The organism is Bradyrhizobium sp. HKCCYLS3013 (assembly GCF_051167615.1).
Classification (GTDB): Bacteria; Pseudomonadota; Alphaproteobacteria; order Rhizobiales; family Xanthobacteraceae; genus Bradyrhizobium.
Window position 1 is genome coordinate 224554 of sequence record NZ_JBNPTK010000008.1, and the last position, 56720, is coordinate 281273.

Consider the following 56720-nt stretch of genomic DNA (forward strand, 5'->3'; position numbering starts at 1 on the left):
CCGCACCGGCCACCGCATCGGCTATGGCGGCGGCTACTACGACTACACCTTCTCGCACTTGCGGAAGACACATCATCTCATCGGCGTCGGGCTCGGCTTTGCCGTGCAGGAAACCGAGGCCATCCCGGCCTTGGCCCACGACGCGGCGCTGGATTATGTGCTAACCGAGCGCGAGACCTTGGATTTCCGGAGCAATTGAATTGCGAATTCTCTTCGTCGGCGACGTCGTCGGCCGGGCCGGCCGCAGCGCCGTCTCGGACCACCTTCCGGGCTTGATCCGCGATTGGGCGCTCGATCTCGTCATCATCAATGGCGAGAACGCGGCCGGCGGGTTCGGCATCACCGAGGCGATCTATCAGGAGCTGGTCGATGCCGGCGCCGACGCGGTCACGCTCGGCAACCACTCCTGGGACCAGCGCGAGGCGCTGGTGTTCATCGAGCGCGCGCCGCGCCTGGTGCGTCCCGCGAACTATCCGGCGGGCACGCCCGGCCGTGGCGCCGCGCTGATCGATGCCAAGAACGGCGCCCGCGCGCTGGTGGTCAACGTGCTCGGGCGCGTGTTCATGACGCCGTTCGATGATCCGTTCGCGGCTGTCGGCCGCGAGCTCGGCGCCTGCCCGCTGCGCGAGGCGGCGGATGCTGTTGTGGTCGACGTGCATTGCGAGGCCTCCAGCGAGAAGCAGGGCATGGGCTATTTCTGCGACGGCCGCGCCAGCCTCGTCGTTGGCACCCATACGCATGTGCCAACGGCCGATCACCAGATCCTGCCCGGCGGCACCGCCTACATGACCGATGCCGGCATGACCGGCGATTACGATTCCATCATCGGCATGCAGAAGGACGAGCCGTTGCGGCGCTTCCAGTCGGGCATCCCGTCGGCGCGGTTCGAGCCGGCGACGGGCGAGGCGACGTTGAGCGGGGTGGCGGTCGAGACCGACAACGGCACCGGGCTTGCGATCAAGGTCGCGCCGGTGCGGATCGGCGGCCGGCTGTCGCAGACGAGGCCGGCGTTCTGGGGAGGATGAGAGCCTGCGTCAGGCCTTGAGGCGAAAGCCCATCCGGAACGCGCCCCAATGCCGCCCCTTGATGACGATCGGCGCGGACAGGTCCTTCATCAGCACGAACTGCCCGCCGCCCATGTCGCGGCGGTAGGTCTGGAGCAGAAACGGCTTGTTGCTGGCGGCGGCGACTTTCTTCACCGCGCGGTCGTCGAACAGCCGGCGGTTGCGGCAGTTGGCGTTGTTCCAGACCGGATCGGGCCCCTGCGGCCTGCGGTAGTTCGGATTGTGCGTCGGCAGATAGCCGCCGCGCGCCCAGGCGACGCAGAACACGATGCGCGGGTCGCTGCCCTGGATCGGGTCCTGGATCGCGGGCAGCACGCGGTCGGTGAACTCGACGTAGCGCGTCATGTACTGCTTGGGATTGGTGCCGGGGATCTCGCGATAGGTCTCGTCCATCAGGTCGGCGAGCGTGATCTCGCCGCGGTCGATCGCCGCCTCGAAGGTCGCCGAGATCTGCCGGGCGGTGTCGACGACGGTCTTGATCAGCGGCGCGTCCGTGGTCTGCACGCCGCTTTCGGCGATCAGCCCGATCAGCGCCTCGGAATGATCGAGCAGCTTGGCGATGCGGCTGTCGGCCTGTTTGAGCTCGACCGAGGACTGGTCGACGCCCTTGGCGAGCTCGTTGAGCTCGCTGATCACGGCGTCGCAATGCGCGAGGTTGGAGGTCGCGGCCTTCGCCACGCCGTCGATCTCCTGGCCGACGCTGGTGAAGCCGTCCTGGACGCGGACGATGATGCCGCCGATCTGCTGGGCGCCTTCACCCGCTGTCTTGGCGCGCGACGAGGCCTGCCCGCTCTCGCCGAGCAGGCTCTTCACCTGGGAGTCAAGCCCGCGCAGGGTATCGCCGATCTCCTGGGTGGCTTGGCGGGTCGCCTCGGCGAGCGACTTCACCTCGCTCGCGACGACGGCAAAGCCGCGGCCGGCGCTGCCGGCGCGCGCGGCCTCGATGGTGGCGTTCAGCGCCAGCAGGTTGGTCTGCTTGGCGATCGCCTCGATCGCCACCGAGACCTTGGCGACCTGCGACAGCGCATCGCCGACCGAGCCGAGCCGCTGCTCGATGCGCTCGACGGACTCGACCAGTTCGGCGATGTGCCGCACCGCGGTGTCGACCACGTTGCGCGACTGGGTGATGTCGCCGACCGCGGCGGTCGTGGCCGATTGCACCGCCTGCGAGGCGGTGGCGATGTCGTGATTGGCCGCGACCATGGTCTTGGCCGTGGCCTGCAGATGCCCGAACCGCTGCGACTGGTAGCTGACGCGGTTGGCGACCTCCTGGACGTTGCCGGCGACGTCGGCGAGCTCGACGCCGAGGCCCCCGATGCGGTCGGCGATCTCGTCGATCAGCCGCTCGGCGCCGGTGCGCGCGTCGTGACTTTCCAGAATGGCGCGTTGCGCGACCGACATGTCCAGACTCCCGGGCTTGATAGGATCAGAAAATCGCCGCTTGGCTCACAATTTGTAGGCGGTGCGGAAGCCGCCCCAGTGCCGGCCGCGGACGCGGATCGGTACGTCGATTTCGCGCATCATGATGGTGTTGCCGTTGCCCATGTCGCGCGCGTAGCTCTGGATCAGATAGGGCCGCTGGTTGCGCCCGGCCGCGAGCCCGGCCGGATCGTTGAAGATGCGGCGGTTGCGGCTGTTGGCGGTATTGAAGGCGACATCGCCCGGCCGCTGCGGATGCGAATAGATCTTGTTGTGCACCGGCAGATAGCCGTTGCGGTCGATCGCGACGCAGAACGCCAAGCGCTGGTCCTTGGCCAGGAAGGCCTCCTGGAACGCAGGCAGCGCGCGCTCGGCCCAGTCGAGGATCCGGCTGCGATGCTGCTGCGGATTGGTGCCGGGGATCTCGACATAGTTGGTGTCGAACATGTCCTCGATCGTGACCTCGCCGCGCGCGACGGCGCTCTCGAACATCCGGTTCAGCTCGGTGCCGGCTTCCATGGCGCGGGTGACGAACTCGTTGTTCTCCTCGTGCAGCGCCCAGAGCTTGTCCTCGATCTTCTCGCGCAGTTCGGCACTTGGCGCATCGAACCGCGCCTGGGCGCCGGCCTTGACCTGCTCGGTGACGCGCAGGCGGCACGGACCGACGTCCTCCAGCACGGCGTCGAGACGCTCGTTCACGGGCAGGCGGCTGGCATCTGGGCCGGTGATCAGAAGGCCGTCGTTGGAAATCTCATAGACCGGCGCATCGATCGTACGTGCGCCCGACTTGATCTCGAGCTTGAGGTGACAGGGCAGACGCTCGCTGCCGCTGCGCACGGGCCGATCGCCCTGCCGCAGCAGCACGGCGCAGCGCGCCTTCAGCTTCTGGGCGTACATGGTCACGGCGCGCCCGGCGTTCGTGACGCGCTCGCCATAGCTCTCGGCCTGCTGGGTGGCGCTGCCGATGTCGGCGGCGCTGTCGACCACCGAGGATATGAACTGCGAGGCCTGGGCCGCATTGTTCGACATCTCGCCGGTGGTCTGGTTCTGTTCGGCGACGGCGCCGTTGACGTTGGTGAAGACGGGGCGGATCGCCTCGATCGCCTGGGCGATTCGGTGGACGGCGTCGGCCGAGCCGGCGGCGTCCTTCTGCAGTGCCTCGATCTTGCGCGTGATCTCCTCGGTCGCGTTCTGGGTCTGCACGGCGAGGGCCTTGACCTCGGTCGCGACCACCGCGAAGCCGCGGCCGGCCTCGCCGGCGCGGGCGGCCTCGATGGTCGAGTTGAGCGCGAGCAGGGTGGTCTGGCGCGCGATCTGGGAGATCAGGTTGACGACGTTGCCGATCGCCGCCGAGGATTCGCGCAGGCGGTCGACGTTGGCCTGGGCTTCCGTGGCGGCGGCGCTGGCCTGGTCGGCGAGCTGGCCGGCGTCCTGGACCTGGGCACGGATACCGTGGGCGGACTGGGTCACCTTCTCCGCGGCGTGGGCGAACGTCGCCGCCGTTCCTTGCGCGGCGCTGCTGCGCCCGCTCAGCGCATCGGCGCGCTGGCGAATGTCCGTCAGCGTCCCCGCCGTCGCCTCGGCGCCGCTGGCGACCGCATCGGCGGCGCGCTCGAGCTGACGAATCATGCCGCCGAGTTCCAGCTCCAGCAGGTCGAGGATGGCCTTGGCCGAATCGGCATCCGACGACGTCGGCGGCTCCGGCGCGGCCACCGGCTTCGGTTCGGCCACCGGATCGGGCGCAGAGGGTCGTCTTGCAAGGAAACCAAACGCCATGGGGTGGGCCCCGGTGCGGGTGAAAAGGTGCAGAGGGGCGGGATCGTTGCACTTGACTGTGAAGCCATGGTTAACATTGGCTTATGCTGCAGGGCACCCGGCCGGCTTCCCGAAGGGGGCAGCCACCGCAGAATCCACCTCAAATCTTTGATTTTGCCGATTCCCGGCCTATAAGGCCGCGCTTCCCTCATTGATCCCCTACGATTGCAAGAGACCTCGCATGGCCGGCCATTCCCAATTCAAGAACATCATGCATCGCAAGGGCCGGCAGGATGCGATGAAGTCCAAGCTGTTCGGCAAGCTGGCGAGGGAAATCACCGTCGCCGCCAAGCTCGGCACGCCGGACCCGGCGATGAACCCGCGCCTGCGCGCCGCCGTGGTCGCCGCCCGCGCCGAGAACATGCCGAAGGACAATATCGAGCGGGCCATCAAGAAGGCGCTCGGCGGCGAGGGCGACAATTATGCCGAGATCCGCTACGAGGGCTATGGCCCGGGCGGCGTCGCCGTCATCGTCGAGGCGCTGACCGACAACCGCAACCGCGCCGCCTCCGATATTCGCTCCTATTTCACCAAGTCCGGCGGCAATCTCGGCGAAACCGGCTCGGTGTCGTTCATGTTCGACCGCGTCGGGATCATCGAGTTCGACCGCAGCGTCGCCTCTGACGACGCGGTGCTGGACGCCGCGATCGAGGCCGGTGCGGATGACGTGATCTCGGGCGAGGGCGGCCACGAGGTCTATGCCTCGCCGGACAGTTTCCACGAGGTCGCCAAGAACCTCGAGGCCAAGTTCGGCGAGCCGCGCAAGGCGGCGTTGACCTGGAAGCCGCAGAACACGGTGGCGGTCGACGACGAGACCGGCGAGAAGCTGTTGAAGCTGATGGACCTCCTGAACGAGCACGACGACGTCCAGAACGTCTACGCCAATTTCGAGATTTCGGACGCGCTGATGGCGAAGATGGGCGGTTGACGGACGCTTGACCACGTCGTTCGTGCGTTCCGTTTATGTTTCCATCGGTGCGGCGCAAGGCTATCTCTGAACCCATGAAAGCCCAGCCGATTCGCGCAGCCGTCCGCATCATCGGGATCGATCCTGGCCTCCGCCGCACCGGCTGGGGCGTGATCGAGAGCGAGGGCAACCGCCTAATCTATGTCGGCTGCGGCTCGGTCGAGCCGCCCGACGACCTGCCGCTGGCGAACAGACTTCTCGCCATCCACGAGGGTCTCGCCAAGGTCCTGAATGACTTCCAGCCGCTGGAGGCCGCGGTCGAGCAGACCTTCGTCAACAAGGACGGCGTCGCCACCCTGAAGCTCGGCCAGGCTCGCGGCATCGCGATGCTGGCGCCAGCGATGTTCGGAATTTCGGTCGCCGAATACGCCCCCAACCAGGTCAAGAAGACCGTGGTCGGCGCCGGGCACGCCGACAAGGGCCAGATCGCGGTGATGCTGAAGATCCTGCTGCCGAAGGCCGAGCCGCAGTCGGCCGACGCGGCGGACGCGCTCGCGATTGCGATCACCCATGCCCATCACCGCCAGGGCCAGGCGCTGCGCATGAAGGTGGCCGGGCTATGATCGGCAAGCTGAAGGGGCTGATCGACTCCTATGCCGAGGACTTCGTCATCCTCGATGTCGGCGGCGTCGGCTACCAGGTGCACTGCTCGGCGCGCACCTTGCAGGCCTTGCCGTCGCCCGGTGAAGCCGCCACATTGTCGATCGAGACCTATGTGCGCGAGGACCAGATCAAGCTGTTCGGTTTTCGCTCGGATGTCGAACGGGAATGGTTTCGCCTTTTGCAGACCGTGCAGGGCGTCGGCGCCAAGGTCGCGCTCGCCGTCCTCGGCACTCTGCCGCCGGCCGATCTCGCCAACGCCATTGCGCTGCGCGACAAGGCCGCGGTGGCGCGCACGCCGGGCGTCGGTCCGAAGGTCGCCGAGCGCATCGTGACCGAGCTGAAGGACAAGGCGCCGGCGTTCGCCGATGTCGATCCCGGCGTGGTGCGGCTGTCCGGCGCCATCGAGGAGTCCCGCGCGCCGCAGCCGATTGCGGACGCGATTTCGGCGCTCATCAATCTCGGCTACGGCCAGCCGCAGGCGGCCGCCGCCATCGCCGCCGCCTCGCGTACGGCCGGCGACAAGGCCGAGACCGCCCAACTCATCCGCCTCGGCCTCAAGGAGCTGGCGAAGTAGGTCGCCGCACCGGGCGAGCAGAAGGACAACGATCTTCACCATGGTGAGCAAGAAGGACAAGGAGCTGATCGAGGCGGCCGCATCAGCGGTGAAGAGCCGCTATCGCAACGATTGGCAGGAGGTCGGCGCAGCCATGCGCACGCGCGACGGCCGCATCATCACGGGCGTCAACATCGATGCCTATCTCGGCCGCAACGCCGTCTGCGCCGAGGCCATCGCGATCGGCCGCGCCATCACGGAGCACGGCGACCACGGCATCGAGACCATCGTCGCGGTGCGCCATCCCAAGCCCGGCGAGCCCGGCGAGGTCGCCGTGGTCTCGCCCTGCGGCACCTGCCGCGAGCTGATCCACGACTATGATGCCAAGGCGCGCGTCATCGTGCCGTCGAACGGCAAGGGGCCTGCGGCGGTGACCATCGGCGAGCTGCTGCCGAACAAGTACAGGCGCGGCAACGAATGAAGCCGCCTGCGCGCATGGTCAGTCCTGAGCGGCGCTCCGATGATGTCGGCGACACCGCGCTGCGTCCGCAGCAGCTGTCGGAGTTCGTCGGCCAGCAGCAGGCGCGCGCCAATCTGTCGATCTTCATCGAGGCGGCGCGCAAGCGCGGCGAGGCGCTCGACCATGTGCTGTTCGTCGGCCCGCCCGGCCTCGGCAAGACGACCTTGGCGCAGATCGTGGCGCGCGAGCTAGGTGTCGGCTTCCGCGCTACCTCGGGTCCGGTCATCGCCAAGGCCGGCGATCTCGCGGCGCTGCTGACCAATCTCGAAGAGCGCGACGTGCTGTTCATCGACGAGATCCATCGTCTCAGCCCGGCGGTCGAGGAGGTGCTCTATCCCGCGATGGAGGACTTCCAGCTCGACCTCATCATCGGCGAGGGACCGGCCGCGCGGTCGGTGAAGATCGATCTGTCGAAGTTCACCCTGGTCGGCGCCACCACCCGCGCGGGCCTGCTGACCAATCCGTTGCGTGACCGCTTCGGCATCCCGATCCGCCTGAACTTCTACACCGTCGAGGAGCTCGAAGGCATCGTCACGCGCGGTGCCCGCGTGCTCGGAGTCGGCATGACCGCGGACGGCGCCAACGAGATCGCGCGGCGCGCCCGCGGCACCCCGCGCATCGCCGGCCGGCTGCTGCGCCGTGTGCGTGACTTCGCCTCGGCGGCAAACGCGGACGCGATCGATCGCGCCATCGCCGATCACGCGCTGAGCGCGCTGGAGGTCGATGCCGCCGGGCTGGACGCGATGGACCGGCGTTATCTCTCGACCATCGCGCTGAACTACGGCGGCGGCCCGGTCGGCGTCGAGACCATGGCGGCGGCGCTGTCGGAGCCGCGCGACGCGATCGAGGACATCATCGAGCCCTATCTGATCCAATGCGGCTATCTGCAGCGCACGCCGCGCGGCCGGCTGCTGACCACGCACGCGTTCAAGCATCTCGGCCTGGCCGAGCCGAACCGCGATCCCAGCCAGTTCGGCCTGTTCGGCAATGAGGACGATGATTAACGAAACTGCTGACAATCTGCACAGACGCACCCGAAATCGGTTGCAATGATCAGGGAGAAGGGAGCCGCTGCGAGGAGTTTATCGATGCTGTCACGCCGTCGCTTTCTGTCATTCTCAGGCGGTCTTGCCGCGACCGGTTTTTCGACTGCGACCTATGGCGTCGGCATCGAGCCGCTCCGTCTCGGCGTCACCGACTATCACATCCATCCGCACAACTGGCCCGCTGGGCTGAGACTGAAGATCGCGGCGATCGCCGATATCCATGCCTGCGATCCGTGGATGTCGCTGGTGCATATCGACGGGATCGTCCAGCGTGCCAATGCGCTGCAGCCGGATCTGATCGTCCTGCTCGGCGACTACGTCGCCGGTCATCGTCATCACATCGGACGCATCGACGCCGCCGCCTGGGCGCCGGTGCTCGGCGGCCTGAAGGCGCCGCTGGGCGTGCACGCCATCCTGGGCAATCATGATTATTGGGATGATCGAACCGTGCAGCGCGACGGCCGCGGCGCGCCGTATGCCCAGAAGGCGCTCGAGGCCGCCGGCATTCCCGTCTACGAGAACGACGTCGTGCGTCTCACGAAGAACGGCCATGCCTTCTGGCTTGCCGGCCTCGGCGATCAGTTGGCCTACATGCCGGCGCGCCGCTTCCGGCCGATGCCGCGGATCGGCATCGATGATCTCGCAGGGACGCTGCGCAAGGTGACGGACAGCGCCCCGGTCATTCTGCTGGCGCACGAGCCCGACGTCGCGCTTCGGGTGCCGCCGCGCGTGGCGCTGCAACTGTCGGGGCATACGCATGGTGGCCAGATCCGCCTGCTCGGCTGGTCGCCGGCCGTTCCCGCGCGCAATGGCGTCAATCTGGCCTACGGCCACATCCGCACCCAATGCGACGTGATCGTCTCCGGCGGCCTCGGCTGCAGCATCATGCCAGTCCGGATCGGCATGCCGCCGGAAATCGTGCTGGTCACCGTCGGCAGGGAACCCGTCGAGGTGACGTCCTAGCCTGCTCTTGCGCTGGCCGTTGAACTGGGCGAAACGATCGCGATTTCCGGCTATCGAGGGCGTCCCTTGACCCATCACCATCTCGACGGCGAGATCCGCGACGGCCGTCACCACATGCAGGTCCGCGTCTACTACGAGGACACGGATTTCTCAGGCATCGTCTACCACGCCAACTACCTTCGTTTCATGGAGCGCGGCCGTACCAATCACCTGAGGCTGATGGGCGCCGAGCAGCACGCGCTGTTCGCGGAGGCGGCAAGCGAAGCCCCGGGTTTCGCCTTCGTGGTGCGCTCGATGACGCTCGACTTCCTGCGGCCGGCCCGTATGGACGACGTGCTCGACGTCGTCACCTGGCCCGTGGCGGTGAAGGGGGCGTCGATCACGCTGGCGCAGGAGGTCAGGCGCGGCGAGGAGGTGCTCGTCAAGGCCGACGTGAGAGTCGCGTTCATCAGCGGCGGCAGGGCGCAGCCGATACCGAAAGCGCTGCGCGACCTGATGAAGGCGGACATCGCCTAAAGACGTGCTAACGGCGGGGCGGGCGGAGGGATGAAGATGCGACTGCCGGCGATCGCGACCTCGCCGCCGTCCAGTCGGCCGCGCCATTTGCGCCGCGAACGCGGCGACAGCTCCGAGAATAGGCTCTTTCAGCCGAAGGCGGCTGCGACGGAGGGACGTGGCGGCCAACGTCGCTGCCATTGGCATGCTCGCAGTGCTTGCCGCGCCCGTCGCATCGCGCTGAGTCGGACGGGCGTGATCGGAGTTGCCTAGCCCGTCCAGCACTGTCCTCCGCGGAGCAACGTGCGGGACGGACACGCGGCGCCTACGGGCAGAACCAGGCCGGTCCGATCTGCATGCAGCCCCGGCGGTGATGGTCGTGCGGGCGGAAGCGATAGCGGTGCCAGCCGGCAGGAGGACCGTGACGCCGTCCGTCGTGGCCGCGATAGCCGTGACGTCTTTGCTCGTGCTGCCAGCGACCGTCTCCGTTGCCGTGATCCCGCTGCGCAAGGCGCATCGGAGAAGCAGCCGCTTCGCCCTCATCTGCCGCGGCGGCCATCGGCGCCGCCGAGGCTCCGACGGAGCTGACGAGAAGGATGGCGGAGAGTGCAACGATGGTTGCTCGCATCAGGGGCTCCAATTCATTGTCGGGGCTGGGTTGTGCCGGTTGAAGGGATGGCGCGGGTGGGCTTGGCTGCACGGCAACGCCGCGCCGGCTTTGCGGATTTCGCTCCCGCGAGTGTCGGCAACGTATGGCCACGGGGCGCGTTCCCCACGGATCGCCGCGAGAGGCGCGTCAAACTGCCCCTGCGCGGGCCGGGGTCCAGCGCTGCTGCGCGCATGTGCGGGGATGGACGTGACTGTGCTGAACTGCGACGCGAGGCGGCGGATCACGCTGCGCTGATCCGCCAGACGGACTGCCGCTCAATCAGACCGAGGCCGGGGGGCACTCGCGCGTTGAAACCGTCAGTATCGCCCGCCGCTGCGCTCTTGTTGCTTGATCCAATCCGACAAGGTCCGGGGCGACGATCCTTGTCCGGGGCGCGATGGCTTCGCGGTGGCAGTCCTGTTGCTCCGGTTCGTCGTCTCGGTCGGCCCGCGCGGGCGCGTCGCGGCATGGGCGCCCGAGACGCCTCTCGGGGCCGTTGCGAGCTTCTCCGCTTCCTCCTTCTCCAGCCGCAGCTTGCGCAGCCGCTCCATCTTCTCGCGCTCCGGATCGACCGGCGGCGGTGGCAGCTCGCGCTGGCGGGCTTCCTCGGCGGAGATCAGCAGACCCATGATGGCGCTTTCGCCGAGGGCCTTGCAGGCTTCGAGGCGGTGCAGACCTTCGACCAGGACAAAATGGTCCTTGTCGCGGCGGACGAGGATCGGCTCGCGCTGGCCGGCCTCCAAAATGCTTTCGGCCAGCGCGTCGACCGCGTCCTGCCTCAGCGCCTTGCGCTTCTTGTCGGGGACGTGGATCCTGTCGATGGGGAAGCTTTCCGGTGCGGACACAGTCGAAACTCCGTCGTGGGCGCGCCGTCCGGCGTCAGGGTCGGAGGGGGCACGATCCCCCGATCCGCACCGCGGAGAGGCAGACCGGACACGCGCGACTACAATAGAGACATTCGCCATCTCGCCGCAAGGAGCGGGTGACGGGGCGTAATGGCTCCTGTCAGACGGCAAGGTGGATCATGCGGTGAGGGGCGCCCATCGGCCGCGCTCGAAAGTCGCTCGCGCGTCAATTCATGCTGCTATGCTGCATCCCTCATACAAGGAGGACGCCGCTCATGACGACACGCACACTCGTTGCCGCGCTGGCCGGGATTGCCCTCGCGTTGCCGGCCGCTGCCCTCGCGCAGGAGCCGCCGGTCGAGGAGCAGCTCGTCAATGCGATGAACAAGGTGTTCGGCGTGCACGCCGCCTTTCGCGCCAATCACGCCAAGGGCGTCGTCGTCGAGGGCAAGTTCAAGCCGTCGGCCGAGGCGGCGACCTTGAGCAAGGCGTCGCTGTTCAGCGGCGGCGAGGTTCCGGTCACGGTGCGGTTCTCGGACTCCACTGGCGTGCCGAACCTGCCGGACGGCTCCGGCGACGCCAATCCGCACGGCATGGCGGTGAAGTTTCATCTCGCCGACGGCAGCGACATGGACCTCGTGATCAACTCGCTGAAATTCTTCCCTGTCTCGACGGGGGCGGAGTTACGCGATTTGTTCCTGGCGATCGCGGACTCCGGACCGAGTGCGGCCAAGCCGACCAGGCTCGAGCAGTTCATCGCCAGCCATCCCTCGGTGCCGGCGGCGCTCGGCACCATCGCGACGCCGGACAGTCTTGCCGACGAGGCCTATTTCGGCGTCAACGCCTTCGTCCTCGTCAACAAGGCCGGCGAGAAGCAGGCGGTGCGCTGGCAGATGCTGCCGGAGAAGGTCGTGCATATCGACAAGGAGGACGCGGCGAAACGCGCGCCGGACTTCCTGATGGCCGAGCTGCCGGCGCGGCTGAAGCAGGGGCCGGTGACGTTCCGCTTCAAGGCGCAGCTCGCCGCGGCCGGCGACGAAACCAGGGATCCGGCAAAGCCGTGGCCTGACGATCGCAAGCTGGTCGAGCTCGGCGTGCTGACGATCGACAAGGCGGTCGAAGACAGTGACGCGGCGCAGAAGAAGCTGCTGTTCCTGCCGGGCCAGCTCACCGACGGCATCGAGGCCTCCGACGATCCGATGATCGACATCCGCAACGGCGCCTATGCCATCTCGTTCTCGCGGCGCAATCCGTGATGCCGATGGCATGACGCGAAATCGGCCGCGCGCCGCCGCGCCGCATCCGGCCGCAATCATGGATGTTTCGCGGCGCGCTGCTCCGATGAATTGCCGCGACGTCGACGAAGGTCCGCCCCATTCGGTGCGATTGCGGCGGCCTTTGCCGCTTTCTCTTCTGATCGATGACGTCGCGCTGGCTGCGCAATAGCGGCGAAACCAAGGGCAGGACTTGTCGACGCGCATGGATAGCCGAGCGTCGGCGCGTCGACGGCGAAGGCGACCGCGCAGACCAAGTGCCGCCCTCTTCGCTGTAGTGCAATCGGAGCGTGTGGTTGATGTGAAGGCCGACGATCGCGAGGTGCGCGCGATCAGGACGCATGCCGCCGAGCGCGCTCTGCGCTTGCTGTGAGTTCGGTGCGGACGTTCGTCTACTACGAACTCATGAGCCGCTGCGGCATCGCGTGTCGCGCCGTTTGTCGCAATCGTGTCGCGCGCTGCTTCATTTTGCCAGAATCCTGCATCTTGCGTGCAACAGTCAAAGCCGAATTTCGATCGCGTCGGCGTCGCGATCTGCATTCCTTCCGAATGACATTTTTCAATTCAGTTCGCGACACAATCTCACCCTCCTGATGCGGCCGCCGTTTGTTGCGGCACGTGTTCAGGAGTTGTGAGTTCGATGCGTCGCGTATTTGGCGTATGCCTTTGCCTATCTACTTTCGCAGGAAGTACGACATCGGTCTGGGCGACTGATCTCGCCCTGCCTCCCCCGCTCCCGCCGCCCGACGTCTTCGCCTACAGGTGGAGTGGCTGCCATGCCGGCGCGAACGCCGGGATGGCCTGGTCACGCCAGCAGCAGACGTGGAGCCAGGTCGCCAATGCCGCCGCCGCGCCGGTTCAACCCGTGCAGCAGCCCGTCGGCAACGCAAACAACCCGCCCGTGGTCAAACCGCCTGTGGTTGCAACCCCCGCGCCGAACCCGCCGCCGCCGAACAACCCTGGCGGGAACAACGGCGGATGGAAGCCGCCGCCGCATAAGCCGCCGGGCAAGCCCCCGATCTGCGAGCGCAACGACAAGGGCTGGTGGCAGCCCGGCAAGCAGTATCATGGCGACAAGGATCACGGCTGGCCGAACGACAAGCCGTCCTACAAGGCCGATCACGACGGTGGACATCATTGGCCACAGGTTGGATCGAAAGGCGGCGACAACAAGTCGTCCTGGCCGTCGGCTCCATCCAAGAACAAGGACGACAACTACAACGACGTCAAATATGGCAGCGGCTGGTTCGACAAACCTCACGACGACGACCATGGCAAGTCGAGCGGCTGGTCGCAGCTGCATTCGAGCGGCTACTCCGACAGATCGGCTTGGCTGCACCGCGATCGGCAAGACGATCATGACAAGCCGGCTTCCGGATGGGGCGGGAAGAAGGACGACGGCACCGACAAGCCGCTTGGTTTCGGCTGGTCGAAGCAGCCGATGAAGAGCGAGCGTGACAGCTACGCCTGGATGAAGCCGGATCAGCGCGACGACGACAAGCATGGCGGCTACGGCTGGGGCGGCAAGCCGCACGACAATGACGACGGCAAGGGCGGCTACGGCGACAAGCAGCCCGACAAGGATCACTGGCAGCAGCAGGGCGGCAACTACCATCATGGCGGATGGCCGCATCATCCGGACAAGCCCTGGCCGCCGAAGAATCCGCCGCCGAACAATGGTGGCGGTCAGCCGAACCCGCCGCCACAGGGCAACAATGGCAATCCGCCGGCGCAGAATCCGCCGCCGGTGGCCGGCGGCGGCAACGTGGCGCCGCTGCCCGTCGCGGCCGTGCAGATTCCGACCGCCATCTCCAGCAATGGCAGCGACGTCGTCGGCGGCCTGCAGCTTGGTTGCGACTACCAGATGGACCGCTTCGTGGTCGGCATCCAGGCGATGGCCGATCTCGGCATCATCAACGCGTCGAGCCCGCTCGGACCGGCGCTGACGATGAACACGCGGACCAGCAACCTCTACACCGCCACCGTCCGTGCAGGCTATCTTGTGACGCCTGAGATCCTGGCCTATGTGCGCGGTGGCGCGGCGTGGACGCGGACCAACGTCTCGGTCGTCAACACCGCCACCGGACAGTCCGCCAGCGTGGCGTTCAACCGCAGCGGCTGGACGGTCGGTGCCGGCGTCGAGTGGATGTTCGCCCGCAACTGGTCGGCCTTCGCCGAATATGATTACGCCGATTTCGGCACCGTGACCGGCACGCTGCCGGGCGCCGCCGCGATCACCGGCGGGCCGAACGTCGTCAGCCAGAAGACCCAGCTCCACACGGCGATGATCGGCGTCAACTACCGCTTCGAGATGCTGTCGCGCGGCGGCCGCTGAGATCAGCGGCGGACGCATCGCATCCAACACGATAAAGGCCGCCTGGATCATCCAGGCGGCCTTTTCGCTTTTGTCGGTCGGCGTTCAGCTGGCACGCACCGAGGTCAGGAACTTGCCGACCTCCTCCCTCAGTCGGCCGCTGTCGCGCGACAGCAGCTTGGCCGCGGACAGCACCTCGGATGACGCCGTCCCGGTGTTGCTGGCGCCGCGCTGCACGTCGGTGATGTTCGACGAGACCTGCTGCGTGCCCTGGGCCGCCTGCTGGACGTTGCGCGAGATCTCCTGCGTCGCCGCGCCCTGTTGCTCGACGGCGGCGGCGATGGTGGCCGAGATCTCCGACAGCCTTTCGATGGTCTCGCTGATCTCGCGGATCGCGCCGACGGACTCCTGAGTGGCGGTCTGGATGCCCGCGATCTGCTGGCCGATGTCCCCGGTCGCCTTCGCGGTCTGCTCGGCGAGCGCCTTGACCTCGGTGGCGACCACGGCGAAGCCGCGTCCGGCATCGCCCGCCCGCGCCGCCTCGATGGTGGCGTTGAGGGCGAGCAGGTTGGTCTGGCCGGCGATGCTGTTGATGAGCTCGACGACGTCGCCGATGCGCGCCGCCGCCTTCGAGAGCTCGCCGACCCGTCCGGTGGTGGAGCGTGCCTGCGTCACGGCTTCGTTGGCCATGCGCGCGGATTGCTGCACCTGGCGGCTGATCTCGGTCACCGAGGAGGCCATCTCCTCGGTGGCGGACGCCACGGACTGCACGTTGGTCGACGCCTGCTCCGAGGCGACAGCGACGGTGGTCGCGAGCGACTGCGCCCGCTCCGCGGTCGCGCTCAACGATCCCGCCGACGTCTCCAGCGTGCTCGAGGCCGACGACACGGTTTCGACGATGCCGCCGACGGACGCCTCGAACTGATCCGCCATCGCGTTCATCGCGCGCCGCCGCTGGGCGTCGGCGGCCGCCTGGTCCTCGGCGCGCTGCGCGATGCTCTGCTTCAGGTCGCCCTGCATCGCCTTCAGGGAGGTGGCGAGGGCACCGACCTCATCCGCCTGTTCGATCGTCAGGGCCTGGTTGAAGTCGCCTTTGGCGATGCCATTGGCAAACATGGCGCACTCCTGGATCGGACGGGCAATGCCCCGTGCCGCCACCCAGATGAGGAAGATCGCAAGCGCCGTGATCACCGTTCCGACTCCGAGCTGCCACAGCGTGTTGCTGGTCGAGCGGCCGCTGAGCGAAGCGTCGAGCTGCCGTGCCGAGGCGAGAACCACGTCGCGCGGGATGGAGATCACGACCGACCAGGGCGTGTCGGTGAGCCCGAAGGTGATCGGGGCGTAGATGTCGACGTTCGAATTGTTGGGCTCGTCCAGCACGGTGCCCTTGCCGGTGCGGACGATGGCGGCGCTGTCGGTCCAGCGCGAGTCGGCCTCGGCGGCGGGCCTGCCGATGACGTTCTGATTGGCGCTGTCGGCGACGACGAGGCCGGTGTCGTTCAGGATCACGACCTTGCCCTTGCCGTCGAACAGGGAGGTATTGATCTTGACCGCCAGCCTCTGCACGAAGTCCAGATTGTAGTCGGCGCCCGCAACGCCGCGGAATTTGCCGTCGATCATGACGGGCACCGACATCGTGGCCAGGAACACCGGCTTGCCCTGGACGATGTAGGGCAGCGGCCCGAGAATGTTCTCCTTCCCGGTGGTGCTCGGGTTGATGTACCAGGCGCCCTTCACGAGGCCATTCTGATGGCGCTCGCTGCTGTCGTACTCGACCAGCGGCTGGACGGCGATCGCGCCGCCGGCGCTTCGCGTCCAGTAAGGGAGAAAGCGGCCGGTGTGATCGGAGCCCATCTCCTTGTTGGCCTTGAAGGTGCTATCGTTGTCGTCGAGCGCATCGGGCTCCCAGGCCGAGTAGGTGCCGTTGAAGGCGGGATTGAGCTCCAGGACACGCCGCAGCACGGCGTTGAGCTGCGCGCGGCGTGCGCTCGCGGCGGTCCCGGTCTTGGCATCGGCCAGAACCGCAAAGGACTGCGCCAGCGTGCGCGCCGCGTCGAACCCGACCTCCAGCTCGGCCTTGATGACGTTGGCCTCGGTGGAGGCCCGATTCATCAGGCTCTCCTTGGTCTGGCGATCGACCAGCTGCATGACCTCGTGATTGACGTACTGATTCATGCTCTGTGTCGAGAACAGGCCGTAGCCGATCAGGATGACGCAGGTGAGCGCGAGGCAGAAGCCGGCGATCAAGGCGATCTTGGTCTGGATGGAGCGTATTGTCGCAAAGGATAGGCGCATGTTTCCCTCTCGTGGTTGCCTCGCGGGACCGGCAATGACGTGCATCGGTGCGAAGCGCGTGCGGGAACCATCCGGAATGGGGATTAATGCGCTTTAAGGCATCGGCGTCCTTTCAGGGCACCTGGCCCAGTTCGGCCGACGGAGTGTCGCAGCGTTGCGACACCCCCGTAGTCATCCGGGCATAAGGGCGGAGGCAATTGCCACACCCAAGGGGAGGGGTCGCTGCAGTCCCCGTTCCTTGACGCCGGTCAAACGGCGGTGCTGTAGTTGCGCTAATCTGATTATAAGCTGCGCCAATCGCGGCAGGAAAGCCGGGAGGAGGGACATGGGGCGTTCGCCCGGGAATGCCCATTCGGATCGCATCCTGGAGGCTTTGGCCAAGGGGGATGCGAAGGCTGACGCTGACGGCAAGGCCGATCACAGAGCCGACAGAGGCGCGCCGGCGGTCTCGGCGCTCGCGGCGTCATGGCGGCGCTCCGGCCATCTCCATGCGCTCGATCCCGCCACGCCGAAGCTGCCGGCCCGCCTGACGGCCGCCGAGATCGCTGATGCGCGCGCCCGGCTCGGGCGGCTGCTCGCGATCGCGCAAGCGAGCCTCGACCGGCTGTTCCTGGCGGTCGGGGGCGTCGGCTGCTCGGTGCTGCTGGCCGATGCCGAGGGCACCGTGCTCGAGCGCCGCGGCGCGCGCGGGGACGACGCCACTTTCGAATCCTGGGGCCTGTGGACCGGCGCGGTGTGGAGCGAGCGGCACGAGGGCACCAACGCGATCGGCACCTGCCTGGTCGAGAAGCGGCCGCTGACCATCGACCGCGACCAGCACTACCTGTCGCGCAACGCGCGCCTGTTCTGTACCACGGCGCCGATCTTCGACGAGCATGGCCAGCTCAAGGCCGCGCTCGACGTCTCCTCCTGCCGTGCCGATCTGACCGAAGGCTTCAGTCGGCTGATCGCGACCACCGTCGCGGATGCCGCGCGGCTGATCGAGGCGGAGAATTTCCGCCAGGCCTTTCCACACGCCCGCATCGTGCTGACGCCGGACAGCGAGCGCGAGATCAACTCGCTGCTGGCGGTCGATCGCAACGACCTCGTCATCGGTGCCACACGGGCGGCGCGGCGGGCGCTCAACCTGTCTCCGTCCGCGCTGGCGCGCCCGGTGCCGGCCGGCGACCTGATCAAGGACACGACCACCGGTGGCGACGACATCGACGCCGCCGAGCGCGCGGTGCTGAAGCGCGCGCTGGCGCGCGCCGGCGGCAACGTCTCGAAGGCGGCGAAGGAGCTCGACATGTCGCGCGCCACCCTGCACCGGAAGATGAAGCGGCTCGGGCTCGAGCGATGAACGCGCCGCGACTGTCGAATCGCAGCCAACATGTCGCAGAACTGCGACACTTGTTCGGACGCGCTCGTTTCAGCCTCTGGTCTGTCGTGCCGGTTTGATCGAGCCTCCCTGCAACGCCGTGTGCATCGGCGTGAATGGGAGAGAGAGATGACCAAGGTTGACGTCAATGCGGCGCTCAAGCCGCCTTTCGCTGCGCGTTACGACAACTTCATCGGCGGCGCCTGGAAGGCCCCCAACGCCGGCAAATATTTCGACAACATTTCGCCGATCACCGGCCAGCCGGTGTGCCAGATCGCGCGCTCCGATGCGTCCGACATCGAGGCCGCGCTCGACGCCGCGCATGCCGCCAAGGACGGCTGGGCCCGTACCAGCGTGACCGAACGCGCGATGGTCCTCAACAGGATCGCCGACCGCATGGAGGTCAATCTCGACAAGCTCGCGCTCGCCGAGACCTGGGACAACGGCAAGCCGATCCGCGAGACCACCGCCGCCGACATCCCGCTCGCCATCGATCACTTCCGTTATTTCGCCGGCGTGATCCGCGCCCAGGATGGCTCGATCGCCGAGATCGACCACGACACCATCGCCTATCACTTCCACGAGCCGCTCGGTGTCGTCGGCCAGATCATTCCGTGGAATTTCCCGATCCTGATGGCGGCGTGGAAGCTCGCGCCGGCGCTCGCCGCCGGCAATTGCGTCGTGCTCAAGCCGGCCGAGCAGACGCCGGCCTCGATCCTGGTGCTGATGGAAATCGTCGGCGACCTGCTGCCGCCGGGTGTGCTCAACGTCGTCAACGGCTTCGGCCTCGAAGCCGGCAAGCCGCTGGCGTCGTCGAACCGCATCGCCAAGATCGCCTTCACCGGCGAGACCTCGACGGGGCGCCTGATCATGCAATACGCCTCGCAGAACCTGATCCCGGTGACGCTGGAGCTCGGCGGCAAGTCGCCGAACATCTTCTTCAAGGACGTCTGCGCCGAAGATGACGACTTTCTCGACAAGGCGATCGAAGGCTTCGTGATGTTCGCGCTCAACCAGGGCGAGGTCTGCACCTGCCCGAGCCGCGCGCTCATTCACGAGTCGATCTACGAGCGCTTCATGGAGCGCGCGCTGCAGCGCGTCGGGGCGATCGTGCAGGGTAGCCCGCTCGATCCGGCGACGATGATCGGCGCGCAGGCCTCCTCCGAGCAGATGTCCAAGATCCTGTCCTACATCGACATCGGCAAGCAGGAGGGCGCGCAGCTCCTGATCGGCGGCGAGCGCAACCTGCTCGGCGGCGATCTCGCCGGGGGCTACTACGTCAAGCCGACGGTGTTCAAGGGGCACAACAAGATGCGCGTGTTCCAGGAGGAGATCTTCGGACCCGTGGTCTCGGTCACGACCTTCAAGACCGAGGACGAGGCGCTGGCGATCGCCAACGACACGCTCTACGGCCTGGGGGCCGGCGTGTGGAGCCGCGACGCCAACACCTGCTACCGCTTCGGCCGCAACATCCAGGCCGGGCGCGTCTGGACCAACTGCTATCACGCCTATCCGGCGCATGCGGCATTCGGCGGCTACAAGCAGTCCGGCGTCGGACGCGAGACCCACAAGGTGATGCTCGACCACTACCAGCAGACCAAGAACATGCTGGTCAGCTATAGCCCGAAGAAGCTCGGCTTCTTCTGAGGCAGGGGGCGCCGGGCCGGTCGGGCATGAGCGCCCCGACCGGCCCGTGCGCGTCTCATGAGGTTGCGGGGCGTCACGTACGCACCTCCTGGTCCTTGTGCCACATCTTCCAACAAGGCGACGGCCGACGCGATCCTCCGGCCAGCGGTCCGCACCGATCGCCGGCCATCGAGCCGGCGCGCCCCGTCCCCGCCGCGGGCGCCACCTGTATTCTGGCGGGGGCTCCCAGTTAACGCGATGTTTCACAGTTAACGTCAGATTGAGGCCGGGAGGCGGACAGCCTTCTCCTGGGCCCGGCGAAAGCCGGCCGATGGGGTCCTGGCGACACCTGGCCGCACGCCGGGCGGCGCCGGTTGTGCCCGCGCGTCGACCGGACCGGCCGTACGGGCCGGGCCATCCCGTCTGTCCGCCCCGCATCGTGATGACCGCAAGGAGGACCAGTCATGGCCCACATTGTGAAACCGACCGGCATCGAGCACATGCTCGGCGAAGAAGACCTGATCGTCTCGAAGACCGACCGCAAGGGACGCATCACCTACGCCAACGACGTCTTCGTTCGCATGGCCAGGTACAGCTATGACGAGCTCCTGGGAGCGCCTCACAGCCTGATCCGCCATCCCGAGATGCCGCGATGCGTCTTCAAGCTGCTGTGGGACACGCTGGAGGCCAAGCGCGAGATCTTCGCCTATGTCGTCAACCTGGCCAAGGACGGCAGCCATTATTGGGTGCTCGCCCATGTGACGCCGACGCTGGACGACCAGGGCAATATCATCGGCTACCATTCCAACCGCCGCAGACCCGAGCGTGGGCCGATCGAGAGCCTCAAGCCGATCTACAAGACGTTGTGCGACGAGGAGGCGCGCCACGCCAATGCCAAGGACGGCCTGCGCGCAAGCTTTGACATGATGGTCTCGGCGATCAAACAACAAGGCGTTGATTATGATGAGTTCGTGCTCTCTCTCTAAGGCCCAGATCGCGATCGCGGCCGCGGCGCTGCTGGCACTCGGCGGGCTGGCCTGGCTCGTCGTCGCCGGCGCGACCCCGCCCGCCGCAGGCGGAGCGCTGCTCATCGCTGTTGCGCTGCTGCTCGGCCTTGGCTTGTGGCAACTGCGGGTGGCATCTGCCGTGATCGCGGAGGCGGCCAAGGTCTGTCACAGCGCAGCCAAGGGCAATCTCGAGCCGCGGCTGCTGAGCCGGCGCCAGCACGGCGACATAGGTCTGTTGCAGAAATCGATCAACGACATGCTCGACATCACCGACGCCTTCGTGCGCGAAGCGTCGGCGTCGATGGACTATGCCAGCCGCGGCAAGCATTTCCGCAAGATCATGGCGCGGGGCCTGCCCGGCGCATTCCGCCGGTCCGCGGCGATTATCAACCAGGGCACCGACAGCCTCGGCCGCCGGGTGGTCGACATTGCGGGGCTGGCACGGCAGTTCGGCACGCAGCTCGATCAGATCGTCGTCAGCCTCGTCGGCGCCGCGGGGGATCTCGAGTCCGACGCCGGCCACGTCGCGACGGCCGCGACGGAAACCAGCCGCCGCACCGAGGATGTGATCGCGGCCTCGGGGCGCGCGTCGTCCAATGTGCAGACGGCGGCGGGCGCGGCGGACCAGCTCGCGTCGTCGATCGCCGAAATCGGCCGGCAGGTCTCACGTTCCACCGAAAGCGCGGGGCGTGCGGTCGGTGAGGCCAACCGTGCCGGCGGCGAGATCCGCGAGCTTGCCGATGCGGCGGTCCGGATCGGTGACGTGGTCAAGCTGATCAGCGAGATCGCTGAACAGACCAATCTCCTGGCGCTGAACGCGTCGATCGAGGCGGCGCGGGCCGGCGACGCCGGGCGCGGCTTTTCCGTCGTTGCGGCCGAGGTCAAGAGTCTCGCCGACCAGACCGCCAAGGCGACCGAGGAGATCAGCGCCAAGGTCAACGAGATGCAGCACTCGACGTCCACGTCGGTCGCGGCGGTCGAGGCGATCGCGCGGACGATCGCCGAGATCGACGAGATCGCGTCCACCATCTCGGCCGCGGTCGACCAGCAAGCGGCTGCGACGCAGAACATCGCGCACAATGTTCAGGAAGCCTCGTCCGGCACGTCACGGGTCGCGTCCGACGTCGGCGCGATCAGCAGTGCTGCCGCCGACACCGGCCGGATCGCGTCGCGGGTCAACAATGCCTCCGAGCGGGTCCATGGCGAGGTCGAGACGCTGCGTCGTGAGGTTGACCAGTTCATGAAGCGGCTGATGGCCACGGGATAGCCTGGAGTTGCGCGTCGTCACGCGCGCACCACCGGGCCCGTGCGCCCCATCTTGCGGCAACGCGACGTCCGTCTGACGGCCAGTCGCACGAAAGCGTCCGGCCGGCGCGGGCGCCGGCTTGGATCCCGCTCCTGGCTCGCTCGGCTTGGCCATTTCGTCGCTGTCGGCCGCTTCATCGCCAGCGATCTTCAGCCCAACTGTGCCAGCAGCGCATCGCGCGCCTCGGAAATGCGCCGATAAAGGTCATTGCTGCCGCCCGCGTCGGGATGTGCGGTCTTGGCCAGCCGGCGGAACGCAGCCTTGATGTGCGTAGCCGTCAGCGTGCCCTGCAGGGGCAGCTCGAGGACCGCGCGAAAGGCGTCGTCGTTCCGGTCGCGTGCGAGCCGATCCCACAGGGCGCGACGCGCGGCCCGCGCCTCGATGCGCAACGCATCCTGATCCTGTCGCCAGCGTCGTTGTGACATGACGAGGCAGGCACCGAACACGACCCGGCCCTGCGTCTCCAGCTCGTCGAAGCTGAACGGCCCGACGGCGTCGTAGGGCGTCGCGAGCTGCGCGAGCCGGCCCGTTGCACCTTCGACAATGGCGCCGAGCCGGACCGTGTCGACGATCCCCACCGAGCCATTCCAGATCACCCAGTCCGCGGCGCCCGTCATGCTGCTGAACTCGTCGATATGGCGTCCGTTCGCAGCACGGACAGGGAAGTGCCTCGCGGTTGCTCTCGTCTTCGATGTGCCGATCAAGCCGAAGCACGCGCCGGCTTGATCGGACCGACATCGACCTGGATCTCGCCGCCTTCGACCTGCAGGGGATAGGCGTGCAGCGCGTTGCGGACCAGATGCGTGACGCACTTGCCGCTGCCGCCGTCGAAGCCCCATTGATGGTGCGGGCAGGTGATCGTCTTGCCGTCGAACGTCGCCTCCGTCAGCGGCACGTCGGCATGCGGGCAACGGCCGCGAAAGGCCTTCAGCTCGCCGCCGGCGGGCCAGAGCAGCAGCACGCTCTTCTTGCCGACCTGGTACAGGCCCATGCCGCCTTCGGCCATGGCGGTTGTCGGACAGACTGCGGTGAAAGCCATCGGATCGCCTGCTGATTGATGCCGTCAGGCAGGCCCACGCAAGTTCCGGACCAGCGGGGAGGGCGATCTGCACCGCCCGATCAAGTGGATCATTGTCGCAAATGCGACAGACGTGGACTGCCATGCTGATTGTCGTGACGCCCGCGCATTTCAGTTCCCAAAGCAAGACGCCGCCCGGCAAGGGGCGGCGCCGAACCTCATGTGGGATGTTCGAGCTATGTCGGGTCGGCTATTCCTGGCTATTCCTTCCGCTCCGAGGTCCAGCCCTTGTACTCGCCGACATTGTCGCGCGTGATCAGCTTGGAGGGCAGCAGCTCGACGGTCGAGGCGGGCTTCTGGCCGTTGAGTAGGCCGACGCCGATCTGCACGGCGCGGCGCGCCATGAAGAACGGATCCTGCGAGGCCGAGGCCTGGATCTGCTGCGAGGCCGGATCCTTCAGCGCGGCTTCGATGTCGGGCGCGCCGTCGACCGCGGTGATGACGATGCCGGTGCGCCCCTGCTGACGCGCGGCGAGATCGGTGCCGATCGCCTGCGGATCGTTGATGGCGAAGATCGCGTCGATCTTGGGGAAGCGCGTCAGATAGCCCTGCGTCACCGTGAGGCCGCCCTCGCGCGAACCCTTGCCGTCCTGGTCGCTCGACAGCACCTTGATGCCAGGAGCCTTGGCGAACACGCTCTTGCAGCCGTTGACGCGGTCGATCACGGCCGACACCTGCGGCCCGTTCTCGATGATGACGTCGCCCTTGCCGCCGAGCTTGTCGACGATGTACTGGCACGAGATCTCGCCGGCCTGCACGTTGTTGGTGGTCACGGTGGCGTCGGCGCCCTCGGCCGCGGTGTCGACCGCGACGACGATGATGCCGGCGGCCTGCGCCTTCTTGATCGCAGGACCCACCGCCTTCGGATCACCCGGATTGAGCAGGATCATGTCGACGCCCGCGGCGATGAAGTTGTCGATCTGGGTGACCTGCTTGCCGAGATCGTATTCGAAGCCGACCGCGGTGATCTTGACGTTCGGGTTGGTCTTCTTGGCCTCGAACTCCGCGCCCTTCGACAACGCGACGAAGAACGGATTGCCGAGCGAGCCCAGCGAGACGCCGATCGATTTCAGCTCCTTGGCCGACGACGGCGCGGAGCTCATCACGAGCGCAAGCGCGGCACCGGCAAACAAAACCGACTTCAACATTGGTTTCCTCCCTGGCCCTTCCTGTTCGTCTACGCACGGCGGACCAGTGGCCGTGGAAGAATGCGTTGCGGCGGGCCCCGGTGGAGCCCGCCATGTCGACTCAGGTGCGGGCCGAGCCCTGCAGCCGGTAGCGGTCGAGCGCGACGGCACCGATGATCACGAGGCCCTTGATGACGTATTGCCAGATGTCGGACACGCCGACCAGGATGAGCCCGTTCGACAACACCGCGATGATGAGCGCGCCGACCAAGGTGCCCCAGATCGAGCCGATGCCGCCGACGAACGACGTGCCGCCGAGAATGACCGCGGTGATGGCGTCGAGCTCGTAGGACTGGCCGAGCTGCAGGCCGTTCGCCGCATAGAGCCGCGCCGCCTGCATGCCGCCGCCGAGGCCGGCGAGCAGGCCGGACATGCCGTAGACGAAGATCAGCACCGCCCAGACCTTGATGCCGGCGAGCCGCGCCGCGCTCTCATTGCCGCCGACGGCATAGATGTGCACGCCGAGCACGGTCCGGCGCAGGATCAGCCAGGAGCCGAGGATCACGAGCAACGCGATCACCGACAGCCAGGGGATCGAGACGACGCCCGGAATGATCGTCAGCGAGGCGTTGCCGATGAAGGCATAGGGAATGGACGGGTTGAACACGGTGGTGTCGCCACCCATCAGGCGGGCGAGACCGCGCACCGCGGTGAGCGATCCGAGGGTCACGATGAACGGCGGCAGCCGCAACAGCGCGATTAGCGCGCCATTGACGACACCGAAGGCAAGGCCCGTCAGCACCGCGGCCGGCAGCCACAGCGCGCCGAGATCTGGCATCTTCGACAGTGTCAGCCCGGCCATCGCCGCGGCGGCCAGGATCGAGCCGACCGAGAGATCGATGCCGCCGGTCAGGATGACAAAGGTCATCCCGGCGGCGAGCACGGTGTTGACCGCGGCCTGCTGCAGCACGATGCCGAGATTCTGTCCGGTGAAGAAGCGTCCCTCCGACAGCAGGTGGAAGCCGACGCAAAGGATGAGCAGCACCGGCAGCATGCCGGCGGCGCGGATCATCAGCCGCAGCCGCTGCTGCTTGTTGTCCGACGCGGACGGCAGGCCGGATGAAGGCGCGGTCTTGGCTTGCGACGAACTGTTGTCAGGCATCGACGTGCTCCGTCCCGGTGGCCAGCGCCATGATGTCTTCCTGGGTGATGGGTGATGTCGTGCTCTGCTGCAGCTCGCCGGCCAGGTGCCCTTCGCGCATCACCAGCACGCGGTCGCAGATGCCGAGGATCTCCGGCAAATCGGACGAGATCACCAGGATCGCGGTGCCCGACTTGGCGAGATTGTCGATGATCGAATAGATCTCGGACTTGGCGCCGACGTCGACGCCGCGCGTCGGCTCGTCCAGGATCAGGACCTTCGGCGCGGTCGCAAGCAGGCGCGACAGCAGCACCTTCTGCTGATTGCCGCCCGACAGCCCGCCGACGGTGACGCCGGGATTGGGGGCGCGGATGCCGAGCGCGGCGAATGCTTCGTCGGCGCGCGTCTTCGCCTTGTCGCGATCGAGAATGCCGCCGAGCTTCGCGTCGCGTCCGATCACGACGAGGTTGATGTTGTCGGCGCAGGACATGTCGAGAAACAGGCCCAGCGCCTTCCGGTCCTCGGTCAGATAGGCGATCCCGGCATCGAGCGCATCGCGCGGCGTGTCGATGCTGACTTTCTCGCCGTCGAGCTCGATGTGTCCGGTCGTCTTCGGCGCGGCGCCGATGATGAGATGCGCGAGCTCGGTGCGTCCGGCGCCGATCAGCCCGGCGAGGCCGACCACCTCGCCGGCATGAACGGTCAGCGAGCAGTTCTTGACGCGATGGCCGTCGCCGAGATCGACGGCGCTGAGCACCGCGCGGTCACGCTTGGCGTGCGGGTCGTGATCCTTCTTGTAGAACGACGACACGTCGCGGCCGACCATCATGCGGACGATGCTGTCGGCGCGGATCTCCGGCTTGTCGAGCGAGCCGACCAGCCGGCCGTCGCGCAGCACGGTGACGCGGTCGCCGAGCGCATAGACCTCGTCCATGCGATGCGAGATGTAGATGATGGCGAGCCCCTCGGCGCGCAGCTGGCGGATCAGCGCGAACAGCTTCTCGCTCTCGCCGGCTGACAGGGAGGTCGTCGGCTCGTCCATGATCAGGATCTTGGATCGTGCATGCAGCGCGCGGGCAATCTCCACCAGCTGGCGTTGGCCCATCGACAACTCGGCCACCAAGGTGGAGGCGGTGAAATCGGCGCCGAGCCGGTCCAGGATCGGTCCAGCGCCCTCGCGCATGGTGCTGCGCGCGAGCAGGCCGCTCTGCGACAGCTCGCGCCCGAGATAGATGTTTTCGGCGACCGTCAGGTTCGGCGCCAGCGACAACTCCTGGTAGATGATCGAAATGCCGGCGTTGCGGCCGCCCATCGGCCCTTCGATGCGCACCGGCCGGCCCTCGATGCGGATCTCACCGCCGGGATCCGGGCGATAGGCGCCGGAGAGAATCTTCATCAGCGTGGATTTGCCGGCACCGTTTTCGCCCATCAGCGCATGGACTTCGCCGGCGTAGACGGTGAGGTCGACCTTGTGCAGGGCCTTGATGGTGAAGAATGACTTCGACACCCCTCGCATCTCGAGGATCGGACCGCTCATCGTGCCTCCCAATGCACGTCGTCTTGTCGTCCGCGGCTCGTTGATCGCTGGCGCGGGGTAGCCATTAAACTAGAGGCTGTTGCCGAATACAATATGAAAGAGACGCCGCTGCAACGCGTCGCCGCGACGAATGCCTTTCGGAGATCGGGTTAGCTCGGCCGACGATAGAGCTGTTGCCAGCGCGGCCGCCGCTCGGCATAGGCTGCCGACAGCGCGACGTCCGGCGCGAAGGTCCGCACGCGCGCCGGCGGCGTGCAGACCGCGCCGATGTCCTCGCCGGTAACGGCAAGACGTGCCAGCCGGGCCGCGCCGAAGGCGGCGCCGGTCTCGCCCTCGGCCAGCCGATGAACGGGAATGCCGAGGACATCAGCCAGGATCGCCAGCCAGAGGTCGGAGCGCGATCCGCCGCCGATCGCATCCGCTTCGGCAATCACGAGGCCGGTTTCCCTCAGCGCGTCGCGGCAGTCGGCCAGGGCGAAGGCCACGCCCTCGAGCACCGCCTGGACGATGACGCTGCGATCTGTCGCATGGCTCAGGCCGTCGAGCAGGCCGCGGGCATGGGGATCGTCATGCGGCGTCCGCTCGCCCGCGAGATAGGGCAGGAAGCTGACCGGCGACGGCGCGGCGGGCCGTGTGCCCAGCGGGGCAAGCAGCTCCGTTTCGCTCGCGCCGAGCAGCCGCGCGACCCAGGCGAGGCATGAGGCCGCCGACAGCATCGCGCCGGCCTGCAGCCACATCGCAGGGACGGCATGACAGAAGGTGTGAACGACGCGCTCGGGATTGGCCGTGGCGGCGTCGACCGGCGTGATCACGGCGCCGGACGTGCCGAGCGTGATGAAAGTGGCGCCCGGCCTGACGGCGCCGATGCCGACGGCACCGGCCGGGTTGTCGCCCGCGCCGCCCGCGAAGGCCGGACGCTTCGTCATGCCCCAGCGTTCCGCGAGGTCGCTGCGCAACCGGCCCGCCGGCGCGCAGCCTTCGACGAGGCGCGGCATCTGCGCACGCGTCAGGCCGGTGGCGGCGAGGCCCTCGTCCGACCAGTCGCGCCCGACGACATCGAGCCAGAGCGAGCCGGACGCATCGGACATGTCCTCGATCGCATCGCCCGTCAGCACCAGCCGGACATAGGCCTTTGGCAGCAGAACCAGCCGCGTGGCCGCGAAGATCTCGGGCTCGTGCGCCGCGATCCACATCAGCTTCGGCGCGGCAAAACCAGGCATCGCCTTGTTGCCGGTGATCGTGCGCAAGGCGGGCCAGCGCTGCTCCAGCGCGACGCATTCCCGCTCCGACCGCCCGTCGTTCCAGAGAATGCAGGGCCGCAACGGATTCATCGCGGCATCGAGCAGCACCGGGCCATGCATCTGGCCCGACAGGCCGATGGCGTCCACCGCCGCCAACGCGCCGGGATGATCGGCCTTGAGCGCATCGAGCGTGGCGAACACCGCGGCGATCCAGGCGGCGGGGTCCTGCTCGGCCCAGCCGGGTCGCGGCACGTCCATCGTCAAGGCGTGGCTGCTGCTCGCAACGACGCGCTGCGCATCATCGACGATGATCGTCTTGACCGCGGATGTTCCAAGATCGATGCCGAGATACATGACGTCTCACGCGTGCGTGCGCAGTGACGGATAGGGAGTGGAGCGATACCAGACTCCTGATAGCCTTGTCATCCGAACGCGAGTCATCGTAGCGCGAGCGAGGCGAGCTCATTTTCAGGGAGTCGAGACATGGAGCCATCTGACCAACCAGCCGAACGGGCGTCGCGCCTGGTCGGGCACTACGCGCTGGTGACCGGTGCGGCCCAAGGCATCGGCCGCGCGATCGCGGTGCGCTTTGCCGAGGAGGGCGCGCATGTCGCGATCAATTTCGGCGGTCCGTCGCCATCGGGCGATGAGACCCTGGCGCTGGTGCACGCGGCCTCCGCCGCGCATGGTCACGGCGCGCGCGATCATTTCGCCGTGAAGGCCGACATCGGCGTCGAGGCCGAGATCGCCGAGATGTTCGAGACCGTGCTGACGCGCTGGCCCCGGCTCGACTGCCTGGTCAACAATGCCGGCTTCCAGCGGGAATCGCCGAGCGAGGCGCTCGACGTCGACGCCTATCGCAATATCCTCGATGTCAATCTCAACGGCGCGGTGCTGTGCGCGCGTCATGCGCTGGCGCATTTCGTCGCGCGCGGCGGCGGCAACATCATCAATACGTCGAGCGTGCACCAGATCATTCCGAAGCCCGGCTATCTCGCTTATTCGATCAGCAAGAGCGCGATGGCGGGCCTCACCCGGACCCTCGCGCTCGAATTCGCCGGCCGCGGCATCCGCGTCAATTCGGTCGGGCCCGGCGCGGTCGACACGCCGATCAACGCCGCCTGGACCGATGACCCCGCCAAGCGCGCGGCGGTCGAGTCCCACATTCCGATGGGGCGGGTGGCGAGCCCGGAAGAGATCGCCGGCGTGTTCGCCTTTCTCGCCTCAGCCGAGGCGAGCTACATCACCGGACAGACGATCTATGCCTGCGGCGGCATCACGCTGTTCGGCGAGTTCCGCGACAATTGGGCGAGCTGATCCGACGCCCTGTGTCGCTCTGGCGCGTCATGCGCTGGCATCATTCGCATTTTCAGGGTTGCGGTGAGCATCTCTTAAGCATCCGCGGCGCATGGCAGCCCTTCGCGGGTGCAGCGAGATTTCGTTAAGGCGTGGGTACGAGAGTGCGCGCAATTGCCGAAACGGAATTGCGATGCATCGATTGGACCCGGACATTCGTCGCGACCTCGCGCACCTGCTGTACAGCTCGATGCCGCTGGTCGGGACGATCGCGGTCGCGGCCGTCGTGATCGGCAGCGTGATGGCCTGGGTGGCGCACGATCCGGGCTACGCCGCGATCACGGTGGCGCTGCTGGTGATCGGCGCGCTGCGCGTGGTCAAGCTGCGGATGTTCGCCGCGCGCTTCGATCGGCTCGATCACGACGCCATCATTCGCTGGGAACGCCTCTACGGCCTCGGCGCCGCCGCCTTCGGTCTGGCCATCGGTGCGCTGTCGGCCCGCGCGTTCCAGATCGGCGACGGGCCCGGGATCTGGATGTGCTTCGGCCTGTCGATGGCGTTCTGTGTCGGCATCGTGTCGCGCGTCAGCCCGTGGATCGTCATGACCTCGTCGGCGGTGCTGCTGATCCCGACCGTCATCGCCTGCCTGATGCAGCCCGAGCCGGTCTACCGGATGGGCGCCGGCATGGTCGTGCTGTTCTGGATCACGCTGCGCGGGACGTCCTATCGGCTGACGGCCGCCTTCACCGAGCGGATCATGGCCGAGCAGGCGCTGGCGCGGCAGGCGCTGCGCGATTTCCTCACCGGCCTGCCGAACCGGGCTGCATTCATCGCCGCGCTCGGCCGGTGCGATCGTCCCGTGGCGATCATTGCGGTCGATCTCGACGGCTTCAAGCTCGTCAATGACCGGTTCGGCCATCAGGCCGGCGACGAGCTGTTGTGCCAGGTCGGCGCACGCCTGCAGGATTGCCTCGGCGAAGCCGGCCTGGCGGCGCGGTTCGGCGGTGACGAGTTCATGCTGCTGCTGCCCGCAGCCGGACGTGACGCCGCGCTCGCGCTCGCGCAAGCCGCGGTGACGGCGCTGTCGCGTCCCTTCACGCTGGCTGGAACGCGCGTGCAGATCGGCGCCAGCGCCGGCGTTCTGGTCGCGGGGGATCGGCGGGCGGATACGGAAGCGCTGCTCGGCCAGGTCGATCGCGCGCTCTATGCCGCCAAGCGCGCCGGCGGCCAGCGATGGTGCTGGGCGGACGAGCACATGGCCGTTGCCGTCGCATGCACGGCGAGCAGCGCGGCCCCGACGCTGGCGCTCGCGGATGAGCAGCATGCCTGATCGTCTGATGCGGACGTTGGCAACGTCGCACCGCGGCCGCTAATGTGGCCGGCAGAAGCCGACGAACGGCGCATGATGTCAGGAGGAGCGGCCGATGCGAAGCATCAGGATCGGCGCCGGCGCGGGCTATTCCGGCGACCGGATCGAGCCCGCGGTGGAGCTCGCGGCGAAGGGCGGCCTGAACTATCTCGTGTTCGAATGCCTTGCGGAGCGCACGATCGCGCTGGCGCAGCAGGCGCGCATGAAGGATCCGGCCGCCGGCTATGATCCGCTGCTGGCGGCGCGCATGCAGGCGGTGCTGCCGATCTGCCGCGCCAACAAGGTCCGTATCGTCACCAACATGGGCGCCGCCAATCCGGTCGCCGCGGCCGAAGCCACCCGCGCCATCGCGCGCCAGCTTGGATTGACGGGGCTGAAGATCGCGGCCGTGACCGGCGACGATGTTCTGGAGCCGTTGAAGACAGCGGATGTCGTGCTCGACACCGGCGACACGATCCATGCCCTCGGCAATCGCGTCGTCTCCGCCAACGCCTATGTCGGCGCGGGCGCGATCGCGGAGGCGCTCGCGGGCGGAGCCGATGTCGTGATCACCGGGCGCGCCGCCGATCCGGCGCTGTTCCTCGGCCCCCTGATTCATGAGTTCGGCTGGGCTTTGGACGATTGGGACCGGCTCGGGCAGGGCACCGTCGTCGGTCATCTGCTCGAATGCGCCGGCCAGATCACCGGCGGCTATTTCGCCGATCCCGGACTCAAGGACGTTCCCGATCTCGCCCGGCTCGGCTTTCCGATCGGTGAGGTGCGCGAGGATGGCGAACTGATCGTGACCAAGGTCGCGGGCTCCGGCGGCTGCGTCACGCCGGCAACGGTGAAGGAGCAGTTGCTCTATGAGATCCACGATCCCGCGCAATATTTCCAGCCCGACGTCGTGGCGGATTTCTCGCAGGTGACCGTCGAGGAGCTCGGTGCGGACCGGGTCAGGGTGGTCGGCGGCCGCGGCCGGCCGAAGACGGGACTGCTGAAGACCTCGGTCGGCTATCTCGACTCCTATGTCGGCGAGGGGCAGATCTCCTATGCCGGTCCCGGTGCCGTCGCGCGCGGCCGCCTCGCGCTCGACATCGTCCGCGAGCGTCTCGCGCTCACCGGCGTGGCGGTGAGCGAGCTGCGCTGCGACCTGATCGGGCTGAATGCGCTGCATGGCGACGAGCGCGCAGAGGGTGCCGAGCCCCATGAGGTGCGCATTCGTGTCGCCGGGCGGACCGAGACGATGGCGGAGGCGATCCGCATCGGCAACGAGGTCGAGACGCTCTACACCAATGGCCCGGCCGGCGGCGGCGGCGCCTGGAAATCGGCGCGCGAGGTAATCGCCGTGGCCTCCTGTCTCGTGGCCGAGGATGCGCCGCAGCTCTGCGTCGGCATGCTGGTGGCCTGAGTTTTCGAGGGCTTCACGGATCGCTCGCGGCAGCGCAAGCTGGCCGTCATGATTGCGATGCCAGAGAACAGCGGGAATTCAGTTCATGCATGACGTCATTGTGGTCGGCGGCGGCTCCGCGGGGGCGGCCGTGGCTGCACGCCTGTCAGAAGACGCCCGGACGCGGGTCCTGCTGCTCGAGGCCGGCGCCGACTGGCGGGCGGACGAGGCGCCGTGGGAGATCGTGACGCCGAACCCGATTCCGATCATCCATGATCGCGCCTTCCAGGAGACATGGCAGTGGCCGCAGCTGATGTCCCGCCGCGTCGCCGGGCAGGACATGCGCTTCTACTGGCGCGGCAAGGGGCTGGGAGGCAGCTCGATGATGAACGGCCAGATCGCGATCCGCGGCGTGGCCGATGCGTTCGACGAATGGGCGGCCAATGGCTGCACGGGATGGTCGGCCAAGGACATCATGCCGCTGTTCGCGATGATCGAGGACGATCTCGCGCTCGGTGATCGCGAGGGTCACGGCCGCGGCGGGCCGCTTCCGGTCTACCGCGTACCGCCTGACACATGGGGGCCGATCGACCGCGGCCTGCGCGATGCCGCGCTGGCGAGCGGTTATCCCTGGTGCGACGATCTCAACGGGCCTGACGGCGAGGGCGTCGCCTGCTATCCGATCAACAGCCGCAATGGCCGGCGCATCTCCACCAACGAGGCCTATCTGGAGCCGGCCCGCGGCCGTTCGAACCTCGAGATCCGCGGGCGGGCGCTGGTCGAGCGGCTGCTGATCAGTGACGGCAGGACGACCGGCGTGCGCGTCCATGTCGAGGGTGAGGGCGTGAAGGACATCGCGGCGCGCGAGGTCGTGCTGTGCGCCGGCGCCATCCATAGTCCGGCGATCCTGCTGCGCTCGGGCATCGGCCCCGCGGCGGATCTGCAGGCGCTCGGCATCGCCGTGCTGCGCGATCTTCCCGTGGGACGGCACTTCTTCGATCATCCGCTGTTCCGCACCACCATTCAATTGCGCGACGCGCTGCGTCCGACCGATCGCGACACCCGCCACACCAATTGCTGCGTCACCTACTCGTCGGGCCTCGCCGGCGGCGGCAAGCGCGACATGATCCTGATCGCGTTCAATCATCGCGGCATCGGTGTGCCCGGCGCGATCGGCGCCGGCCTGTTCAACGCCTTCTCGCGCGGTACGCTCAAGCTCGCCTCGACCGATCCGCGCGTGGATCCGATCGTCGAGGAGAACATGCTGGCCGATGTCAGCGACATCGCGCGGATGCGCGATGCGGTGAAGCGGCTGGCGCCGATCACGGTGCAGCCGGCGCTGCACGACATCGCCGACTGGATTCGCCTCGGCGATACGGAGTTCACCTTGCCGCAGGCGGCTGCGCTGCCCGATGCCGAGCTCGATGCGCTGCTGCGGCAGGTCACCGGCGACATCCAGCATGCCGCCGGGAGCTGCCGCATGAGCGGCTTCACCGATGACGATGGCGTGGTCGATCCGGACGGCCGCGTGAAGGGCATTGCCGGCCTGCGCGTCGCCGACGCCTCGATCATGCCGTCGGACTGCCGCGCCAACACGCATTTCACCACCGTCGTGATCGGCGAGGCGATCGCGCGGATGATGCGAGAGCGCCTGTAGAGCTCACGCGATGGCGAAGCGGAGCCCGGCGCGGGCGCGCCCGCCGGAGATCGCGATCGGCGTGCCGTCGGCGCGCCAGCACGCGGCACCCGTCAGTGTGCCGTCGTCGCCGAACGCGATCGCGTTCATGCCGCCGGCCACGACCGGCTCGCGCCTGATCTCGTGGCCGCGTCCGGCGAGCTCCTGCGCCACATGGTCGGGGAAGGCCGGCTCCAGCTCGAGCTCGCCGCCCTGCGTCCACAGCCGCGGCGCCTCGACCGCCTCCTGCAGCGACATGCCGTGGTCGATCAGGTTGACCAGCGCCTGGAAGGCCGAAGGAAAGATGCGCAAGCCCCCGGGCAGGCCGAGCGCATAGCGCAAGCGGCCGTCGCGCAGCGCCATCATCGGCGCCATCGAGGTGAAGACGCGCTTGCCCGGCTGGATCGACAGCGCGCGGCCCGGATGCGGATCGAAATTATACATGTAGTTGTTGGCGGTCATGCCGGTGCCCGGGATCTGTACGCAGGCGCCGAACAGGCCGTTGATGGTCTGGGTCGCCGCGACGACGTTGCCCGCGGCATCGGCGACCGTGACATGGGTGGTGTTGGCGGACTCCGTCGGCGCAAGCCCAGGACCGAAGCTCCGTGCCCGGCGCATGTCGATCTCTGCCCGCCGCTCGGCGGCATAGGTCTTGGATGTTAGCCGCGCGACCGGCACGTCGACGAATGCAGGATCGGCGGTGGCGACCGCCCGATCGGCGAAGGCGATCTTCAGCGCTTCGGCGAGCAGATGGGCGCCGTCGGCCGAGCCGAAGCCGAGCCCGCCGACGTCGAAGCCCTCGAGGATGTTCAGCATCTGCACGATGTGCACGCCGCCGGACGAGGGCGGCGGGGGGCCGATGATCTCATGGCCGCGATAGAGCCCGCGGATCGGCGCGCGCTCGATCACCGCGTAGGCGGCGAGGTCGGCCGCATCGATCAGGCCGCCACTTTGGGCCATGTAGTTGGCCAGCGCGATCCCGAGCGGACCGCCGTAGAGAGCGTCCGGACCGTGCTCCGCGATCAGCCGCAGCGAGCGGGCATAGTCGGTCTGGATCACGCGGGCGCCGGGCCTGACCGGCGTGCCGTCCGGCAGGAACAGCGCGGCGAGATGCGGATCGCGCGCGAGGTCGTCCGCGACCAGCCGCACGCAATCGTTGAGATAGGGACTGGCGATGAAGCCGTGCTCGGCGAGCCGGATCGCCGGCGCCATCACGTCGGCCAGCGGCAGCCGGCCGAAGCGCGCCAGGGCCTCGCACCATCCCTTCAGCGCACCGGGCACGGCGACCGCGAGCGCGCCTGCGACATTGCGGCGGCCGCGCGTCTCGCGCGCCAGCGCGATCTCGTCGGAGACCGGATCATACATTCCTGGCGTGGCGCGCCGCGGCGCGGTGCTCAATCCGTCGAGCACGATGTGCCGTCCATCCGCAAGGCGGATGTGCGACAGGCCGCCGCCCAGAATGCCGACCATCATCGGCTCGACCACCGTCAGCGCGAACAGTGCGGCGACCGCGGCATCGATCGCGTTGCCGTCGCGCATCAGCATCTCGGCGCCGGCGCTGGAGGCGAGCGGATGGTTGGTGACGACCATCCCGCGCGCGCCGGTCGCCGGCTGCTTCTCGCAGGTGAAGTCGGCGATGCGCCGTGTGGGCGAATCCATTCGGGTCTCCTCTGTCGAACGGCGGATGCCGAGAGGTCGTTGTTCGCAATCCTGACCGATCGCTTGCGCAAGGGGAAGAGCGGGGGCGGCAGGTCGACGAACTGATAAGTGCGCCACGCATGGCTCGGAGAGAATCGATCTCTCCCGCCGCGTTCTCATCTTCGCGCATCTGTGTTAGGGCTTTCGGCAGTTCCACTTCGCGAGCCCAGCTGATTTCATGCCTCACTACGATCTGATCATTCGCGGCGGTCGCGTGCTCGACCCGGAAACGAAGCTCGACGCCACGGCCGATGTCGCCATCAAGGATGGCGCAATTGCTGCCGTGGGCGATGTCGGCGGGGCTGCCGATCAGGTGGTCGATGCGGCTGGCCTCGCCGTCGTACCCGGCTTCATCGATCTGCACGCCCACGGCCAGTCGCTGCCGGCGGACCGCATGCAGGCGTTCGACGGCGTCACCACGACGCTCGAGCTCGAGATCGGCGTGATGCCGGTGGCGCGCTGGTATGACGAGCAGGCGGCGATCGGCCGCCTTCTGAATTACGGCGCAGCGTCGGGCTGGGTGTTCGCGCGCATCGCGACGATGACGACCCAGCAGACCGCGTCCAACATCGCCGGCATGGGCGAGGCGATGCGCGACAAGCGATGGGTCGAGGAGGTCGCGACCGCGGCCGAGACCGCCGAGATCGTCGAGCGCACCCGGCAGGGTCTGGAGCAGGGCGGTCTCGGCATCGCCTTCCCGAATGCCTACGCGCCCGGCACCGGCATGAAGGAGCTGTCGGAGCTGTGCAGCCTGGCGGCCAGGCACGACGTGCCGACCTATACGCACATCGCCTACATGTCGAACGTCGATCCGCGCAGCTCGGTCGATGCCTACACGCGGCTGATCGGGCTGGCCGGCTCGACCGGCGCCCACATGCACATCTGCCATTTCAACAGCACGAGCCTGCAGGATGTCGAGCGCTGCGCCGAACTGGTGCAGACCGCGCAGAAGCAGGGCCTGAAGGTCACGACTGAAGCCTATCCCTACGGCACCGGCTCGACCGTGGTTGGCGCCGGCTTCTTCGCCGACCCCGCGTTCTGCCAGCGCATGGGCACCGGCTATGACGCGATCGAGATGGTGGCCGAGCGCCATCGGCTCGGCAGCCGCGACGAATTGCTCGCGCGGCAGCAGGACGATCCTGGCGCATTGGTGCTGATCCATTTCCTCGATGTCGCCGTCAACCAGCGCCACCGCGACCTGCTCGACGTCTCCGTGCTGTTTCCGGGCGGCGCCATCGCTTCCGATGCAATGCCGTGGATCCTGTCCAACGGTACCGACTACACCGGCGACGCCTGGCCGCTGCCGGATGACGCGGTGTCGCATCCGCGCTCATCGGCGACGTTCACCAAATTCCTGCGCGAATGGGTGCTGGACCGCAAGGCGGTGCCGCTGATGGAGGGCCTCGCCAAGTGCACGCTGATTCCGGCCCGGATTCTGGAACCGTCGACGCCCGCGATGCGCAAGAAGGGACGGCTGCAGGCCGGCTGCGACGCCGACATCGCGGTGCTCGATCTCGTGGGCCTGCGTGACCGCGCCGACTTCCTCAACATGAACCGGCCGTCCGAGGGCGTGAGGCATCTGCTTGTCAATGGCCGCGCGGTCATCGCCAATGGCGAGCTCGTTCGCGACGTCAGGCCGGGACAGGCCGTGCGCCGTCCGGTCCTGTCATGAACGTCCCGGTCCTGCTGGTTGCCGGCTCGCTCGGCGCCGGCAAGACGACCCTGCTCAATCATCTGCTCGCCAATCCGGGCGGGCGGCGCATCGCCGCCGTTGTCAACGACTTCGGCGCGGTCGACATCGACGCGCAACTGCTCGGCACTGTCACGGAAGGAGTGATCAGCCTCAAGAACGGCTGCATCTGCTGCTCGCTGCAGGGCGACCTGCTGCGCACGCTGTCCTCCGTCATCAAGCGCGATCCGGCACCCGATGCGATCGTGATCGAAACATCGGGCATCTCCGATCCCGCCGAGATCATCCGCAGCCTGATGGATCCCGTGATCTTCAGGGTCGCGCCGCTGGAGACCGTGGTCACGCTGGTCGATCCGCAGCGGCTGCGCGATGATCCCGGGATCGCGCAGGACGCGCTGTGGCGCTCGCAACTGCGCGCCGCCGATTTCGTGCTGCTGACCAAGGCCGATCTGCTCGACCGCGCCGCGCTCGATGCGGTCCGCGGCGTCGTCGGCGGCATCAAGCCGCAATCGGCGATCTTCGAGATATCGCATGGCGTCGTCGCGCCGGACCTGCTGTTCAGCCGCGACATTCGCGCGCCGCGAGAGCTACCCAAGCAGGTGCCGACGATGTCGCAACCTTTCGCAACCCTCACCTGGACCTCCCGTGCTCCGCTGTCGCTGGCCCGCTTCCAGCAGGTGATCGGAAAGCTCGCGCCGCGCACCCTGCGCATCAAGGGCATCCTGCTGTTCACCGACCATCCGGGACAGCCGATCCTGTTTCAGTCGGTGGCGACGCGTGGCACCTTGGCGCCGTCGCCGGTGTCGCCCGCCGATGGCCTCACGGCGCAGCTCGTGCTGATCGGACGCGAAGGTGAGCTCGACGCCGGGGAGATCGACGCGCTGCTGCGCGAGGTGATCGTCGCCTGAGATCGAAGGCCGCGCGTCAGCCCGCCTGCCGCAACGCGCCGTCCGCAGCTTCGGCCCAGGTGCAGCAGCCGCCCCCGGCGCGCTTGGCGGCGTAGAGTGCGCTGTCGACCTGGCGCAGAACCTCGTCCATGGACTCGTCCGTGAGCGGCCGGTCGTTCACCAGCAGGCCGGCGCTGGCGCCGATCACCACGGGAATGTCGGACAGCAGGAACGGCATCGACAGCGAGCGGACCGCCTCGCGCGCGAGCGCCAGCGCCTCGTCGCGTCCGTCCGTGCCGCTCGCCACCGGCTTCAGCAGCATGAACTCATCGCCGCCGAAGCGCGCGGCGAGACCGCCCCGGCCGACACAGCTCGACAGCCGGGCTGCGACCTGACGCAGCAGGTCGTCGCCGGCGTGGTGACCGTGGCGGTCGTTGACGGGCTTGAAGCCATCGAGATCGATGGCAACGATCGCGACAGTCCCGGTCGTGCGTTCAAGCGCAGCCAGGAAGGCCGCCCGGTTGGGCAGGTCGGTCAGGAAATCATGGTTGGCCTGGCGGGCCAGCGCGTGCTTGGCCTCGAGCCGCTCGATGAACGCGGTGCTGAGATGGCGCGAGGCTTCGCGGATCGAGAACCAGAACAGCACCAGCAGGACGGCCCCGAGCTGATAGGGCAGCTCGGGGCGCATCAGCCCCGCGATCAGCGTGGGGGCGAGCAGCACGGCGGTAGTCGTCAGCACGACCCACGGGCGGATCGCCGCGCGCGACACCATGCCGACGCAATAGGACATCGACAGGCCGAACGCGATCCATGCGCCCGGAGCATCGTCGAGCTGGAACGCGCGGAAGGTGAGAGCGCCGAGCGCAAGGCCGAAGGCGGCGGCGCCCGCGGCGTACACCTTCTCCCACAGGATCACGTCGCGATCGGACAGGCGTCCCGCATATTGTTTGTAGCGCAGCAGGCTGACCACGCGACCGATGGCGTTGACGATGATCGCGAATGAGATCGCGATGTATCCGGGATCGCCGTGCAGGACCGCAAGCGTGACCGAGCCGGTGATGGCGGCCGCGTTGATCGACATGACCTGCGGCAGAGACGTGTACAGCAGATCGACGAGCTCGCGCCGGATCGCCGGGTTCGGATGGATGAATCTGGAAAGCAGCCCGTGTCCCATGGGACCACCATGGGACACCTTTCCTAACAGTTGATGGGCGCGAACGATTCGCGCGACGAAGGTTCGGAGTTACCTTAAATCTTCGTCAATCGCTCAGGGCGCGCGGCTGGGGTCGCTGGTTGGATAGACCGGCGTCGCCGTCGACATCCGCGAGGGCATCGGCGCCGCCGCCGCCATTTTCGGCGCCTCTGCCTTCGGCGTTTCCGCCTTGATGTCGGATTTTGGCGGGTCGAGCTTCAGCGGCCGCAGCGGCTGACGCTTCGCCATCGCGTCGAGCACGGCGCGGTTCGTCTTCTCGATGCGCTTTGCGGCCGCGACGTCGGCAAAGGCCCGGTCGAATTTGCGCATGCGATAGAACACGATGCCGCGGTCGATATAGGCCTCATGGTAGCGGGGATCGAGCTGGATCGCCGCGTCGAGATCGGCCAGCGCCGCCGCGAAATCGCCTTTCTGGAACGCGGCCATGCCGCGATCGTGATGGGCCTGGGCCTCGTTCGAGGCCGTACCCCCGGCGAGCATGGCATCTGCTCCGCATGGTGCGGTGGCGCCTGCCGCACAGGGCGCGCGATCCTGCTCGGCCGAATAGACCACGTCGACCTTGCTGGCCCGCAGCGGCAGTGGCTCGGTGGACGCCGCGTTGTTGCTGCCCGATGCGTTTCCGACCGTTGTGCCGGCAGCCGCCTCGTTGCCTGCGGCCGCGTCGACGGCCGTCGCCGTATCGGTGGGGCCATCGATCGGCTTGGCGGGAACCTCGTTCGGCTTCACCTTGTTGGTGGCAACCACGATCGGCTCGAGCGGCGCGACGGACGCCGAGGACATGTGCGTGAACAGCAGGTAGCCCGTCAGCGCCAAGGCGGACGCCCCGGCCAGCGCCATCACGCCGGACGCGACCGTGTGAACCCTGGCGACGACCGCGAGCTTGGAATCCTGCCGATGCTCGTCCTGCGCGGCGCCGAGCAGCCGGTCATAGGCCGTGCGCTGCTCCTTGTCGCCGAGAATGTCGTTGGCGCGGATGATCTGTCGAAACCGCAGCGCGGCGTCCGGATCGCCGGGATTGACGTCGGGGTGGCTCTCTTTGACCGCTTTGCGGAAGGCCGCCCGGATATCGTCAGCGTCATCGTCCGGAAGAGCTCCGAGTAAATCGTAAAGCGTCTTCATCGCCGTTCTCGCTGCAGGCTTCCCTCGTCTCCGATCGAAATTCCTACGGCGAATTTACGCTGGAGCACTCGTACTAACTGTTTCCGCTTGGCATGATGGTTGGTCAATCCGGCGGAAAAATGACTGAAAATGGCGAAGTTCGTAGCCATTTTTGCCGTGTTTGACGCCACCGCGTTTGCCCTTCCTCGTCATGGTGCGCGCAATCGCAGATTGAATCGCTGCTTTCTCATCGCCTCTGCCGCCGGACCTTCCTCCATGGTGAAGAAGAAGTTTGAAGCTGGGTTTAACGCGAACTGATCGGCAGGTCAGTTGTGAGCGACAACATGCGATTGCTGCAGCAGTGTGACACCGTTGCACCCGCCCGCGCGAGCCAGGTTCCGCCCGGACGGACGCGTCGCTGGAAGCACTCAGTGCCGAGGGGGCTGCCCGCGATCATGCGCGTGCTTGCGGAGGCGGCGGCCCGGCCGCTATACCCGCCGCATGACTGAATTTCATGGTGTCTTCCCCTACCTGGCCTCGCCGATCGGCGCGGATGGCACGATCCGGACGGAGGTGCTGGGCCGGCTGTGCGATGATCTCATCCATGCCGGCGTGCACGGCCTGACGCCGCTCGGCTCGACCGGCGAGTTCGCCTATCTCGACCGCGCGCAGCGCATGACCGTCGTGGAGACAACCATCGAGGCCGCCCAGGGCCGCGTTCCCGTGATCGCAGGCGTGGCCTCGACTGCGATCGCTGACGCGGTGGCGCAGGCCAAGGCTTACCAGAAGCGCGGCGCAACCGGCATCCTGGCGGTGCTCGAAGCCTACTTCCCGGTCAACGACGCCGGTATCAAGGCGTATTTCCGGGCGATTGCCGATGCCGTCGACATTCCCGTCGTCATCTACACCAATCCCCAGTTCCAGCGCTCCGACCTGTCGCTCGACGTCATCGCTGATCTCGCCGAGCATCCGCGCATCAACTACATCAAGGACGCGTCCACCAACACCGGCCGGCTGTTGTCGATCATCAATCGCTGCGGCGACGCCATCAAGGTGTTCGCGGCGTCCTCGCACATTCCGGCGGCGGTGATGCTGATCGGCGGCAAGGGCTGGATGGCAGGGCCGGCCTGCATCATTCCGCGCCAGAGCGTCGAACTCTACAATCTCTGCAGGGCGACCTGCTGGGACGATGCGATGCTGCTGCAGAAGAAGCTGTGGCGCGTCAACGAGGCCTTCGCCCGCTTCAACCTCGCGGCATGCATCAAGGCCGGCCTGTCGATCCAGGGGTACGACGTCGGCGATCCCGTGCCGCCGCAGGCCCCGCTCTCGCCCGAGCAGCGCAAGGTCGTCGAAGAGGTGCTGCGCAGCCTGGCGTGACGCTGGTCGGGCTTGACCCGGCCATCCATCCCAAACGGAAACGGGATTGTGGATGCCCGGGCCTTCGCTGGGCCGAAGCGGTTTCGGCTGCGCAGGCGGGCCAAGCCCGGGCATGACAGTGCGGTATGACGCACCAGCACAATCATGGCTTGGCCAGCGGAACATCGATCCGCTAAAACCCCATGCAATTACATTGAACTGACCAAGGATTCCCGAATGAACATTCTTCCCAACAATATGCGGTTTGGTGCGGGGCAGCCCGTCAAGCGTCTGGAGGACCAGCGGCTGCTGACCGGGAAGGGGCAGTTCATCGACGACAAGGCGGAGGACGGCGCGCTGTGGCTCTACGTGCTGCGCTCCCCGCATGCGCATGCCAGGATCCTGTCGATCGACACCGCCGCCGCCCGCGAGATCGCGGGCGTGCAGGCGATCTACACCGGTGCGGACCTCGTCGCCGACGATGTCGGCACCATTCCGACATTGGCGATCTTCAAGCGTCCCGACGGCAAGCCGATGACGGTGCCGCCGCGCCGCCTGCTCGCCCATGAGGTCGTCCGCTTCACCGGCGAGGCGGTCGCGGCCGTGGTCGCGGCGTCGCGCACGATCGCGCAGGAAGCGGCGGAAGCGATCGTCGTCGACTACGAGGTGCTGCCGGCGGTGACCGATCCGGTGAAGGCGCTCGAGCCGGGTGCGCCCGTCGTCTGGGCCGAGGCGCCGGACAATATCGTTGCCGCGATGAGCTATGGCGATGCCGCCAAGGTGGAAGAGGCCTTCTCCAGCGCCGCGCACAAGGTGTCGCTCGACATTGCCAGCCAGCGCCTGGTGCCCTCGGCGATGGAGCCGCGCTCGACCATTGCCGAGATCGAGAAGAAGACCGGCCGGCTGCTGCTGTACGTGCAGTCGCAGACGCCGGCCTCGACCCGTGACGTGCTGGCGGAAGCCGTGCTGAAGCGGCCGAAGGAAAGTGTGCGCGTGCTGGTCGGCGACATCGGCGGCGGCTTCGGCCAGAAGACCAACCTCTATCCTGAGGACGGCATCGTCGCCTATGCCGCGACCAAGCTCGGCAAGAAGATCCGCTGGCGCGCCGAGCGCACCGACGAGTTCGTCGGCGGCACGCATGGCCGCGACCTCACCTCGACCGCCGAGTTCGCTTTGGACGCCAAGGGCAAGGTGCTGGCCTATCGCGTGCGCTCGATCGGCGCCACCGGCGCCTATTCATCGGGTGCGGCCAACATCATTCCGCTGGTGCTCGGGCCGTTCGTGCAGACCGGTGTCTATGACCTGCCGCTGGTGCATTTCGAGGTGAAGACCGTGATGACGCATACCGCACCGGTCGGTGCCTATCGCGGCGCCGGGCGTCCCGAGGCGGTGTTCATCGTGGAGCGCCTGTTCGACACGGCCGCGCGCCAGATCGGGATCGATCCGCGCGCGATCCGCAAGGCCAACTACATCAAGCCGGCGCAACTGCCCTACACCAACGCCGTCGGCCAGGTCTATGATTCCGGCGCCTTCGCCCACATGCTGGAGCGCGCGTCCAAGCTTGCGGACTGGGACGGCTTCAATGCGCGCAAGCGCGAAGCGAAGAAGCGCGGCATGCTCTACGGCCGCGGCCTCACCTCCTACATCGAATGGACCGGCGGCCGCGCCCACACCGAGAAGGTGTCGCTGCACGCGACCTCCGAGGGCCGCGTCATCCTGCACTCCGGCACCATGGCGATGGGGCAGGGATTGCAGACCACCTACACCCAGATGATCTCCGACACGCTCGGCATCCCGCTCGACAAGATCGACGTGGTGCAGGGCGACACCGATCTCGCCACCGGCTTCGGCAGCGTCGGCTCGCGCTCGCTGTTCGTCGGCGGCACCGCGGTGGCGGTGTCCTCCAACGATCTCATCAGCAAGGCGCGCGAGAAGGCGTCGAACCTCTTGGAGACCGCGGTCGAGGACATCGAGTATCGCGACGGCGTCCTCACCGTCGTCGGCACCGACCGCCGCATCAGCCTGTTCGAGATCGCGCAGAAGGAGCAGGGCGCCAAGCTGTCGGTCGACAGCGAGGGCGAGGTCGATGGTCCGAGCTGGCCGAACGGCACCCATATCTGCGAGGTCGAGATCGATCCGGAGACCGGCATCAGCCGTGTCGTGCGCTACACCACCGTCGACGACGTCGGCGTTGCCGTCAATCCGATGCTGGTGGCCGGCCAGATCCATGGCGGCGTCGCCCAGGGCATCGGCCAGGCGCTGTACGAGAACGTCGCCTACGATGCCGATGGCCAGCTCCTGACCGCGACCTATCAGGACTACTGCATTCCGCGCGCCGACGACGTGCCGCCGATCGTCGTCACGCTCGATGATTCCGCGCCCTGCAAGACCAACCCGCTGGGCGCCAAGGGCTGCGGCGAATCCGGCGCCATCGGCGGCCCGCCCTGCGTCACCAATGGCGTGATGGACGCGCTGTTCGAGCTCGGCATCACCAATTTGCAGACGCCGCTGACGCCTGAGAAGGTGTGGGCGGCGATCCGGGACGCGAAGGCCAAGAAGGCGGCGGCGTAAGCATAACTTCACTTCTCAGACCGCCGCATCCGTCTGCCGCTTGCCGGCATTGAGGATGCGGCGGTCAGGCCACCGCAGACGAGATGCTACCCGCGGATGGCGATGCCGCGGCCACATGCACTGTTGATGAAGCAGGCGCGCAGCGCGTCGTCGAGCTGGTCGGACCGTTTGCCGTTCAGAGCGAGGTCCGGAAAGCCATGACCCCGCAGGTAGACCTGCATCTGCAGGATCGCGCGATTGCCGCCCAGCGCGACGATGGTTTCGAGGTCCTGCCTGGCATCCGGCTCTCGTCCGGTGCGGGTGAGGATCAAGGCGCGCTGCACGAACATGTTGACGAGGTCGGGTCGGGCCGGGCCGGGAAGCACCCGCTGTCCGGGCGGACCGAGAACCTTGTTCAGGTCGGCAAGCGCTGCGCTGTCGTCTCCCAGCCCGGCCAGTATCGTCGCCCGCATCTGCAGCGCCTGGAGATCAGACCCCGCCGCGAGGATCGCATCGAGATCCTCCTTGGCGCCAGCCGCCTTGCCGGTCTGCAGCCTGATCTCGGCGCGTGTCATGCGGCTTCGCCGATCGTCGGGCTCGATTGCGATGGCCCGATCGAGATCCGCCTCCGACTGCTCCGGCCGGCCGCTTCGGTTTGCAAGGATGGCCCGGATCCAGAGCGCATCGACCGATGGCGGGTTGCGGACGAGGGCGTCGGTGGCCAACTGAAGCGCGGCCTGATCGTCCTGACCGATGAGGATGAAGGCCATGGTCGCCAGCGCGTCGGCATTCTCAGGGGCGGCCTGCAGCGCCGCCTTCACGTCGCGCGTGGCCTCGGTCAGCTGGGCGGGTATCCTTAGGCGGGCGCGGAGCAGCAGCGCCGGCACGTTGCCGGGCTGCTCGGTAATGGCGGTATCAAGCTCGGCGATCGCCTGCGGCAGCCTGGCGATCTCGGTGAGCTGACGCGCGCGAACGACGCGCTGCTGCGAACGGACATCCGCCGGCAGTGTTGCTGAAACTTCCGGCGGATCACATTCGCCGCGGGCTCTCGCCGGATAGGGCAGCTTGCATGTTCCGAAGCCGAAGGAGCGGATCGGGCCCGCCGTTCCAAGCATGTCTTCGGCGAGAGAGGGCGTGCCCAGCAGCCCGGCGATCAGGATGAGCGGGATGGCGGAGCGAATGCGGGATGTCATCGGAGGACTCACTTGCAGAGCTTGTCGAGCATGCAGGCGCGGATCGCGTCCTTGAAGTCGGGCGTCAGTTCGTCAGGCGCCTGGTTCGAGCGCCAATAGCCGGCGGTGCGCAGCGCCAGAACGGTCCGCTTGAGCACCGACTCTTCGATGCTCACGGCCAGCACCATGTCGTCGAACGCGAGATCGGTCTCGTCGAGTTCCCGATGCATCAGTGCACGCATGCGGAACGCCTCGCCGGATGGCGGATCAATCGCCGCGGCACGATCGAATTCGGCGATCGCCTCGCGGAATTGCTGACGCTTGGCGTGGATGAGCCCGAGGTCGAAGAAGGTCTCATATTGCTCCGACCCGAGCGATTTGGCTTCCTGCAGGTCGGCAAACGCCTCCTGCTCTCGTCCGGGTCTGTAGGTGAGCAAGTGGCCCCGTGCCGTGAGCGACAGGGGAATCCGTCGATAGGTTACGGCAGCGTTCAAGTCCTGCTCTGCACGGTCAAACTGGCCGACTGTCCAGTAAATGCGCGCGCGGTTCTTCAGAGCGACGATGTAGAAGTCGAGCCGGTTACCATAGCCGTCGAAATAGGGCTGCAGATTGATCTCGTCGGGACCGAGCGCAACCAGCGCGTCAGCGGTCTTCAGCGCTTCGTCGAAGCGGCGCAAACGCTGATGACTGTCGCTGCTGAGCAGCAGCGCATACTGGTTTCTCGGCGCGATCGCCAAGGCCATGTCATAATAGCGGATCGCGGAGCGGTCGTCGCCGGCGTCTGCATAGGAGGCGCCGACGCGCCAGATCGCATTCGGATTGGACGGATTGAGCGTCAGGACCTTCTCGATGAGTGAGTGGCTCAGTGTGAGATCGCCGAGACGGGACGCCGTCGTCGCGCGGGACAGCAGCAGTTCTTCATCGGTCGGCATCAGCGCGATGGCGGCATCGTAATCCTTCGCTGCAAAGTCCCACCGCTTCGTGTGATAGTAGCCCGAGCCTCGAACCGAGAGTGCGCGGCCACGCTCGGCCGAGGATGTGTTGGGCTCGGCAAGGATTCGGGAGCAGGCCGCAATGACGATCTCGGGGGAGGTCCTGAGCAGGGACTTCGCGCATTCGCCGTCCTGATCCGCGGCGGTTGCCGGTGCGGTGCATGAGAGACTGGCCGCTGCAACAATTCCTAGAACGGCAAGCCGTACCATGGTGGTTCCCCTGATGCTGGGAACGACATACCGTTGATTTCAGAACGGGCGTGTAATGAAACAACTAAAGGTTTAGCCATGGGGCTGGGGTGGTAGTTTCAGGATCACGCTGAAGTCGCCCGCGCTGCCCGCAAACCGCAGGTTTCCGCCGTGGGCCTCCGCGACGTCCTTGGCGATCGCAAGCCCAAGCCCCGATCCATGCGAGCCGTCGCCCTTCTGAAACGGCGCCAGCAGTCCGGTCTGCGCCTCCTCGGCGATCCCCGGCCCATCATCCCAGACGACGATCGCGACACCCGCCGCCGCCTTCTCCACCCTCACCATCAGCCGCGTCCGCGCGCCATGCGCCAGCGCGTTGTGGATGAGGTTGGCAAGCGCCTCGCGCAGGCTGATGGCGTCGGCGGCGACCACCGCGTTCTCCTCCGACGCCACGAAGCTGACCGAGACCTCCCGATCCAGCGTCAGCGGCACGCTTTGCGACAGCACCGATTTCGCCAGCGCATTGATATCGGTCGCCGCGAAGCGCGGCGCCTGGGCGCGGTGCTGGATCATGGCGTGATCGAGCAACTGGCTGGTGAGACGGGCGAGGTCGGCGATGCGGCCGCGCAGCCGGTCGAGCGCCTTCGGGTCCTTGGTCTGATCGCTCAGCAGCTCGACCTCGGCGTCGATGGCCGCGAGCGGCGTGCGCAGCTGGTGCGTGGCGTCGGCGATGAAGCGCTGCATCAGCGCGATGCGCTCGGCGAGGCGCTGCATGAAGCCGTCGATGGCGCCGACCAGCGCGCGCACCTCGCGCGGCGGCGTGATCGCGATCGGGCTGAGATCATCGGGGCGACGCTTGACGATCTCGGCCTCGATCCGCGTCAGCGGCGCGAACACCAGCCGCAGGCACAGCGCGGTCGCGACCAGCGCCAGCAGGCTCATCGCCGCGATCAGGCCGATCGCCTTCGAGGCGAGATCCCAGGTCAGCGCGTCGCGGGCGCGCAGGGTCTGCGCCAGCACGATCTGGCTCCAGCCATCGCCGGGCGCGCCGTCGAGCTTGCGCGCCACCGCGGCGATGCGCACGGCCTGGTCGCGATAGACGCCGTCGCGCAGCACCACGCCCTCGCGCAGCGCCCTGGCGGGCGCGGTGACGGCAAGATCGTCATAGCCGGCGATGACGACGCCGCGCGGATCGGTGACGCGATAGAATACCAAGTCATAGGCCGACAATGTCGCGAACGCTGCCGCCGGCGGATCCAGCGTCACGACGCCGCCCTGCATGTAGATGTTCTCGGCGATCTGCACGGCGCCGCCCGCGAGCAGCTTGTCATAGGCGTCCCGCGCGGCGGTCGCGGCATATTGCCAGGCGGCGAGGCTGAGCACGACGGCGCCGATGGCCAGGATCGCGCCGATCGCGATCAGCAGCCGCGCGCGCAGCGACGCCCTGAGGTCACGAAGCGTGGAGCTGATAGCCAAGGCCGCGCTCGGTCTTGATTTCGACTGACGTCGCCGCCAGCTTGCGCCTGAGACGTGCGACGAACTGCTCGACCGCGTTCGGGCTCGGGTCCTGGTCGAAGCTGAAGAGCTGCTCGACGAGCTCCTCCTTGGCGACGTAACGCCCAGGACGTGCGGCGAGGATTTCCAGCACGGTCAGCTCGCGCCGCGTCAGGTCCAGCGGCTGGCCGGCGACGCTGGCGGTGCGCCCGGCGCGGTCGATCACCAGCGGCCCCAGAGTCAGCAGATTGTCGGACTGGCCGGCCGCACGCCGGAGCAGCGCACGGGCGCGCGCTTCGAGCTCGCGATAGTCGAACGGCTTGATCAGGTAGTCATCGGCGCCGAGATCGAGCGCGCCGATCCGGTCGTCGACCGCCGAGCGCGCGGTCAGCACCAGCACCGGCGTGCGCAGGCCGCGCTTGCGCAAATGTTTCAGCACCGCGAAGCCGTCCATGTTCGGCAGCATCACGTCGAGCACGATGAGGTCATAGGTCTGCACCTCGATCAGCTCGCTCGCGGTGCGGCCGTCCTTCTCCCAGTCGACGGCGTAGCCGATCCGCTCGAACCGGCTGGTCACGGCGGCGCCGATCTCGGGCGTGTCTTCCACCAGCAGGATGCGCAAGGTCTCGTTGTCCGCCTCGGAGTCAGGTTCGCGTCAGTCTCCTCCTCTATCACTTCGAATAAGGGCGCCGAAGTGCACCAGGCGAAATTTCGCACTGCAATATAGAGGAGGGAGGACGATGACCGTCCATCAATCGCCGTCTCAGTTCGAGCCGCTGCTCTCGGTCGAGGGCGTGACGCTCCAGTACAAGACGCCGGACACCCTGGTCACGGCGACCTACCGCGTCGATTTCAAGGTCTTCGACTCCGACCGCTTCGTGCTGCTCGGCCCCTCCGGCTGCGGCAAATCCACGCTTCTCAAGGCGATCGGCGGCTATCTGAAGCCGACCGAGGGCCGCATCCGGCTCAAGGGCCACGACGTCAGCGAGCCCGGCCCGGACCGCATGATGGTGTTCCAGGAATTCGACCAGCTGCTGCCGTGGAAGACCGTGCGCGAGAACGTCGTATTCGCGCTGACCGCCAGCGGCCGGCTCGGCACGGCCGAGGCCAACGAGCGGGCGAAGTCCTATATCGACAAGGTCGGTCTCACCAAGTTCATCGACTCCTATCCGCACATGCTCTCCGGCGGCATGAAGCAGCGTGTCGCGATCGCCAGGGGCATGGCGATGGAGCCCGACGTGCTCTTGATGGACGAGCCGTTCGCCGCCTTGGACGCGCTGACCCGGCGCAAGATGCAGGACGAGCTCTTGCAGCTCTGGCAGGACACCCGCTTCACCGTGTTGTTCGTGACGCATTCGATCGAGGAGGCGATCAAGATCGGCTCGCGCATCCTGCTGCTGTCGCCGCATCCCGGCCGCGTCCGCGCCGAGCTCAACAGCGTGCCGCCGGGTACGATGGGTTCGCCCGAGCAGGTCGCGCTCGAAGGGCGCATCAACGACATGCTGTTCGGCCATCACTGAGACGAGGAGAGCATCTATGAGCGAGACGCTGGCGCTGCGCCCCGAAATCGTCAATGCAGACACGCCCCTCGGTGACGTCAAGGTCGAGGCGAGCCTGTCCTGGCTGGAACGCATCTACCGCGTCGGTGCGGTCCGCAAGGCCATCATCCTGATGGCGCTCGCCGCGCTGTGGCAGGCCTATGGCCTGTGGCTCGGCAATCCCCTGTTGTTTCCGACCTTCACCGACACGCTCTCAGCCTTCTTCGAGAACATCGGCAACGGTATCATCCCTGCGCGCACCCTGGTGTCGCTGGAGACGCTGCTGATCGGCTACGGCATCGGCATCGCGCTGGCGGCCGTGCTGACCACGATCGCGATCGGCTCGCGGATCGGCGCCGACATGCTGGAGGCGCTGACCTCGATGTTCAACCCGCTGCCGGCGATCGCATTGCTGCCGCTGGCGCTGATCTGGTTCGGCCTCGGCAAGGGCAGCATCATCTTCGTGCTGGTGCATTCGGTGCTGTGGGCGATCGCGCTCAACACCCATTCCGGCTTCCGCTCGGTGTCGAACACCTTGCGCATGGTCGGCCTGAACTACGGCCTGCGCGGGCTGAAGCTGGTGCGCTTCATCCTGATCCCCGCGGCCTTTCCGGCCATCCTCACCGGCCTGAAGGTCGGCTGGGCCTTCGCCTGGCGCACCCTGATCGCGGCCGAGCTGGTGTTCGGCGTGTCCTCCGGCTCGGGCGGGCTCGGCTGGTTCATCTTCGAGAACCGCAACCAGCTGGAGACGGCGAACGTGTTCGCCGGCCTGTTCACCGTGATCTTCATCGGCCTCGTCGTCGAAAACGTCGTGTTCGCCACCATCGAGCGCAAGACGGTGCGGCGCTGGGGCATGCAGCACTGAATTTCGAGTTATAAGCACAACAACAAGGAAGGAGACGACCATGTCCTGGAGCAAATCATTCACGGCCGCCGCGCTCGGCCTCGCCGCGCTGCTCGGCGCCACCGGTGCCTCGCAGGCCGAGGTCAAGGAGATCAGGCTCTCCAAGGGCTACGGCATCCTCTATCTGCCGCTGATCGTGATGGAGGATCAGAAGCTGATGGAGAAGCAGGCCGAGAAGGCCGGGCTCGGCCCGTTCAAGGTGAACTGGCAGATGCTCGACGGCGGCAACATCATCAACGACGCGATGATGGCCGGCTCGCTCGACATCGCTGGCACCGGTGCGCCCGGCTTCATCACGCTGTGGGCCAAAGCCAAGGGCATTCCGGCGGTGGAGGTGGTCGGCGTCAGCGGCCTCAGCTCCACCTCGCTGTGGATGAACACCAACAATCCCGAGATCAAGTCGCTGAAGGATTTCAAGCCGAGCGACAAGATCGCCCTGCCGGGCATCAAGACCTCGCTGTCGGCGGTCATGCTGCAGATGATGGCAGCGCAGGAGTTCGGCAAGGAGAACTACGCCAAGCTCGATCCGATGACCGTCGGCCTGCCGCATCCGGAGGCGCTGGCGGCGCTCACCTCGGGCAAGACCGAGATCACGGCGCATTTCACCTCCCCGCCGTTCTCCTACATCGAGCTGAAGGATTCGAAAGTCCGCCGCGTTGCCAATTCCGCCGACGTGCTCGGACGGATGACGATGGACGTGGTGTTCGCGCCCAAGCGCTTCGTCGACGCCAATCCCAAGGTCGTGCAGGCGTTCCTCGACGCGCTCGACGAGGCCTGCACGCTGATCGCCAACGACAAGGCTGCCGCGGCCGAGATCTACGCCCGCACCGCCAAGGTGAAGACCACCAAGGAGGACGTGCTGGAGATGCTGCAGGACAAGGACACTTGGTTCTCCGCGACGCCCGAGGGCGTGCTGAAGATCGCCGAGTTCATGCACGGCGTCGGCTCGATCAAGGTCAAGCCCGCGAGCTGGCAGGACATGTTCGTGACCCAGCTGCGCGACCGCAAGGGCAGTTGAGCGGGAGTTCGGCGAGTCGGTTGCAAGATTGCGTCTCAACTGCCTCCGCCCGTCATTGCGAGCGCAGCGAAGCAATCCAGGGTGGTGGGCGGGACTCTGGATTGCTTCGCTCGCGCTCGCAATGACGGCGGAGGGTATGTCCTCCAACGCTGCCTGAGCCCCGGAACTTCCCTGAACCGACCCACCGGCCGCCGCGACCCATGTCCGGCGGCCGGCTGCCGTCATTGCGCCGTCGCCAAAGCTGTGCTGTGTGAAGGCGGTACAACCGGATGAAGAGGGGGACGCGCGATGCGGAGATTGCTGACCGTGCTGGCGGCGCTGATGACGCTGAGCCTGACCAATTGCGGCTACAACGCCATCCAGACCAATGACGAGCAGGTCAAGGCGGCCTGGTCGGAGGTGGTCAACCAGTATCAGCGCCGTGCCGACCTCGTGCCCAACCTGGTCAACAGCGTGAAGGGCTTTGCCCAGCAGGAGAAGGACGTGCTGCTCGGCGTCACCAACGCCCGCGCCAAGGTCGGCAGTGTCCAGGCCACGCCCGACGTCGTCAACGATCCCGCGGCGCTGCAGAAGTTCCAGGCGGCGCAGAGCGAGCTGACCTCCGCGCTGTCGCGGCTGCTGGTCGTCACCGAGAATTACCCGCAGCTCAAATCGGACGCGCTGTTCCGCGACTTGATGTCCCAGCTCGAAGGCACCGAGAACCGCATCACGGTGGCGCGCAACCGCTACATCAAGGCGGTGCAGGAGTATAACGTCGGCATCCGTACCTTCCCGAACAATCTGACCGCGATGGTGTTCGGCTACAAGGAGAAGGCCAACTTCACCGTCGAGAACGAGCGCGAGATCTCGGTGGCGCCGAAGGTCGACTTCAACGCGCCGTCGCCTGCGCCGTCGAAATAGCCGGAGCAGGGAATCGTGCGCGCGCTGCCGGTCCTCAAGGCGCTGCTTGCGACGCTGTTCGTCTGCCTCGCGACGATCGTGCTGGCGGACGTCGCGGTGCCGCAGCTCACCGGCCGCGTCGTCGACCAGACCGGCACGTTGTCCTCCTCGGACATCGCGGGCCTCACGCAGAAGCTGAAGGACCTGGAAACCCGCAAGGGCAGCCAGGTCGCGGTGCTGATCGTGCCGACGACGCAGCCGGAGACCATCGAGCAGTTCTCGCTCCGTGTCGCCGAGGTCTGGAAGATCGGGCGCAGGAAGGTCGACGACGGCGCGCTGCTGGTGATCGCCAAGAACGACCGCAAGCTGCGCATCGAGGTCGGCTACGGCCTCGAAGGCAGCCTCACCGACGTCACCGCACGCCGCATCATCGACGAGGTCATCACGCCGAAATTCCGTACCGGCGATTTTGCCGGCGGTATCGATGCCGGCATCGACCGTATCATCGGCGTCATCAACGGCGAGACCCTGCCGGTGCCGCAGCCGCAGGCCTCCCATGGCGACGACTTGGACTTCGATTCCATCAGCTCGTTCGCGCCGGTGGCGCTGTTCGGCGCGCTGGTGATCGGCGGTTTCCTGCGGACGCTGCTCGGCCGCCTGATCGGCTCGCTGGCGACCGGCGGCGCCATGGGCGTGCTCGCCTGGCTGATGGTGGGATCGGTTGGGCTGGCGGCCCTGTCGGCGATCGCCGGCTTCGTCATCGCCTTCGTTGCCGACGCCTTCGGCGCGATGACGCCTGGCGGTGGCCGCCGCGGTGGCGGCTGGTCGAGCGGCTCGTCGTCATCGGGCTGGAGCAGCGGCAGCTCGAGCGACAGCGGCAGCTTCTCCGGAGGCGGCGGCAGTTTCGGCGGCGGCGGCGCCTCGGGCAGTTGGTGAGGACGGGGCGCGCGACCATGGGCATCAGGCGGATCGGCCGGCATCTCCTGCAGCATCACTGGCAGCTCAAGCGCATCTTCACGCCGGAGGTGCTGGCGCGCATCGAGCAGGCGATCAGGGACGGCGAGCGCACCCATGCTGGCCAGCTTCGCTTCGTCGTCGAGGGCGCGCTCGACGGCCGGCCGCTATGGCGCAACCAGCCGCCGCGCGAGCGGGCGCTCGACGTGTTCTCGCAACTGCGCATCTGGGACACCGCTGATAACAACGGCGTCCTGATCTACCTGCTCCTGGCCGACCGCGACGTCGAGATCATCGCCGATCGCGGCATTCATCACCGCGTCGGCGCCGAAGGCTGGGAGGCGATCTGCCGCGCGATGGAGGCGGAGTTTCGCGCAGGCCGCTTTGAGCAGGGGGCGGTCGATGGCATCGCCGCGGTGTCACGCGAGCTCGCGAAGCATTATCCGCCGCATGCCGGCGGGACCAACGAGCTGCCCGACGCGCCGGTGGTGATGTAGCTCGTCTCGGTCCTTCCGCGTTCGCTCGCCCCGGCTGCGCGTGAGTAACCCCACGCCGTCGCCACGTCATTCCGGGGCGCGCGGCACGCGCGAGCCCGGAATCCATAGCCACGAGATATGATGAGGCGCGGGATCGCCGTGGCGCTCATCTTCGTCCCAACACCGCTCCGGATTATGGATTCCGGGCTCGTCGCCGCGCGCCGCCCCGGAATGACGCGCGGGGAGAATCCTGGTCGGCCACTCACATCCTTTCCGCAGAGCCGCCGTACCGCTTCACCATGTCCCGCGCCAGCTCCGCCATCTTCGCGCGCAACTCCGGCGGATCGAGCACCTCGGCCTCGGGGCCGAACCGCAGCAGGTCGCCTGCGGCGTGCCACAGCGTCGTCCCGGTCGGGATCGTCGCGATGCGCCAGCCATCGGCATCGGCCTCGTCGGCAAGGCGCGTGCGCGCTCGCACGTAAGGCTGGCTCCATACCTCCAGTAGCCGCACGCCGAGCGGCGACAGCCGCACCGTGGCCGTCTTCGGATGCAGCTCCGCCTCCAGCCGCTCCGTCGCGACGCGCCAGTAGGCGGCGAGGTCGAAATCGGCGGGCCGGGCGAAGCTGTCGGCGGTCACGCTGCAGTCGAGAATGCGCGCGACCCGGTAGGTGCGCACGCTGCCCTCGACCTGTCCGGCGAGATACCAATTGCCGCCCTTGAGGACGAGGCCGAGCGGCGCGACGCGGCGGCGCTTCTCGGCGCGCCACGTCTGATAGCGGATGTCGATCTGCCGCTCGGCGAGGAGGGCGTCGGCGATGGCGCGCAGATGCGTCGGCTCCTCGGACTCGCCGAACCAGCCAGGCGCGTCGAGATGGAACCGCGCCTGCATGCGGCCGGCATTGGCGCGCAGGCTCTGCGGCAGCGCCGCCACCAGCTTGGTCTGCGCCGCGCTCATCGCGTCATCGAGCCCGAGCGCGGCGGCCGGGCCCGGCAGGCCCGCCATGAACAGCGCGTCGGTCTCGGCCGGGGACAGTCCGTTCAGCCGTACGCGATAGCCGTCGAGCAGGCGGAATCCGCCTTCGGCGCCGCGCTCGGCATAGACCGGGATGCCCGCCGCGGCGAGCGCGTCGATGTCGCGGTAGATCGTGCGCACCGAGACCTCGCAGGCGGCTGCGAGCTCGGGCGCCGTGACCTGTCCCTTGGCCTGCAGGGTGGTGAGGATGGAGAGCAGCCGGCTCGCGCGCATGACGTTGTTTAAACATACCTGACACGCCTTGTCAGGTATGGTGTGCGACAAGCCCGCCACCGCAGCCGGCAATGGGAGGAGACCAACATGACCACCGACGACAAGATCACGCTGTATTACTCGCCGCAGACCCGCGCCGCGGGCGCGCGCATCCTGCTCGAGGAGCTGGGCGCGCCCTATGATCTGCATGTCCTCAACATGAAGGCGGGCGAGCAGCGCAAGCCGGAATTCCTGGCCGTCAATCCGCTCGGCAAGGTGCCGACGATCGGACATCGCGGCCAGATCGTGACCGAGCAGGTCGCGATCTTCATCTATCTCGCCGATCTGTTTCCCCAGGCGGGGCTGACGCCGGCGCTCGACGATCCCATGCGCGGGCCCTATCTGCGCTGGATCGCGTATTACGGCGCGTCGTTCGAGCCCGCCGTGATCGACCATTTCATGAAGCGCGAGCCCGCGCCGGTCACGCAGTCGCCCTATGCCGATTACGACACGATGCTGGGTGCGCTGGAGCAGCAGCTCGCCAAGGGGCCGTATCTGCTCGGCGAGCGCATGACCGCCGCCGACGTGCTGTGGGGCGTCGCCTTCAACTGGACCATGATGTTCGGCGTGGTGCCGCGCAAGGAGGTGTTCGTGCGCTACGCCGAGCGCATCACCCAGCGGCCGGCGTTCCAGCGCGTCACCGCCGCGGATGCCGAGATGGCGGCCCAGCACGCGGCCGCCGCCGGCGTCTGAGCGCCAGCATCGAGGCAATCGAGCGAGGTCCCGCCGGCAACAGGACCTCGCTGATGTGATTGCATGATGTCCGCCAGGCCCCGGTCGCCAGATGCCGGGCTGCCCGCAACGGCCTCGCTAGTTCAGGCTGATCCCCGTGAGCGGCGTGCCGTCGACGCCGTTGTTGCTGATCGCGTTGTTCTTGAAGGACGAGACCGAGCCGCCGCCGGTCTGAACGACGCCGTTGGAATTGCCCTGGATGACGGAATTTCCCAACGTCACGATGGCGCCGCTGCCGCTTGCCAGAACGCCGGTGTTGTTGAACTCGGAGGTCAGCCGATCGAGAAACACCCCCATCCCCGGCTTTCCGGCCGGGACCGTGGCGGATATTCCGGCATTGCCATTTTCGATGGCCTTGGTGTTGGAGACGAGCACGCTGATTGCGCTGCTCGAATTGGCGGTTGTGACCGTGACGCCGAACGCCGACGCCTTGAGCGAGGAGTCCGCGATCACCACCTGTGCCGCACCGGTCGGCGCGACAGAGATTGCGCTTTGCGAGAAGTTCTCGAAGGTACAGTTCTCGACGACGAGCTTTCGGCCGGCGAGAAAATTGACGCCGTTGAGGCCGAGGGTCGTGCCGGCGCCGTTGATGCTCAGATTGCGCAGGATGATGACATCGTTGGCGCCGGCATTCACATTGATGCCGT

Annotated in this window: 50 protein-coding genes (2 of these 50 only partly in view); 31 read left to right on the forward strand and 19 right to left on the reverse strand. The window is 67.3% G+C overall.

All coding sequences use genetic code 11. The annotated features are described in order from the left end of the window. Together ACQR1F_RS17170 and ACQR1F_RS17175 are read left to right on the forward strand one after the other, a co-directional pair. Positions 1 to 199, forward strand: the final stretch of a protein-coding gene (locus ACQR1F_RS17170) for a 5-formyltetrahydrofolate cyclo-ligase (RefSeq protein ID WP_434838673.1). It extends 383 nt beyond the left edge of the window; 199 of the gene's 582 nt are visible here — the last part of the coding sequence; the start codon falls outside the window, past its left edge; its stop codon occupies positions 197 to 199. A gap of 1 nt (position 200) precedes the next feature. Beyond that, positions 201 to 1025 (forward strand): TIGR00282 family metallophosphoesterase, encoded by an 825-nt coding sequence (locus tag ACQR1F_RS17175; RefSeq protein ID WP_434838614.1) that lies wholly within the window; start codon positions 201 to 203, stop codon positions 1023 to 1025. A gap of 9 nt (positions 1026 to 1034) precedes the next feature. On the opposite strand, the gene ACQR1F_RS17180 is transcribed toward ACQR1F_RS17175, so the two are convergent. Continuing rightward, complete coding sequence (locus ACQR1F_RS17180) at positions 1035 to 2465, reverse strand: methyl-accepting chemotaxis protein (RefSeq protein WP_316177348.1); 1431 nt, start codon at positions 2463 to 2465, stop codon at positions 1035 to 1037. A gap of 45 nt (positions 2466 to 2510) precedes the next feature. After that, positions 2511 to 4259, reverse strand: coding sequence for a methyl-accepting chemotaxis protein (locus ACQR1F_RS17185; protein ID WP_315804795.1), 1749 nt, complete (start codon positions 4257 to 4259; stop codon positions 2511 to 2513). Between the two features lie 220 nt (positions 4260 to 4479). On the opposite strand from ACQR1F_RS17185, the gene ACQR1F_RS17190 reads away from it, so the two are divergent. The 7 genes from ACQR1F_RS17190 to ybgC all read left to right on the forward strand — a co-directional run bounded on the left by ACQR1F_RS17190 (position 4480) and on the right by ybgC (position 9466). After that, a complete protein-coding gene (locus ACQR1F_RS17190; RefSeq protein WP_315804796.1) occupies positions 4480 to 5226 on the forward strand; it encodes a YebC/PmpR family DNA-binding transcriptional regulator in 747 nt (248 codons plus the stop codon). A 74-nt stretch (positions 5227 to 5300) separates the two neighbouring features. Further along, positions 5301 to 5828 carry a crossover junction endodeoxyribonuclease RuvC gene (gene ruvC / locus ACQR1F_RS17195; RefSeq protein ID WP_434846198.1) on the forward strand — a complete coding sequence of 176 codons (528 nt, stop codon included), beginning with the start codon at positions 5301 to 5303 and terminating at the stop codon, positions 5826 to 5828. After that, positions 5825 to 6442, forward strand: a complete 618-nt coding sequence (gene ruvA, locus ACQR1F_RS17200; RefSeq protein ID WP_315804797.1) for a Holliday junction branch migration protein RuvA — start codon at positions 5825 to 5827, stop codon at positions 6440 to 6442. The genes ruvC and ruvA overlap by 4 nt, the downstream gene beginning before the upstream one ends. A gap of 40 nt (positions 6443 to 6482) precedes the next feature. After that, a complete protein-coding gene (locus tag ACQR1F_RS17205) occupies positions 6483 to 6902 on the forward strand; it encodes a cytidine deaminase (protein ID WP_015664393.1) in 420 nt (139 codons plus the stop codon). Next, complete coding sequence (gene ruvB / locus ACQR1F_RS17210) at positions 6899 to 7945, forward strand: Holliday junction branch migration DNA helicase RuvB (RefSeq protein ID WP_315804799.1); 1047 nt, start codon at positions 6899 to 6901, stop codon at positions 7943 to 7945. The genes ACQR1F_RS17205 and ruvB overlap by 4 nt, the downstream gene beginning before the upstream one ends. A gap of 84 nt (positions 7946 to 8029) precedes the next feature. After that, on the forward strand, positions 8030 to 8950 hold the full coding sequence (locus tag ACQR1F_RS17215) for a metallophosphoesterase (protein WP_434892650.1): 921 nt from the start codon (positions 8030 to 8032) through the stop codon (positions 8948 to 8950). 66 nt (positions 8951 to 9016) lie between these two features. Next, complete coding sequence (gene ybgC, locus ACQR1F_RS17220; protein WP_316216520.1) at positions 9017 to 9466, forward strand: tol-pal system-associated acyl-CoA thioesterase; 450 nt, start codon at positions 9017 to 9019, stop codon at positions 9464 to 9466. A 945-nt stretch (positions 9467 to 10411) separates the two neighbouring features. Here the strand turns inward: ybgC and ACQR1F_RS17225 are convergent. Further along, positions 10412 to 10939 carry a ParB N-terminal domain-containing protein gene (locus ACQR1F_RS17225; protein WP_315804803.1) on the reverse strand — a complete coding sequence of 176 codons (528 nt, stop codon included), beginning with the start codon at positions 10937 to 10939 and terminating at the stop codon, positions 10412 to 10414. Positions 10940 to 11214: 275 nt separating this feature from the next. Here ACQR1F_RS17225 and ACQR1F_RS17230 point away from each other — a divergent pair, with 275 nt between their 5' ends. Together ACQR1F_RS17230 and ACQR1F_RS17235 are read left to right on the forward strand one after the other, a co-directional pair. Then, complete coding sequence (locus ACQR1F_RS17230; RefSeq protein WP_434913504.1) at positions 11215 to 12195, forward strand: catalase family peroxidase; 981 nt, start codon at positions 11215 to 11217, stop codon at positions 12193 to 12195. Positions 12196 to 13009: 814 nt separating this feature from the next. After that, positions 13010 to 14548 carry an outer membrane protein gene (locus ACQR1F_RS17235; RefSeq protein ID WP_434913505.1) on the forward strand — a complete coding sequence of 513 codons (1539 nt, stop codon included), beginning with the start codon at positions 13010 to 13012 and terminating at the stop codon, positions 14546 to 14548. An 84-nt stretch (positions 14549 to 14632) separates the two neighbouring features. On the opposite strand, the gene ACQR1F_RS17240 is transcribed toward ACQR1F_RS17235, so the two are convergent. Then, a complete protein-coding gene (locus ACQR1F_RS17240; RefSeq protein WP_434913506.1) occupies positions 14633 to 16822 on the reverse strand; it encodes a methyl-accepting chemotaxis protein in 2190 nt (729 codons plus the stop codon). Between the two features lie 325 nt (positions 16823 to 17147). Here ACQR1F_RS17240 and ACQR1F_RS17245 point away from each other — a divergent pair, with 325 nt between their 5' ends. From ACQR1F_RS17245 to ACQR1F_RS17260, 4 genes are all read left to right on the forward strand, one after another. Continuing rightward, positions 17148 to 18161: a helix-turn-helix domain-containing protein gene (locus ACQR1F_RS17245; protein WP_316238123.1), complete on the forward strand. Its 1014-nt coding sequence runs from the start codon at positions 17148 to 17150 to the stop codon at positions 18159 to 18161. A gap of 147 nt (positions 18162 to 18308) precedes the next feature. Beyond that, the gene (gene adh / locus ACQR1F_RS17250; protein ID WP_434913507.1) at positions 18309 to 19826 is read left to right on the forward strand and encodes an aldehyde dehydrogenase; all 1518 of its coding nucleotides are present in this window, start codon (positions 18309 to 18311) and stop codon (positions 19824 to 19826) included. A gap of 443 nt (positions 19827 to 20269) precedes the next feature. Further along, on the forward strand, positions 20270 to 20791 hold the full coding sequence (locus ACQR1F_RS17255) for a PAS domain-containing protein (RefSeq protein WP_315804809.1): 522 nt from the start codon (positions 20270 to 20272) through the stop codon (positions 20789 to 20791). Next, the gene (locus tag ACQR1F_RS17260; RefSeq protein WP_434913508.1) at positions 20769 to 22079 is read left to right on the forward strand and encodes a methyl-accepting chemotaxis protein; all 1311 of its coding nucleotides are present in this window, start codon (positions 20769 to 20771) and stop codon (positions 22077 to 22079) included. The genes ACQR1F_RS17255 and ACQR1F_RS17260 overlap by 23 nt, the downstream gene beginning before the upstream one ends. 188 nt (positions 22080 to 22267) lie before the next feature. Here ACQR1F_RS17260 and ACQR1F_RS17265 read toward each other — a convergent pair whose 3' ends face one another. From ACQR1F_RS17265 to xylB, 6 genes are all read right to left on the reverse strand, one after another. Beyond that, complete coding sequence (locus ACQR1F_RS17265) at positions 22268 to 22735, reverse strand: J domain-containing protein (RefSeq protein WP_434913509.1); 468 nt, start codon at positions 22733 to 22735, stop codon at positions 22268 to 22270. 83 nt (positions 22736 to 22818) lie between these two features. Further along, the gene (locus ACQR1F_RS17270) at positions 22819 to 23157 is read right to left on the reverse strand and encodes a Rieske 2Fe-2S domain-containing protein (protein ID WP_434913510.1); all 339 of its coding nucleotides are present in this window, start codon (positions 23155 to 23157) and stop codon (positions 22819 to 22821) included. Positions 23158 to 23396: 239 nt separating this feature from the next. Then, positions 23397 to 24344, reverse strand: a complete 948-nt coding sequence (locus ACQR1F_RS17275; protein ID WP_316177367.1) for an ABC transporter substrate-binding protein — start codon at positions 24342 to 24344, stop codon at positions 23397 to 23399. A gap of 100 nt (positions 24345 to 24444) precedes the next feature. Beyond that, entirely contained in the window at positions 24445 to 25485 is a 1041-nt protein-coding gene (locus ACQR1F_RS17280; protein ID WP_315804813.1) for an ABC transporter permease subunit, read from the reverse strand. Continuing rightward, positions 25478 to 27001 (reverse strand): sugar ABC transporter ATP-binding protein, encoded by a 1524-nt coding sequence (locus ACQR1F_RS17285; RefSeq protein WP_434913511.1) that lies wholly within the window; start codon positions 26999 to 27001, stop codon positions 25478 to 25480. Before ACQR1F_RS17285 ends, ACQR1F_RS17280 begins: the two co-directional genes overlap by 8 nt. Before the next feature lie 149 nt (positions 27002 to 27150). Continuing rightward, the gene (gene xylB, locus ACQR1F_RS17290) at positions 27151 to 28596 is read right to left on the reverse strand and encodes a xylulokinase (protein WP_434913512.1); all 1446 of its coding nucleotides are present in this window, start codon (positions 28594 to 28596) and stop codon (positions 27151 to 27153) included. 129 nt (positions 28597 to 28725) lie between these two features. On the opposite strand from xylB, the gene ACQR1F_RS17295 reads away from it, so the two are divergent. From ACQR1F_RS17295 to ACQR1F_RS17310, 4 genes are all read left to right on the forward strand, one after another. Continuing rightward, positions 28726 to 29559 carry an SDR family oxidoreductase gene (locus ACQR1F_RS17295; RefSeq protein ID WP_434895011.1) on the forward strand — a complete coding sequence of 278 codons (834 nt, stop codon included), beginning with the start codon at positions 28726 to 28728 and terminating at the stop codon, positions 29557 to 29559. 172 nt (positions 29560 to 29731) lie between these two features. Continuing rightward, entirely contained in the window at positions 29732 to 30868 is a 1137-nt protein-coding gene (locus ACQR1F_RS17300) for a diguanylate cyclase domain-containing protein (RefSeq protein WP_434913513.1), read from the forward strand. 94 nt (positions 30869 to 30962) lie between these two features. Further along, entirely contained in the window at positions 30963 to 32297 is a 1335-nt protein-coding gene (locus ACQR1F_RS17305) for an acyclic terpene utilization AtuA family protein (RefSeq protein WP_434883570.1), read from the forward strand. 85 nt (positions 32298 to 32382) lie between these two features. Continuing rightward, positions 32383 to 33933, forward strand: a complete 1551-nt coding sequence (locus tag ACQR1F_RS17310; protein WP_434913514.1) for a GMC family oxidoreductase — start codon at positions 32383 to 32385, stop codon at positions 33931 to 33933. Between the two features lie 3 nt (positions 33934 to 33936). Here the strand turns inward: ACQR1F_RS17310 and ggt are convergent, their stop codons facing one another. Further along, positions 33937 to 35610, reverse strand: a complete 1674-nt coding sequence (gene ggt, locus ACQR1F_RS17315; RefSeq protein WP_434913515.1) for a gamma-glutamyltransferase — start codon at positions 35608 to 35610, stop codon at positions 33937 to 33939. A gap of 217 nt (positions 35611 to 35827) precedes the next feature. Here ggt and ACQR1F_RS17320 point away from each other — a divergent pair, with 217 nt between their 5' ends. After that, positions 35828 to 37321, forward strand: a complete 1494-nt coding sequence (locus ACQR1F_RS17320; RefSeq protein WP_410051914.1) for an amidohydrolase family protein — start codon at positions 35828 to 35830, stop codon at positions 37319 to 37321. Next, positions 37318 to 38247: a CobW family GTP-binding protein gene (locus ACQR1F_RS17325; RefSeq protein ID WP_434890361.1), complete on the forward strand. Its 930-nt coding sequence runs from the start codon at positions 37318 to 37320 to the stop codon at positions 38245 to 38247. Before ACQR1F_RS17320 ends, ACQR1F_RS17325 begins: the two co-directional genes overlap by 4 nt. Before the next feature lie 16 nt (positions 38248 to 38263). On the opposite strand, the gene ACQR1F_RS17330 is transcribed toward ACQR1F_RS17325, so the two are convergent. Together ACQR1F_RS17330 and ACQR1F_RS17335 are read right to left on the reverse strand one after the other, a co-directional pair. Further along, the gene (locus ACQR1F_RS17330) at positions 38264 to 39400 is read right to left on the reverse strand and encodes a diguanylate cyclase domain-containing protein (protein ID WP_434913516.1); all 1137 of its coding nucleotides are present in this window, start codon (positions 39398 to 39400) and stop codon (positions 38264 to 38266) included. Positions 39401 to 39493: 93 nt separating this feature from the next. Beyond that, positions 39494 to 40558, reverse strand: a complete 1065-nt coding sequence (locus ACQR1F_RS17335; RefSeq protein ID WP_316216538.1) for a J domain-containing protein — start codon at positions 40556 to 40558, stop codon at positions 39494 to 39496. Positions 40559 to 40687: 129 nt separating this feature from the next. On the opposite strand from ACQR1F_RS17335, the gene ACQR1F_RS17340 reads away from it, so the two are divergent. The 3 genes from ACQR1F_RS17340 to ACQR1F_RS17350 all read left to right on the forward strand — a co-directional run bounded on the left by ACQR1F_RS17340 (position 40688) and on the right by ACQR1F_RS17350 (position 44464). Then, on the forward strand, positions 40688 to 40855 hold the full coding sequence (locus tag ACQR1F_RS17340; protein WP_315804823.1) for a hypothetical protein: 168 nt from the start codon (positions 40688 to 40690) through the stop codon (positions 40853 to 40855). Positions 40856 to 41038: 183 nt separating this feature from the next. Further along, complete coding sequence (locus ACQR1F_RS17345) at positions 41039 to 41914, forward strand: dihydrodipicolinate synthase family protein (protein WP_434886736.1); 876 nt, start codon at positions 41039 to 41041, stop codon at positions 41912 to 41914. Between the two features lie 216 nt (positions 41915 to 42130). Then, positions 42131 to 44464, forward strand: coding sequence for a xanthine dehydrogenase family protein molybdopterin-binding subunit (locus ACQR1F_RS17350; RefSeq protein ID WP_434913517.1), 2334 nt, complete (start codon positions 42131 to 42133; stop codon positions 44462 to 44464). 86 nt (positions 44465 to 44550) lie between these two features. Here the strand turns inward: ACQR1F_RS17350 and ACQR1F_RS17355 are convergent, their stop codons facing one another. The 4 genes from ACQR1F_RS17355 to ACQR1F_RS17370 form a co-directional block, all read right to left on the reverse strand. Beyond that, the gene (locus ACQR1F_RS17355) at positions 44551 to 45636 is read right to left on the reverse strand and encodes a tetratricopeptide repeat protein (protein WP_316177388.1); all 1086 of its coding nucleotides are present in this window, start codon (positions 45634 to 45636) and stop codon (positions 44551 to 44553) included. A gap of 8 nt (positions 45637 to 45644) precedes the next feature. Then, positions 45645 to 46817, reverse strand: a complete 1173-nt coding sequence (locus ACQR1F_RS17360) for a tetratricopeptide repeat protein (RefSeq protein ID WP_315804827.1) — start codon at positions 46815 to 46817, stop codon at positions 45645 to 45647. 72 nt (positions 46818 to 46889) lie between these two features. After that, positions 46890 to 48269, reverse strand: a complete 1380-nt coding sequence (locus ACQR1F_RS17365) for a sensor histidine kinase (RefSeq protein ID WP_434913518.1) — start codon at positions 48267 to 48269, stop codon at positions 46890 to 46892. Continuing rightward, on the reverse strand, positions 48244 to 48909 hold the full coding sequence (locus ACQR1F_RS17370) for a response regulator transcription factor (protein ID WP_315713962.1): 666 nt from the start codon (positions 48907 to 48909) through the stop codon (positions 48244 to 48246). Before ACQR1F_RS17370 ends, ACQR1F_RS17365 begins: the two co-directional genes overlap by 26 nt. A 118-nt stretch (positions 48910 to 49027) precedes the next feature. On the opposite strand from ACQR1F_RS17370, the gene ACQR1F_RS17375 reads away from it, so the two are divergent. The 6 genes from ACQR1F_RS17375 to ACQR1F_RS17400 all read left to right on the forward strand — a co-directional run bounded on the left by ACQR1F_RS17375 (position 49028) and on the right by ACQR1F_RS17400 (position 54077). Next, positions 49028 to 49807: an ABC transporter ATP-binding protein gene (locus ACQR1F_RS17375; RefSeq protein ID WP_315796993.1), complete on the forward strand. Its 780-nt coding sequence runs from the start codon at positions 49028 to 49030 to the stop codon at positions 49805 to 49807. Positions 49808 to 49823: 16 nt separating this feature from the next. Beyond that, a complete protein-coding gene (locus ACQR1F_RS17380; protein ID WP_434913519.1) occupies positions 49824 to 50690 on the forward strand; it encodes an ABC transporter permease in 867 nt (288 codons plus the stop codon). 40 nt (positions 50691 to 50730) lie between these two features. After that, positions 50731 to 51747: an ABC transporter substrate-binding protein gene (locus tag ACQR1F_RS17385; RefSeq protein WP_434913520.1), complete on the forward strand. Its 1017-nt coding sequence runs from the start codon at positions 50731 to 50733 to the stop codon at positions 51745 to 51747. A gap of 288 nt (positions 51748 to 52035) precedes the next feature. Further along, positions 52036 to 52647, forward strand: a complete 612-nt coding sequence (locus ACQR1F_RS17390) for a LemA family protein (RefSeq protein ID WP_315804832.1) — start codon at positions 52036 to 52038, stop codon at positions 52645 to 52647. 15 nt (positions 52648 to 52662) lie between these two features. Then, positions 52663 to 53562: a TPM domain-containing protein gene (locus ACQR1F_RS17395; protein ID WP_434913521.1), complete on the forward strand. Its 900-nt coding sequence runs from the start codon at positions 52663 to 52665 to the stop codon at positions 53560 to 53562. A gap of 17 nt (positions 53563 to 53579) precedes the next feature. Beyond that, positions 53580 to 54077, forward strand: coding sequence for a TPM domain-containing protein (locus ACQR1F_RS17400; RefSeq protein ID WP_434913522.1), 498 nt, complete (start codon positions 53580 to 53582; stop codon positions 54075 to 54077). Between the two features lie 241 nt (positions 54078 to 54318). Here the strand turns inward: ACQR1F_RS17400 and ACQR1F_RS17405 are convergent, their stop codons facing one another. Further along, entirely contained in the window at positions 54319 to 55302 is a 984-nt protein-coding gene (locus ACQR1F_RS17405) for a helix-turn-helix transcriptional regulator (RefSeq protein ID WP_434913523.1), read from the reverse strand. 87 nt (positions 55303 to 55389) lie between these two features. On the opposite strand from ACQR1F_RS17405, the gene ACQR1F_RS17410 reads away from it, so the two are divergent. Continuing rightward, positions 55390 to 56034, forward strand: a complete 645-nt coding sequence (locus tag ACQR1F_RS17410; protein ID WP_434913524.1) for a glutathione S-transferase family protein — start codon at positions 55390 to 55392, stop codon at positions 56032 to 56034. A gap of 117 nt (positions 56035 to 56151) precedes the next feature. Here the strand turns inward: ACQR1F_RS17410 and ACQR1F_RS17415 are convergent, their stop codons facing one another. Further along, positions 56152 to 56720 carry the 3' portion of a hypothetical protein gene (locus ACQR1F_RS17415; RefSeq protein ID WP_434913525.1) on the reverse strand. 292 nt of this gene lie beyond the right edge of the window, so only the last 569 of its 861 coding nucleotides appear in the window; its start codon lies beyond the right edge, outside the window; it ends in the stop codon at positions 56152 to 56154.

Excerpts from the sequence above, each read along its gene's own strand:
- ACQR1F_RS17180 (WP_316177348.1), bottom strand. The coding sequence starts at position 2,465 with ATGTCGGTCGCGCAACGCGCCATTCTGGAAAGTCACGACGCGCGCACC.
- ACQR1F_RS17185 (WP_315804795.1), bottom strand. The coding sequence starts at position 4,259 with ATGGCGTTTGGTTTCCTTGCAAGACGACCCTCTGCGCCCGATCCGGTG.
- ACQR1F_RS17190 (WP_315804796.1), top strand. The coding sequence starts at position 4,480 with ATGGCCGGCCATTCCCAATTCAAGAACATCATGCATCGCAAGGGCCGG.
- ruvC (WP_434846198.1), top strand. The coding sequence starts at position 5,301 with ATGAAAGCCCAGCCGATTCGCGCAGCCGTCCGCATCATCGGGATCGAT.
- ruvA (WP_315804797.1), top strand. The coding sequence starts at position 5,825 with ATGATCGGCAAGCTGAAGGGGCTGATCGACTCCTATGCCGAGGACTTC.
- ACQR1F_RS17205 (WP_015664393.1), top strand. The coding sequence starts at position 6,483 with ATGGTGAGCAAGAAGGACAAGGAGCTGATCGAGGCGGCCGCATCAGCG.
- ruvB (WP_315804799.1), top strand. The coding sequence starts at position 6,899 with ATGAAGCCGCCTGCGCGCATGGTCAGTCCTGAGCGGCGCTCCGATGAT.
- ACQR1F_RS17215 (WP_434892650.1), top strand. The coding sequence starts at position 8,030 with ATGCTGTCACGCCGTCGCTTTCTGTCATTCTCAGGCGGTCTTGCCGCG.
- ACQR1F_RS17230 (WP_434913504.1), top strand. The coding sequence starts at position 11,215 with ATGACGACACGCACACTCGTTGCCGCGCTGGCCGGGATTGCCCTCGCG.
- ACQR1F_RS17235 (WP_434913505.1), top strand. The coding sequence starts at position 13,010 with ATGGCCTGGTCACGCCAGCAGCAGACGTGGAGCCAGGTCGCCAATGCC.
- ACQR1F_RS17240 (WP_434913506.1), bottom strand. The coding sequence starts at position 16,822 with ATGCGCCTATCCTTTGCGACAATACGCTCCATCCAGACCAAGATCGCC.
- ACQR1F_RS17245 (WP_316238123.1), top strand. The coding sequence starts at position 17,148 with ATGGGGCGTTCGCCCGGGAATGCCCATTCGGATCGCATCCTGGAGGCT.
- adh (WP_434913507.1), top strand. The coding sequence starts at position 18,309 with ATGACCAAGGTTGACGTCAATGCGGCGCTCAAGCCGCCTTTCGCTGCG.
- ACQR1F_RS17255 (WP_315804809.1), top strand. The coding sequence starts at position 20,270 with ATGGCCCACATTGTGAAACCGACCGGCATCGAGCACATGCTCGGCGAA.
- ACQR1F_RS17260 (WP_434913508.1), top strand. The coding sequence starts at position 20,769 with ATGAGTTCGTGCTCTCTCTCTAAGGCCCAGATCGCGATCGCGGCCGCG.
- ACQR1F_RS17265 (WP_434913509.1), bottom strand. The coding sequence starts at position 22,735 with ATGACGGGCGCCGCGGACTGGGTGATCTGGAATGGCTCGGTGGGGATC.
- ACQR1F_RS17270 (WP_434913510.1), bottom strand. The coding sequence starts at position 23,157 with ATGGCTTTCACCGCAGTCTGTCCGACAACCGCCATGGCCGAAGGCGGC.
- ACQR1F_RS17275 (WP_316177367.1), bottom strand. The coding sequence starts at position 24,344 with ATGTTGAAGTCGGTTTTGTTTGCCGGTGCCGCGCTTGCGCTCGTGATG.
- ACQR1F_RS17280 (WP_315804813.1), bottom strand. The coding sequence starts at position 25,485 with ATGCCTGACAACAGTTCGTCGCAAGCCAAGACCGCGCCTTCATCCGGC.
- ACQR1F_RS17285 (WP_434913511.1), bottom strand. The coding sequence starts at position 27,001 with ATGAGCGGTCCGATCCTCGAGATGCGAGGGGTGTCGAAGTCATTCTTC.
- xylB (WP_434913512.1), bottom strand. The coding sequence starts at position 28,596 with ATGTATCTCGGCATCGATCTTGGAACATCCGCGGTCAAGACGATCATC.
- ACQR1F_RS17295 (WP_434895011.1), top strand. The coding sequence starts at position 28,726 with ATGGAGCCATCTGACCAACCAGCCGAACGGGCGTCGCGCCTGGTCGGG.
- ACQR1F_RS17300 (WP_434913513.1), top strand. The coding sequence starts at position 29,732 with ATGCATCGATTGGACCCGGACATTCGTCGCGACCTCGCGCACCTGCTG.
- ACQR1F_RS17305 (WP_434883570.1), top strand. The coding sequence starts at position 30,963 with ATGCGAAGCATCAGGATCGGCGCCGGCGCGGGCTATTCCGGCGACCGG.
- ACQR1F_RS17310 (WP_434913514.1), top strand. The coding sequence starts at position 32,383 with ATGCATGACGTCATTGTGGTCGGCGGCGGCTCCGCGGGGGCGGCCGTG.
- ggt (WP_434913515.1), bottom strand. The coding sequence starts at position 35,610 with ATGGATTCGCCCACACGGCGCATCGCCGACTTCACCTGCGAGAAGCAG.
- ACQR1F_RS17320 (WP_410051914.1), top strand. The coding sequence starts at position 35,828 with ATGCCTCACTACGATCTGATCATTCGCGGCGGTCGCGTGCTCGACCCG.
- ACQR1F_RS17325 (WP_434890361.1), top strand. The coding sequence starts at position 37,318 with ATGAACGTCCCGGTCCTGCTGGTTGCCGGCTCGCTCGGCGCCGGCAAG.
- ACQR1F_RS17330 (WP_434913516.1), bottom strand. The coding sequence starts at position 39,400 with ATGGGACACGGGCTGCTTTCCAGATTCATCCATCCGAACCCGGCGATC.
- ACQR1F_RS17335 (WP_316216538.1), bottom strand. The coding sequence starts at position 40,558 with ATGAAGACGCTTTACGATTTACTCGGAGCTCTTCCGGACGATGACGCT.
- ACQR1F_RS17340 (WP_315804823.1), top strand. The coding sequence starts at position 40,688 with ATGGCGAAGTTCGTAGCCATTTTTGCCGTGTTTGACGCCACCGCGTTT.
- ACQR1F_RS17345 (WP_434886736.1), top strand. The coding sequence starts at position 41,039 with ATGACTGAATTTCATGGTGTCTTCCCCTACCTGGCCTCGCCGATCGGC.
- ACQR1F_RS17350 (WP_434913517.1), top strand. The coding sequence starts at position 42,131 with ATGAACATTCTTCCCAACAATATGCGGTTTGGTGCGGGGCAGCCCGTC.
- ACQR1F_RS17355 (WP_316177388.1), bottom strand. The coding sequence starts at position 45,636 with ATGACATCCCGCATTCGCTCCGCCATCCCGCTCATCCTGATCGCCGGG.
- ACQR1F_RS17360 (WP_315804827.1), bottom strand. The coding sequence starts at position 46,817 with ATGGTACGGCTTGCCGTTCTAGGAATTGTTGCAGCGGCCAGTCTCTCA.
- ACQR1F_RS17375 (WP_315796993.1), top strand. The coding sequence starts at position 49,028 with ATGACCGTCCATCAATCGCCGTCTCAGTTCGAGCCGCTGCTCTCGGTC.
- ACQR1F_RS17380 (WP_434913519.1), top strand. The coding sequence starts at position 49,824 with ATGAGCGAGACGCTGGCGCTGCGCCCCGAAATCGTCAATGCAGACACG.
- ACQR1F_RS17385 (WP_434913520.1), top strand. The coding sequence starts at position 50,731 with ATGTCCTGGAGCAAATCATTCACGGCCGCCGCGCTCGGCCTCGCCGCG.
- ACQR1F_RS17390 (WP_315804832.1), top strand. The coding sequence starts at position 52,036 with ATGCGGAGATTGCTGACCGTGCTGGCGGCGCTGATGACGCTGAGCCTG.
- ACQR1F_RS17400 (WP_434913522.1), top strand. The coding sequence starts at position 53,580 with ATGGGCATCAGGCGGATCGGCCGGCATCTCCTGCAGCATCACTGGCAG.
- ACQR1F_RS17405 (WP_434913523.1), bottom strand. The coding sequence starts at position 55,302 with ATGCGCGCGAGCCGGCTGCTCTCCATCCTCACCACCCTGCAGGCCAAG.
- ACQR1F_RS17410 (WP_434913524.1), top strand. The coding sequence starts at position 55,390 with ATGACCACCGACGACAAGATCACGCTGTATTACTCGCCGCAGACCCGC.